Origin of the sequence: Paenibacillus sp. G2S3, assembly GCF_030123105.1 — a bacterium.
GTDB lineage: Bacteria > Bacillota > Bacilli > Paenibacillales > Paenibacillaceae > Paenibacillus_AQ.
On the sequence record NZ_CP126095.1, the window covers coordinates 403701 to 461371 of the forward strand.

56 protein-coding genes and 2 riboswitches (2 of these 58 cut by a window edge) are annotated in these 57671 nt (G+C 44.2%); of the genes, 31 read left to right on the plus strand and 25 right to left on the minus strand.

The annotated features are described in order from the left end of the window. Window positions 1-251, plus strand: partial view of a hypothetical protein gene (locus QNH28_RS01805; RefSeq protein ID WP_283909916.1) — the 3' portion only. It extends 712 nt beyond the left edge of the window; the window shows 251 of its 963 coding nt (coding positions 713-963); its start codon lies off the left edge, out of view; the stop codon is at window positions 249-251. 104 nt (window positions 252-355) lie between these two features. Here the strand turns inward: QNH28_RS01805 and odhB are convergent, their stop codons facing one another. Then, window positions 356-1633, minus strand: coding sequence for a 2-oxoglutarate dehydrogenase complex dihydrolipoyllysine-residue succinyltransferase (gene odhB, locus QNH28_RS01810; RefSeq protein WP_283909917.1), 1278 nt, complete (start codon window positions 1631-1633; stop codon window positions 356-358). Window positions 1634-1686: 53 nt separating this feature from the next. Beyond that, window positions 1687-4554, minus strand: coding sequence for a 2-oxoglutarate dehydrogenase E1 component (locus QNH28_RS01815; RefSeq protein ID WP_283909918.1), 2868 nt, complete (start codon window positions 4552-4554; stop codon window positions 1687-1689). A 470-nt stretch (window positions 4555-5024) separates the two neighbouring features. Continuing rightward, window positions 5025-5109, plus strand: a riboswitch (cyclic di-GMP riboswitch). Window positions 5110-5136: 27 nt separating this feature from the next. Between QNH28_RS01815 and QNH28_RS01820 the strand changes: the two genes are divergently transcribed. Continuing rightward, window positions 5137-5292, plus strand: coding sequence for an anti-repressor SinI family protein (locus QNH28_RS01820; protein ID WP_283909919.1), 156 nt, complete (start codon window positions 5137-5139; stop codon window positions 5290-5292). Between the two features lie 202 nt (window positions 5293-5494). Here QNH28_RS01820 and QNH28_RS01825 read toward each other — a convergent pair whose 3' ends face one another. From QNH28_RS01825 to QNH28_RS01855, 7 genes are all read right to left on the minus strand, one after another. After that, window positions 5495-5824 (minus strand): helix-turn-helix domain-containing protein, encoded by a 330-nt coding sequence (locus QNH28_RS01825; protein WP_042131791.1) that lies wholly within the window; start codon window positions 5822-5824, stop codon window positions 5495-5497. Window positions 5825-5992: 168 nt separating this feature from the next. Continuing rightward, the gene (locus tag QNH28_RS01830) at window positions 5993-6598 is read right to left on the minus strand and encodes a TasA family protein (protein WP_042184288.1); all 606 of its coding nucleotides are present in this window, start codon (window positions 6596-6598) and stop codon (window positions 5993-5995) included. A gap of 93 nt (window positions 6599-6691) precedes the next feature. Further along, window positions 6692-7279, minus strand: a complete 588-nt coding sequence (sipW, locus tag QNH28_RS01835) for a signal peptidase I SipW (protein ID WP_076285139.1) — start codon at window positions 7277-7279, stop codon at window positions 6692-6694. Between the two features lies 1 nt (window position 7280). Then, window positions 7281-8465, minus strand: coding sequence for a cell envelope integrity protein TolA (locus tag QNH28_RS01840; protein WP_283909920.1), 1185 nt, complete (start codon window positions 8463-8465; stop codon window positions 7281-7283). Window positions 8466-8846: 381 nt separating this feature from the next. Continuing rightward, window positions 8847-9824, minus strand: a complete 978-nt coding sequence (locus tag QNH28_RS01845; RefSeq protein ID WP_349655028.1) for an aldo/keto reductase — start codon at window positions 9822-9824, stop codon at window positions 8847-8849. Between the two features lie 116 nt (window positions 9825-9940). Next, window positions 9941-10504 (minus strand): PadR family transcriptional regulator, encoded by a 564-nt coding sequence (locus QNH28_RS01850; protein WP_283909921.1) that lies wholly within the window; start codon window positions 10502-10504, stop codon window positions 9941-9943. A gap of 5 nt (window positions 10505-10509) precedes the next feature. Continuing rightward, on the minus strand, window positions 10510-12030 hold the full coding sequence (locus tag QNH28_RS01855) for an MDR family MFS transporter (RefSeq protein WP_283909922.1): 1521 nt from the start codon (window positions 12028-12030) through the stop codon (window positions 10510-10512). A 378-nt stretch (window positions 12031-12408) separates the two neighbouring features. Between QNH28_RS01855 and QNH28_RS01860 the strand changes: the two genes are divergently transcribed. The 9 genes from QNH28_RS01860 to QNH28_RS01900 all read left to right on the plus strand — a co-directional run bounded on the left by QNH28_RS01860 (window position 12409) and on the right by QNH28_RS01900 (window position 20612). Further along, window positions 12409-12681, plus strand: coding sequence for a metal-sensitive transcriptional regulator (locus tag QNH28_RS01860; RefSeq protein ID WP_283912022.1), 273 nt, complete (start codon window positions 12409-12411; stop codon window positions 12679-12681). Between the two features lie 52 nt (window positions 12682-12733). Next, the gene (copZ, locus tag QNH28_RS01865; RefSeq protein WP_283909923.1) at window positions 12734-12934 is read left to right on the plus strand and encodes a copper chaperone CopZ; all 201 of its coding nucleotides are present in this window, start codon (window positions 12734-12736) and stop codon (window positions 12932-12934) included. A 113-nt stretch (window positions 12935-13047) separates the two neighbouring features. Beyond that, a complete protein-coding gene (locus QNH28_RS01870; protein WP_283909924.1) occupies window positions 13048-15510 on the plus strand; it encodes a heavy metal translocating P-type ATPase in 2463 nt (820 codons plus the stop codon). A 31-nt stretch (window positions 15511-15541) separates the two neighbouring features. Further along, window positions 15542-16294 carry an oxygen-insensitive NADPH nitroreductase gene (gene nfsA, locus QNH28_RS01875; protein ID WP_283909925.1) on the plus strand — a complete coding sequence of 251 codons (753 nt, stop codon included), beginning with the start codon at window positions 15542-15544 and terminating at the stop codon, window positions 16292-16294. 194 nt (window positions 16295-16488) lie between these two features. Then, window positions 16489-17397, plus strand: a complete 909-nt coding sequence (locus QNH28_RS01880) for an ABC transporter ATP-binding protein (protein ID WP_283909926.1) — start codon at window positions 16489-16491, stop codon at window positions 17395-17397. A 2-nt stretch (window positions 17398-17399) separates the two neighbouring features. Continuing rightward, window positions 17400-18134: an ABC transporter permease gene (locus QNH28_RS01885; RefSeq protein WP_076285145.1), complete on the plus strand. Its 735-nt coding sequence runs from the start codon at window positions 17400-17402 to the stop codon at window positions 18132-18134. A 4-nt stretch (window positions 18135-18138) separates the two neighbouring features. Then, window positions 18139-19293, plus strand: a complete 1155-nt coding sequence (locus QNH28_RS01890) for a sensor histidine kinase (protein ID WP_283909927.1) — start codon at window positions 18139-18141, stop codon at window positions 19291-19293. After that, window positions 19290-19892: a response regulator transcription factor gene (locus tag QNH28_RS01895; protein ID WP_283909928.1), complete on the plus strand. Its 603-nt coding sequence runs from the start codon at window positions 19290-19292 to the stop codon at window positions 19890-19892. Before QNH28_RS01890 ends, QNH28_RS01895 begins: the two co-directional genes overlap by 4 nt. A gap of 18 nt (window positions 19893-19910) precedes the next feature. Further along, entirely contained in the window at window positions 19911-20612 is a 702-nt protein-coding gene (locus tag QNH28_RS01900; RefSeq protein WP_283909929.1) for a histidine phosphatase family protein, read from the plus strand. A gap of 503 nt (window positions 20613-21115) precedes the next feature. On the opposite strand, the gene infC is transcribed toward QNH28_RS01900, so the two are convergent. Then, entirely contained in the window at window positions 21116-21634 is a 519-nt protein-coding gene (gene infC, locus QNH28_RS01905; RefSeq protein WP_283909930.1) for a translation initiation factor IF-3, read from the minus strand. Window positions 21635-21696: 62 nt separating this feature from the next. Beyond that, window positions 21697-22602, minus strand: coding sequence for a LysR family transcriptional regulator (locus QNH28_RS01910; protein WP_283909931.1), 906 nt, complete (start codon window positions 22600-22602; stop codon window positions 21697-21699). A 111-nt stretch (window positions 22603-22713) separates the two neighbouring features. On the opposite strand from QNH28_RS01910, the gene QNH28_RS01915 reads away from it, so the two are divergent. From QNH28_RS01915 to QNH28_RS01925, 3 genes are all read left to right on the plus strand, one after another. Then, the gene (locus QNH28_RS01915; RefSeq protein ID WP_283909932.1) at window positions 22714-23118 is read left to right on the plus strand and encodes a tautomerase family protein; all 405 of its coding nucleotides are present in this window, start codon (window positions 22714-22716) and stop codon (window positions 23116-23118) included. 1 nt (window position 23119) lies between these two features. After that, complete coding sequence (locus QNH28_RS01920) at window positions 23120-23449, plus strand: carboxymuconolactone decarboxylase family protein (protein ID WP_283909933.1); 330 nt, start codon at window positions 23120-23122, stop codon at window positions 23447-23449. A gap of 82 nt (window positions 23450-23531) precedes the next feature. Further along, entirely contained in the window at window positions 23532-25088 is a 1557-nt protein-coding gene (locus QNH28_RS01925) for a sigma-70 family RNA polymerase sigma factor (RefSeq protein ID WP_283909934.1), read from the plus strand. Between the two features lie 72 nt (window positions 25089-25160). On the opposite strand, the gene QNH28_RS01930 is transcribed toward QNH28_RS01925, so the two are convergent. Next, window positions 25161-26054, minus strand: coding sequence for a helix-turn-helix transcriptional regulator (locus QNH28_RS01930; RefSeq protein ID WP_283909935.1), 894 nt, complete (start codon window positions 26052-26054; stop codon window positions 25161-25163). 145 nt (window positions 26055-26199) lie between these two features. On the opposite strand from QNH28_RS01930, the gene QNH28_RS01935 reads away from it, so the two are divergent. The 3 genes from QNH28_RS01935 to QNH28_RS01945 all read left to right on the plus strand — a co-directional run bounded on the left by QNH28_RS01935 (window position 26200) and on the right by QNH28_RS01945 (window position 30995). Then, window positions 26200-28452 carry a glycoside hydrolase family 127 protein gene (locus tag QNH28_RS01935; RefSeq protein WP_283909936.1) on the plus strand — a complete coding sequence of 751 codons (2253 nt, stop codon included), beginning with the start codon at window positions 26200-26202 and terminating at the stop codon, window positions 28450-28452. 311 nt (window positions 28453-28763) lie between these two features. After that, window positions 28764-30479, plus strand: coding sequence for an ABC transporter ATP-binding protein (locus QNH28_RS01940; RefSeq protein WP_283909937.1), 1716 nt, complete (start codon window positions 28764-28766; stop codon window positions 30477-30479). 33 nt (window positions 30480-30512) lie between these two features. After that, window positions 30513-30995, plus strand: a complete 483-nt coding sequence (locus tag QNH28_RS01945) for an NUDIX hydrolase (RefSeq protein WP_094869671.1) — start codon at window positions 30513-30515, stop codon at window positions 30993-30995. Window positions 30996-31077: 82 nt separating this feature from the next. Here the strand turns inward: QNH28_RS01945 and QNH28_RS01950 are convergent, their stop codons facing one another. After that, the gene (locus QNH28_RS01950; RefSeq protein ID WP_283909938.1) at window positions 31078-31653 is read right to left on the minus strand and encodes a TetR/AcrR family transcriptional regulator; all 576 of its coding nucleotides are present in this window, start codon (window positions 31651-31653) and stop codon (window positions 31078-31080) included. Window positions 31654-31898: 245 nt separating this feature from the next. Here QNH28_RS01950 and QNH28_RS01955 point away from each other — a divergent pair, with 245 nt between their 5' ends. Next, window positions 31899-33083 carry an MFS transporter gene (locus tag QNH28_RS01955; protein WP_283912023.1) on the plus strand — a complete coding sequence of 395 codons (1185 nt, stop codon included), beginning with the start codon at window positions 31899-31901 and terminating at the stop codon, window positions 33081-33083. Window positions 33084-33170: 87 nt separating this feature from the next. On the opposite strand, the gene QNH28_RS01960 is transcribed toward QNH28_RS01955, so the two are convergent. Further along, window positions 33171-34067, minus strand: coding sequence for a LysR family transcriptional regulator (locus QNH28_RS01960; protein WP_283909939.1), 897 nt, complete (start codon window positions 34065-34067; stop codon window positions 33171-33173). Window positions 34068-34420: 353 nt separating this feature from the next. Here QNH28_RS01960 and QNH28_RS01965 point away from each other — a divergent pair, with 353 nt between their 5' ends. Next, window positions 34421-35092, plus strand: a complete 672-nt coding sequence (locus QNH28_RS01965; RefSeq protein WP_283909940.1) for an O-methyltransferase — start codon at window positions 34421-34423, stop codon at window positions 35090-35092. 69 nt (window positions 35093-35161) lie between these two features. Further along, a complete protein-coding gene (locus QNH28_RS01970) occupies window positions 35162-35707 on the plus strand; it encodes a GNAT family N-acetyltransferase (protein ID WP_283909941.1) in 546 nt (181 codons plus the stop codon). 59 nt (window positions 35708-35766) lie between these two features. Here QNH28_RS01970 and QNH28_RS01975 read toward each other — a convergent pair whose 3' ends face one another. The 5 genes from QNH28_RS01975 to QNH28_RS01995 form a co-directional block, all read right to left on the minus strand. Continuing rightward, complete coding sequence (locus tag QNH28_RS01975) at window positions 35767-37713, minus strand: FtsX-like permease family protein (protein WP_283909942.1); 1947 nt, start codon at window positions 37711-37713, stop codon at window positions 35767-35769. Beyond that, the gene (locus QNH28_RS01980) at window positions 37703-38464 is read right to left on the minus strand and encodes an ABC transporter ATP-binding protein (RefSeq protein WP_076285161.1); all 762 of its coding nucleotides are present in this window, start codon (window positions 38462-38464) and stop codon (window positions 37703-37705) included. Before QNH28_RS01980 ends, QNH28_RS01975 begins: the two co-directional genes overlap by 11 nt. Before the next feature lie 114 nt (window positions 38465-38578). Further along, window positions 38579-39583 (minus strand): sensor histidine kinase, encoded by a 1005-nt coding sequence (locus QNH28_RS01985; RefSeq protein WP_283909943.1) that lies wholly within the window; start codon window positions 39581-39583, stop codon window positions 38579-38581. Further along, on the minus strand, window positions 39580-40269 hold the full coding sequence (locus QNH28_RS01990) for a response regulator transcription factor (protein ID WP_283912024.1): 690 nt from the start codon (window positions 40267-40269) through the stop codon (window positions 39580-39582). The genes QNH28_RS01985 and QNH28_RS01990 overlap by 4 nt, the downstream gene beginning before the upstream one ends. 26 nt (window positions 40270-40295) lie before the next feature. Beyond that, window positions 40296-41186 carry a TetR/AcrR family transcriptional regulator gene (locus tag QNH28_RS01995; RefSeq protein ID WP_283909944.1) on the minus strand — a complete coding sequence of 297 codons (891 nt, stop codon included), beginning with the start codon at window positions 41184-41186 and terminating at the stop codon, window positions 40296-40298. A gap of 192 nt (window positions 41187-41378) precedes the next feature. Between QNH28_RS01995 and QNH28_RS02000 the strand changes: the two genes are divergently transcribed. The 3 genes from QNH28_RS02000 (at window position 41379) to QNH28_RS02010 (ending at window position 44800) form a co-directional block, all read left to right on the plus strand. Beyond that, window positions 41379-42902, plus strand: a complete 1524-nt coding sequence (locus QNH28_RS02000; protein ID WP_283909945.1) for a DHA2 family efflux MFS transporter permease subunit — start codon at window positions 41379-41381, stop codon at window positions 42900-42902. Window positions 42903-43173: 271 nt separating this feature from the next. Further along, on the plus strand, window positions 43174-43935 hold the full coding sequence (locus QNH28_RS02005) for an SDR family NAD(P)-dependent oxidoreductase (protein WP_283909946.1): 762 nt from the start codon (window positions 43174-43176) through the stop codon (window positions 43933-43935). A gap of 169 nt (window positions 43936-44104) precedes the next feature. Then, window positions 44105-44800, plus strand: a complete 696-nt coding sequence (locus tag QNH28_RS02010) for a response regulator transcription factor (protein ID WP_283909947.1) — start codon at window positions 44105-44107, stop codon at window positions 44798-44800. On the opposite strand, the gene QNH28_RS02015 is transcribed toward QNH28_RS02010, so the two are convergent. After that, window positions 44790-45836 carry a YncE family protein gene (locus tag QNH28_RS02015; RefSeq protein WP_283909948.1) on the minus strand — a complete coding sequence of 349 codons (1047 nt, stop codon included), beginning with the start codon at window positions 45834-45836 and terminating at the stop codon, window positions 44790-44792. The two genes, QNH28_RS02010 and QNH28_RS02015, sit on opposite strands and share 11 nt — an antisense overlap. Before the next feature lie 180 nt (window positions 45837-46016). Between QNH28_RS02015 and QNH28_RS02020 the strand changes: the two genes are divergently transcribed. The 8 genes from QNH28_RS02020 (at window position 46017) to QNH28_RS02055 (ending at window position 53627) form a co-directional block, all read left to right on the plus strand. Then, a complete protein-coding gene (locus QNH28_RS02020; RefSeq protein WP_283909949.1) occupies window positions 46017-46283 on the plus strand; it encodes a nucleotidyltransferase domain-containing protein in 267 nt (88 codons plus the stop codon). 23 nt (window positions 46284-46306) lie between these two features. Then, window positions 46307-46897, plus strand: coding sequence for a hypothetical protein (locus QNH28_RS02025; RefSeq protein WP_283909950.1), 591 nt, complete (start codon window positions 46307-46309; stop codon window positions 46895-46897). 66 nt (window positions 46898-46963) lie between these two features. Next, window positions 46964-47713 (plus strand): WecB/TagA/CpsF family glycosyltransferase, encoded by a 750-nt coding sequence (locus tag QNH28_RS02030; RefSeq protein WP_283909951.1) that lies wholly within the window; start codon window positions 46964-46966, stop codon window positions 47711-47713. A 237-nt stretch (window positions 47714-47950) separates the two neighbouring features. Continuing rightward, complete coding sequence (locus tag QNH28_RS02035) at window positions 47951-48628, plus strand: helix-turn-helix transcriptional regulator (protein WP_283909952.1); 678 nt, start codon at window positions 47951-47953, stop codon at window positions 48626-48628. 36 nt (window positions 48629-48664) lie between these two features. Continuing rightward, window positions 48665-49837, plus strand: coding sequence for a MalY/PatB family protein (locus tag QNH28_RS02040; protein WP_283909953.1), 1173 nt, complete (start codon window positions 48665-48667; stop codon window positions 49835-49837). An 83-nt stretch (window positions 49838-49920) separates the two neighbouring features. Continuing rightward, a complete protein-coding gene (gene nhaC / locus QNH28_RS02045) occupies window positions 49921-51408 on the plus strand; it encodes a Na+/H+ antiporter NhaC (RefSeq protein WP_283909954.1) in 1488 nt (495 codons plus the stop codon). A gap of 23 nt (window positions 51409-51431) precedes the next feature. Further along, on the plus strand, window positions 51432-51812 hold the full coding sequence (locus QNH28_RS02050; RefSeq protein WP_283912025.1) for a RidA family protein: 381 nt from the start codon (window positions 51432-51434) through the stop codon (window positions 51810-51812). 264 nt (window positions 51813-52076) lie between these two features. After that, entirely contained in the window at window positions 52077-53627 is a 1551-nt protein-coding gene (locus tag QNH28_RS02055) for a flavocytochrome c (RefSeq protein WP_283909955.1), read from the plus strand. A gap of 103 nt (window positions 53628-53730) precedes the next feature. On the opposite strand, the gene QNH28_RS02060 is transcribed toward QNH28_RS02055, so the two are convergent. From QNH28_RS02060 to QNH28_RS02080, 5 genes are all read right to left on the minus strand, one after another. Then, a complete protein-coding gene (locus tag QNH28_RS02060) occupies window positions 53731-54570 on the minus strand; it encodes an ABC transporter ATP-binding protein (protein ID WP_283912026.1) in 840 nt (279 codons plus the stop codon). A 34-nt stretch (window positions 54571-54604) separates the two neighbouring features. Continuing rightward, on the minus strand, window positions 54605-55366 hold the full coding sequence (locus QNH28_RS02065) for an ABC transporter permease (protein ID WP_283909956.1): 762 nt from the start codon (window positions 55364-55366) through the stop codon (window positions 54605-54607). After that, entirely contained in the window at window positions 55363-55656 is a 294-nt protein-coding gene (locus tag QNH28_RS02070) for a thiamine-binding protein (protein ID WP_283909957.1), read from the minus strand. The genes QNH28_RS02065 and QNH28_RS02070 overlap by 4 nt, the downstream gene beginning before the upstream one ends. Before the next feature lie 110 nt (window positions 55657-55766). Next, entirely contained in the window at window positions 55767-56816 is a 1050-nt protein-coding gene (locus tag QNH28_RS02075) for an ABC transporter substrate-binding protein (protein ID WP_283909958.1), read from the minus strand. A gap of 160 nt (window positions 56817-56976) precedes the next feature. After that, window positions 56977-57087: riboswitch (TPP riboswitch) on the minus strand. A gap of 157 nt (window positions 57088-57244) precedes the next feature. Beyond that, on the minus strand, window positions 57245-57671 hold the end of the coding sequence (locus QNH28_RS02080; RefSeq protein WP_283909959.1) for a hypothetical protein. 1025 nt of this gene lie beyond the right edge of the window; only the last 427 of its 1452 coding nucleotides appear in the window; the start codon falls outside the window, past its right edge; its stop codon occupies window positions 57245-57247.

Genomic DNA, 57671 nt, shown 5'->3' on the forward strand with positions numbered 1-57671 from the left:
TAGGTATCTCTGCCACGATCATGCATGGTGGAAAAGTGTTCGTGGAGCAAGAACCTGAGAATCAAGCGGATAAGATTATAGTGGCAGGCACAGAGGTAATCTATAACAAAGTAGTAAAGAAAGAAGTTAGCTACGATTATCTGAATTGGTATAATGAGAAGCAGGATGCGTATTATACACTCACTAGCTATGGAGATAAGATTTTGACCAAGGAGCAATTTCTTCAGTTGGCTGGGGATCTGTTGAAGTAGAGAAAGAGTAGGGTATAAAAAAGGACAACCGCGAAGCTTAAACCTCGTGGTTGTCCTTTTTATATAAGATGGATCGAAAATTGTTCAATTAGGTATGGGACTGATTAGCCTTCCAGCAGCAATGCTTCTGGGTCTTCCAGCAATTCCTTCACTTTGACGAGGAAGCTAACCGCTTCAGAGCCGTCAACGATCCGGTGATCGTAAGAAAGGGCGATATACATCATTGGACGGTTAACGGTTCTTTCTTCGTCCAGCGCGATTGGACGCAATTGAATCTTATGCATCCCTAGAATACCTACTTGAGGGGTATTCAGAATCGGCGTGGATAACAGGGAACCGAACACCCCGCCGTTTGTAATGGTGAACGTACCGCCTTGAAGCTCGGAGAGGCTTAGTGTATTGGCGCGTGCCTTGGAAGCAAGCTCGCCAATCTGCCGTTCGATTTCTGGGAAGCTGAGTCGATCCGCGTCACGGACAACCGGAACCACCAGACCTTCTTTAGCGGCAACGGCAATACCGATGTCGTAGAATTTCTTAACGACCAGATCTTCACCATCGATCTCTGCGTTTAGCAGTGGATAGGTCTTCAGCGCACCGATCACAGCTTTGGTGAAGAAGGACATGAAGCCTAGTCCAACTTCATGCTTCTCTTTAAAAGCATCCTTGCGGCGCTTGCGAATGTCGAGAATCGCGGTCATGTCCACCTCGTTGAAGGTGGTCAGCATAGCTGCGGTCTGCTGCGCTTCTACCAAGCGGCTGGCAATCGTGAGCCGTCTGCGCGACATGCGCTTGCGCTCCACGTTCTTGCCGTCCTCCGGCGCAGCTTTGCTCGCTGCCGGCTTCGCTGGCTCCGGCTTGCCTTGCGGCGCCGGAGCTGCCGGTGCAGTGGCCTGCGGCGCTGCTGCACCATGACCCGACACATCGGCCTGACCAATCCGGCCGATAGGATCACGGGCGCTAACCTCGCCGAGGTCGATGCCGCGCTCCCGTGCCAGCTTACGTGCGCCCGGCGATGCCAGTGCAGCGTGGCTGTCGCCACTTGCAGGGGCTTCGGGCGCTGCTACTGCTACAGGTGCGGCTGCTGCGCTGCCGCTTGCCGGCGCCGCTTCAGGCGCTTTGCTCTCAGCGGCCTGCGGCTTACTGCCGCTAGCGGCTCCAATGATGCCGATGGCTTCGCCAACGGCTACGTTCTCGCCCGCTTGACGCAGGATGGAGGAGATGACACCCTCCACCTCCGCGCTAATTTCCAAATTGACCTTATCCGTCTCTAACTCAGCAAGCACATCGCCTTGACCTACCGTGTCGCCTTCTTTAACCAGCCATTTGTAGATGGTTCCTTCGGATATAGATTCTCCCAGATCGGGTACTAAGATTTCTGACACAGGCCGTTACCTCCCCAAACATAATGGTTTACGCTATTGTGACTACCGTCCTTTTAAGAGGACGGTACAGCTGTTTGTACTTGTGAATTTGCTTTTAGGGCCTCTGAAACAATTCTACGCTGTTCAAAGCTATGAACATCTGCATAACCACTCGCAGGACTGGAACGTTCTGGACGTCCGATATATCTCACGCTAGTGTTTTGCGGTGCGATGGCGCGTAACCGAGGTTCGGTATAACTCCATCCGCCCATATTCTTCGGCTCTTCTTGTACCCAGACAATTTCCTGAAGGGATGTGAAGGAGCTTAAGTGAGCACTCAGTTCAAGTTCTGGGAACGGGTAGAGCTGCTCTAGGCGAAGTACATGCAGCCAAGACCAATCTTTGTCTGAAGCAGCTTCCAGTTCTGTTTGTATATCGATGGCTACTTTACCGCTGCAGACTACGAGACGCTTAACCTCACCTGGTTTTTGGCCTAGAAGAGGCTCTGATAACACAGGCTGGAATTGTCCTGAAGCGAGCTCAGTTCCGGCAGAAGCGCTGCGCGTATTCCGAATGAGACTCTTCGGCGTCATAATGACTAGTGGTCTTGCATCTTCCTGTCCGCATAACGCCGCTTGACGCCGCAAGACGTGGAAATATTGAGAAGCGGTGGTCAAATTGGCGACTGTCCAGTTCTCTTCTGCAGATAATTGCAGGAAGCGTTCCAATCTACCACTGGAATGCTCGGGTCCCTGACCTTCGTAGCCATGAGGCAACATGATGACAAGATTGCTGCGCTGCGTCCATTTGGCGCGTCCAGCGGCAATGAATTGGTCAAATATAACTTGACCGGCATTCGCGAAATCGCCATATTGTGCCTCCCAGATCACGAAGGTTTCTGGTGCGAACACGTTATAACCATACTCAAAGCCTAGTACCGATGCTTCTGACAATGGACTGTTGTATACGCCAAAGGAAGCGCGGGAATCACTTAGCTGATGAAGAGGAGAGAACAATTCTCCGGTCTTACTGTCGTGCAGCACTAGATGGCGATGAGCGAAGGTTCCACGCTGAGCATCCTGACCGCTCAGGCGAATTGGCGTACCATCCTTAAGAATGGTAGCGAAGGCGAGAGACTCAGCGAGTGCCCAGTCGACCTTTTCACCTTCATTAAGTGCATCCTTGCGACGCTGCAGAATTCGTTCCAGCTTCGGATAGACTTGGAATCCTTCTGGAACTGTCAGCAGTTCACGATTGATCTCCTGCAGACTGGAGATAGATAATGCTGTAGAGCCTGGCGCAGCGTGTTTCGCTTCTAGAGGAATGAAGGCTTTCGGTTCTTTTTTCTTGTGATTGCCTTCCTTCATACTATCGTATGCACGTTGCAATACGCCTTCTGCTGCAGTGTACATCTCATTAACATCATCGGCTGTAAGAATCTTTTCACGCTGTAGTCGCTCAGCATAGACCTTGTAGACGGTTGGATGTTTGCGCACCTTACTGTAGACAATAGGCTGTGTAGTCTCAGGATCATCCATTTCGTTGTGACCATGACGGCGGTAGCCGATGAGATCAATCACGAAATCCTTTTTAAATTGGTGGCGATATGCGCTAGCTAAGCGAACAGCTGCTACACAGGCCTCCGGATCATCGGCATTGACATGGACAATCGGGATTTCATACCCTTTGGCGATGTCACTTGCATAATGCGTAGAACGGGAGTCTTCACTTTCGGTTGTAAAACCAATCCGGTTATTAACAATGATATGGATCGTCCCACCATTTTGATAACCTTGAAGTTTGCCGATATTAAGTGTTTCTGCAACAATCCCTTCACCTGGAAAAGCAGCATCGCCATGCATCAGTACCGCCATAGCTTTACTGGTATCAATCTTCGGCAGTCCTGCAGTGCTCCGAACTTCTTGAGCGGCACGAGTGAACCCTTCCACGACAGGATTGACAAATTCCAAGTGACTTGGGTTATTTGCTAGTGTTATTCTTGTGCGTACGGTTTCTCCTTCGCGGACAGCACGGTCTGCACCGAGATGGTATTTCACATCACCCGTCCAACCATAGTTAATGCCTGTAGAGCCTTCGGAAGGGAAGAGCTCCTTGTTTGGAGAATGATGAAACTCTGAAAATATAATATCATAAGGTTTGCCCAAAATATGTGCGAGAACGTTGAGACGGCCGCGATGCGCCATACCCATCAGAATATGCTCTGCACCGTCATGCGCAGCAGCGCGTACGATTTCATCGAGCATCGGCACAAGAGCGTCATTGCCTTCCAGACTGAAACGCTTCTGACCTACAAAGGTCTTGTGAAGGAAGGTTTCGAATTGCTCTACTTGAATGAGGCGATTCAGTAGCTCTTTGCGTTCTGTATTATTCAAAGGTGCTGGTGAGCTTGTGGATTCTGCCTGTCTATTCAGCCATTGCAATTCTTTTTCCTCATGCACATGCCCGAATTCATAGGCGATAGTCTTGGTATATGCCTGACGCATACGCTGAACAGCATCCCATCCGGTATGCACATCATTCGGCGCATTCTCCCAAATAAGAGTAGCAGGTAATGCGATCAGATCCTCACGAGTCAGCCCATAGGTTTCGAGTTCGAGATATTTAGCCATGGGATTGTGGTCCCGCTCAAGCGGATCAATATCAGCGGCCATATGGCCATATATACGAATATTAGCGATTAACTTGGAAGCTCTTACTGCCTTTCTAAGCCATTCGGTGTCTCCCGAAATGCGAGGCTGTGGAGCCGGTTCGCTATCCGGAGCTAATGGTGGGGGGCCCGAATTTGTAAAAAGTTCGCGATAATTATTCTCTACGGTGGATGGGTCTTTCACAAACTGCTCATATCTTTCTTGAATGTAGCCTAAATTGGGTCCATAATACTTACTCCAAATGGATTCGTTATAGGGCTCTTTGGCTGCCATGAATACATCCTCCTCAACGGATGAACTCCATACGTGACATTTTGTGTCAACGCTTGTAGGAGCTGTGATGATTGCGGTTTCATTCCTTATCTTATTGTGCTACTTTCCACACGGGTAATCAATTCATTCTTTCGTCTAATACGTTCGCAAAATGGTATGGGTTAGCTTGTTCTACTAAAACAATAGCTATTCTTTTTTATTACCCATTCTAAAGGCCCATTAAAATGATCCTATTATCCTTAATTTTAACTAAATGGAAATGGGACATTATTATATTGCCCTAAATAATTTTATGAATAAGACGAGTATCGTGATAATAGGACAGAATATTCTATGAAAGAGCTTCTAATTTTTGTTTTTTAATGGAAAAACTAATCAGAAATCGACACACTTTTCCACATTAGTATAGTATAATGTTATTGCAGTTAGCGTTTTCATATATTTCAAAGTAGATCCTTTCATGTAAAGGGTCCAGTAAAAGGTAAACCTGCTGAAAGGCAGGGGCACAAAGTCGCGGGTCTAAGGTAGAAATACTATGACAGCCGGATTGCCTGGGGACGTAAAATCTTAGGAGGAGATTTTTTGGACAAGTCCAACCAGGGAAGCAACAAAGAACAGCAGGTTATTGATCTAGACGTAGAGTGGGTACATTTATTATTAGCAGCTAAGAAGGCTGGCATAAAGGCAGATGAAATTCGTCGATTCTTTCATGAGAAGACTGTGCAAGCCGTGCAGTAATACATTCAGAGCATTAGATACCGAAAAAGAGCACAGCGATAACTCGCTGTGCTCTTTTTTGGTATCTAAGAAAGTATACAAGATACATCGTGCTTATATTCTACTAGAATATAAAACGCCTTCGCAGTCCATGTTAGGAGGGCGAAGGCGCTTATGTTTGATAGTATGAGTAGAAGAGGATCTTATCAGGTTAGGTGGAATATTAATCCTTCTGATCAAGGCGCCATTTCTGGTAGTCTAGAAACTCCTTGAATTCGCGTTTGCTTATGCCTGAGGCCATAGCTTCCTGCACCAATCGGAACCATTCCGAATCTAAAGGTGACTCCTCAGCATCATTAGGTTCTCCATAGAGCAAAGCGTGGATGGATACCTGAAGCGCGTCGGCGATCTTTTCGATAAACTGGATTGAAGGATTGGATTGGATGTTTCTCTCCACATTGCTAAGATACGACTTAGCAACATCCGCTCTGTCCGCAAGCTCAGATAGGGATAATCCCTTTTCTAGGCGGAGATGCTGGATACGTTGGCCCATATTTTGTGGCACTATGCTGACGCCCCTCCGTAATTTTTGTTATTAGTATAGCAAATATCAATTAATTCGACAAAGTTTATTGTAAAGAGAAAAGCAGCATCTACTTATCCGCTTCCGGAATCAGGATCTGCTGCTCTTCGAGTATTATATTAAATTATTCTATTAATCTTAGTAATCTTTTTTAGCACCTTGTTTAGCTACGAAATCCCATGTCAGGGTTATGCTATCGCCTTGGAAAATATTTTGATCTTGGTTATTTTCCACAAATTCGAATTGGACGGAGAAGCTGTCATTGGTGCCGGCTTTAATACCAGATGCTTCGGTGAAGAGTTGATCCCAACCAGTATTTTTTACGAGATCCGGATGTTGAGATTTTAAATCAGCCAGCGTAGTTTGATAGACTACATCTTCTGGAGAAACGACGGTTCCTTTATCGTTATTTCTAAGGAATTTGACCTTAATGAATTGGGCTAAATCCAGGTAGTTATCACCTTTAGCATCCGTAATTTGAGTGGAAGTGTTCAGAATAATAGATCCGATATCGAGCGAACCATCGTTTTTCAATTTGAAGGATTTGGTTACAGTATCACCTGGTTTTAGGTTTGGAATATTTACGATAACAGAAGGGTCGGAGTTCAAATCGAGTGTACCAGCAGCAAATGTAGCAGTGCTTTGTGCAGTGTCACTAAAGTAAGCGAAGGTTCCTCCACCAATCAATGATAAACCCAGTGCTGCAGATGCTACGCCAAGACCCAATGTTTTTTTGATACCCATAATTAAAATTCCTCCTCGGTTTTTGTGGTTAAATTTTATAAAATTTATATATTGTAACTTCCGGTTCGTAAGCGGAAGCGGACAATCAACGAATTACTGTATTTCAGTTGGAGGTGGAGAGGTGGGAAGTATAGCAGCATTTTTCTTTTCGAGTGCAGCTACAGCCTTCCATGATGAATACAGGGCATAGAGCAGGAGCATCAAGCCTGGTACGATCATGAGCACAACACTTCCAGCTTTTGAAACTGCGAAATTCATAGCGTAACCTACATAAGGTACGGTGACCCCGGTATACTCAGCTACAACATTCGTAGAACTGGTAGGGTTCATATCAGGCGCATCATTGTTATCGCCTTTCGTGCGATACATGGCTTCACCAGTAGCGTTGTTCATTGTTGCTTCAACAACACGGTGAGTTATTAGCAGGTTTTCTTCATTTCTAAAAGTGATAACATCGCCCTTTTTGAAACGATTCATATCTCCTCCGGGTTTTAAAGCGACAATCGATCCGGTCTGAATCCCTGGTTCCATCGAACCTGAGAGTACGGATTTAATCTGGTATCCGAAGAAGGCAGGTTCACCGCCGGAGGCTTTAGATAAAACTACGGCTACCACCAGCAGAATGAAAATCACAAGCATGATGCTTGATAATGTATTGTTGATCATTTTTTTAATCCGCATATTATTCTCCACCTTTGTCTTGTTGAGGGGCCGAAGGAGCTGGTGTTGCTGCCAGTGGGGAAGAGGTTGTATCTTCCGCCTTTGGTGTCTCCTGAGGAACCTTTTGCTGTGGTACATCTTGTGGAATCGTTGGCTCTTTACCAATTTCCGGATCGACCGGGTTAGTGGCTGGGGCTTCAGGTTGCTCTTTATTTATGTTCTCTGGAGCAGCTTCATCTGTCGGTGGAGTCGCTTCCGTTTTTGTTTTCTCTTCAGCTTCAGCTTTCGCTTTGTCCTCGGCTTCTTGCTTTTCTTTTTTCTCTAGGGCCAAACGTTCTTCTTCTTTCTTCGCTTGTTCCAGCGCTTCTAGTCGGGCTTTCTCGAGCGCTTCCAATTGTTGTTTACGAGTTTGACTGATCAATTGGAGCTGACTCTGAAGATTGCTGATTCCTGAAGTGGCCGATTCTTTAAGACTATTCATTTCAGTATTGAGATTTTCATAAGTGGAATTAAGTTCGCTAGAGATATTGCCGGCCGGCTGACTAAAAGGAATCAGGAAAGGTAACGGCTGCTGAAACGCCTCATTGCGTAACTCGGGTTGTCCATATACATCACTGGTCACTACCGAAGCAAATGGAAGGCCGATGTCGTGTATGGAGTTTAGGTATTGAATGACTCCATTTAAGGAAGCATTCAGGGATTCAGAGATTACACCACTTTGATTCAGACTGCTTTGCAGCTCTCTGAAGAATTGTTCATCCTTGATTTCTAGACAGTTTGAATCTAGAGAAGTCATATATCCTCCAATCTGGAATAAGACGGCTGCTGCTGCGTTCAGCTCACTATTGATTTCGTTCCAAATTTGGCTGTTGGTGGCTAGTTGCTCATTAACGCCATCGATTTGAGATTGAAGCGCGGAGATTTGTGTAGAAATCTCTTGCGCTGCGACATCAAGCTCATCCAGCGACATGCTCTCTATTCCCGAAACACCTGAGAGGCTGCCTGAGGGGGTATAGCTTTGCAGCGATCCTTTTAAAGCAGTAGCTCTTTCGATATGATCTTTGAGTTCTGTTAGAAGCCCCTTGACCGAGTTTGGAAACACTTCGCAAAAGCTAATGGTGCTAGTGGTTTGCGCAGTAGCTCCAAAACCACCATAGGTACTACCCACTTGCTGCGAAGTAGTCAGAAACAAGACGGAGACAGCCATTCCTGATTGCAGAACACGTAATCCGATTTGCCTCTTTCTTTTAGGTCTTCTTTTTGCTGATCTGGGTCTCAGAGGAATACCTCCCCTCAATGTCTTGAGTTTTCTTCGGTTCGTTATTGTTGTTCTTTATTGAGAACAACTTCTGTAATGAATAATACAGGGAATAAATCGAAAAGAAAACCGCCATTAAGTCTCGTTTGTGCTCTATAAAGAACAATAATGTTAATTTATCTCTATTTATCTCGTTTTATCGCTTGATATCTATTTTTATTCGCAATAGAGAACGATATATAAGAGGGGGTTAAATTAAAAATAGCCTAATCATGCGAGAGGCACGATTAGGCTATTAAGAATTCCTGCGAGTTTAATTGTGGGGTTGGGTTAGGGAAGACGAGTACCACGTGAACTAACATACAGGTCATACCATTCTTTACGGGTAAGCTCCAGCTTGTCCGCATCGCCGCAGGCAGCGATACGCTGGGGATTCACAGTCCCAATCACTGGCTGAATAGCTGCTGGATGTGTCATTAGCCAGGATAGCACTATGGCTTCGGGTGTTGTTCCTTTTTCATCTGCAAGTTGTTTAACCATGGCAGCTGTCTGGACGATATTCTCTGGTTGATCGTCTAATGAACGTCCGCTAAATAAGCCTTGTGCGAGTGGGCCCCAAGCTTGAAGCTGAATGTTCTCCATTCGACAATGTTCAAGGGTTCCCTCAGGAAACGTAATCTCCTTCCAAGGCTCACGGTTTACACTGATTCCAGCATCGACCCAGCTTAGCTTGGCTAGACTCATGTGCAGCTGGTTCACGATAAAGGGTTCATCGCAATAGGCTTGCAGCATTTTGATTTGCGCTGCGCTCATATTGGAGACGCCGAAATGACGAACTTTACCTGTTGCCTTTAATTGATGCAAAGCAGAAGCTACTTCCTCCGGATCCATTAGGGGATCAGGCCGATGGAGAAGCAGAATATCAATATATTCCGTTCCTAGTCGCGACAATATTCCATCTACACTGCTTAGAATATGCTGGCTTGAGAAATCAAACACATTAGAGCTGTCTCCAGGCTCCATTAGCTTAATACCGCACTTCGATTGAATAATGATTTCTTCGCGGAGCCCTGGGCGTTCTTTAAAGATCTGACCGAATACCTTCTCGGCTTTGCCACGGGTATAAATATCTGCATGATCAAACATATTGATTCCAATGGATAGTGCAGCGTCCACGGCTGCATGTCCTTGCTTAACATTCTCGGCGGTAATCGGTTCATGATCCCAGCCCCCACCAAATCCCATACAACCTAGAGCAATACGGCTGGCAGGTATACCACGCTTGTTTAAAGGCAGCGTTCTCAACAATGTGATTCCTCCTAGGAAAATATGATTGCGTACACGTACATATTGTACACGCTTAGATTACAGTATGGTATTTATTGTCTCTGGAAAAGGAAAAAGGAGTAGAGGTCCTAAGGCCTCTACTCTGTATTGAGTGGTGTTCCAATGTCATTCAACTTGCGTGCTATAACATCATCATAGAGACGTTGCAGCCATTTTAGTTCAATAAGGGTGTGTTCATAGGTGCCGTACATGAGATGAAGGGCGGAACGAGGAACAATAGGAATATGTTCTTCATATACCTGATAAGCCAGATTCACCTGATGTTCGGTTTCCCGAATACGTTCTTCGAGCAGCTTCTCCACCTTGTTTTGATCAACATGACGGGACATGGCTAGAGCCATATACATCGGATGATAGAAGGGCTCGTTCTTTTTAATTTGCTGTAGAATTAACTGCTCGAATAAATTTTTACCTTGCTCAGTAATACCGTAAATGGTTTTGTCTGGGCGATCACTGCTGCTAATCACCTCTAAAGCTTCGATATAGCCATCTTGTGCAAGTTTATCGACAGCGTAGTAGAGAGAACCAAGCTGGAGCTTTGTAATCCGGTCCATGGAGCGTTCTTTCATAACTAGTGTAATTTCATAGGGATGCATATTCCGTTCCAGCAGTAGACCGAGAATGGACAATTTCATCGACATAATCGTTACCTTTTACCCTCGGACGCCTGAGCAGTTTTACTCGGAATGGTGAGGCGGTCTTTTGGCATAAGCAGCACAAAGACTAAACCAAGGACGGCAGGAATCAAGGCCCACATAAAGGTGTGTGCGATAGAAGAGGACAGCGCACTAGATATTTTCTCTAAAATTTCAGGTGGAATCTTGGCTCTTGCTTCAGGTGTCAGGGCTGCCCGCGGATCGCCGAAGGCTGCTGACTGCTCACTTCCGCCAAAAGCTTCGCTAATGCTGCTAGTGAAGTTGTTACGCTGAATAATTCCGAAGATCGTAATCCCTAGCGTCATCCCAAGCGAGCGCATAAACGTACTTGTTGAAGTTGCCGAACCGCGTTGGCGCATATCGAAATTATGGATAGCTGCCATGCTTAGCACGGAGAAGGAGAAGCCCACGCCGAAGCCAGTCAAGGCCATGAATAGATTAAGCATGAGACGAGAGGTATCTGGTGATAAAGTGCTTAGACTGTAGACACCTGCTACAAAGCAGACTGCGGATAGGATCATAATGTTGCGGAAGCTGGTTTTAGTTGTAAGTAGCCCACCGGTCTGACTGCCCACGACCGTACCAATCATCATCGGCATGAGGATCAGTCCAGAGTTCGTAGCGGAGCCGCCAAATACGCCCTGTACGAAGATCGGAATATAAATCGTAGCTACGATAAAGGCAGAGCCATAGAACAAGGCTGTCACACTACTTGTTGCAAACAACCGTTTACTGAACATCGCGAACGAGATAACAGGTTCAGCCGCCACTCTCTCAATGAGGATGAATGCCAGCAAGAGTACAGCGAATCCGGCGAATAAGCCGAGAATGACACTAGAATCCCAAGCGTATTGATTGCCCCCCAGTTCTAGCGCAAACATTAGGCAGATAATGGCGCCGACGAGAGTGAAGGCTCCGCCCCAGTCGATGCGCTGTTTAGCGTGAGAGATCGATTCTTTGTAAGAAGTTGCGATCAGAAATAGTGCAATAATGCCGAGTGGCAGGTTAATGTAGAATACCCACTGCCATCCTACATAGTCGGTAATATATGCACCCAGTAACGGTCCGAGTACACTGGAGATTCCGAAGACGGCACCGAATAGGCCAGTCAGTTTACCTCTTTTTTCAGGAGGGTAAATGTCGAAAACGATGGTGAAGGCGATAGGCATTAGTGCACCGCCACCGATTCCTTGAATAGCCCGGTAAATACTGAGCTGTGTAATACTGGTTGCAGTACCGCACAGTGCTGAGCCAATCAGGAATACAATCAGTCCGAACATGAAGAAACGTTTACGTCCATACATATCCGAGAGCTTGCCGAAGATAGGGGTTCCAGCCATTACCATGACCATATAAGCTGAAGTGACCCATACGATTTTGTCCAGACCGCCAAGGTCGGAAACAATGGTTCCCATAGCTGAAGCTACAATGGTATTGTCCATCGCGGACATTAGAATACCGAGCAGCAGGCCAACAACTACGAGTTTAAGATTACTTTCTTTAGTATGCATGCTTCGCAGGCTCCTTTTTTCTAATAGTGATAAATCCGTTCAAAAAATGTTCATAGGTTAGAAGCAAAATTTATTATATTCAAATTTGAATAGGGTAGCAATAGTTTTTTTCAAATATAAGAAGTATAAGTTTCACACAATACTATATGTCTAATATTTCTCGCTTAAACGCTTACCGTCCTTATAAGGACACCGAAGGCGTTTATGCTTGAAAAAATGGGATTTGGGTGATAGGAAATAAAGAACGCCTCTTGACATACCCTACGGGGGTATATTATATTATTGGCAAGGAGGCTGATTCTTATGTCTACTAGTAAGCAAGAACAAACTGAGAAATCCTGTGAAGCTGACTGTCATACTTCAGCATCTGGAGAACGAATGAGTCATCATTCGACAGATTTCAAAAATGGTTTGAATACTCGCCTCAACCGGATTGAAGGCCAGATCCGCGGGATAAAGGGTATGATAGAGCGCGATACTTATTGTGACGATGTGCTCAATCAGCTCGCAGCGGTTCAAGCGGCACTAAACGGTGTTGGTAAGATGCTGCTGGAAGGGCACATGAAGAGTTGTATTATTGAACGAATCGAAGCCGGTGACCATGAGGTTATCGATGAGCTGCTAATTACGGTTAACAAATTAATGAAATAATAAGCTAATGCTCTAGAGCATGGCTTCATAACATTTACTGGAGGTAATAAAAATGTCGAATGCTACACTAAACGTTGAAGGAATGTCTTGTGGTCACTGTGTCAACTCTGTAGAGAAAGCTGTAGGTAATCTTGGAGCTACTGCTAAAGTTGATCTTGCTGCTAAAAAAGTTTTCGTTGAGTATGATGAGAACAAGGTGAGCCTTGGAGCTATTAAAGAAGCTATTGAAGAACAAGGGTATGACGTAGTTTAATTTGAAGCACAGTAATAAGGCTTGGAGCTGTATGGGAATACCATAAGCTCCAATGCCTTTTCTTTTTATAGAAATTATCATACTCTATAGGGGTATGAGGAGGCTTTGGAATCATGGATAAGTTAAAAACAACAGCTTCACCCAATGAACAGCAAGCGACCGTACAGATTACAGGCATGACCTGTTCTGCTTGTGCAGCTCGAATTGAGAAAGGTTTGTCCCGGATGGAGGGTGTTTCTCGCGCAAATGTAAATTTAGCCTTGGAACAAGCCACTGTCGGATTCGATCCTTCTGTATCAGGGTTACCACAAATTGAAGATAAAATCCGCGCTCTTGGTTATGATACCGTCAAAGAGACCGCGGATTTTGATATATCAGGCATGACCTGTGCTGCATGCTCGGCGCGGATCGAAAAAGTGTTGAGTCGTACGCCGGGTATCGCAGCAGTGAGCGTGAATTTAGCGCTGGAAACGGCACATGTGGAATATGTACCCGGTAATATCAGTCCAAGAGAGATCATGGCGAAGGTAAGCAGCATCGGATATAAAGCTACCCTTAAAGAAGACCGCAAGGATCATGTGGATCGTCGTGTACAGGAAATTCAGCATAAGAAGTGGAAGTGGATCATTTCTGCTATTCTTTCTATCCCATTGCTATGGGCGATGGCAGGTCATTTCTCATTCACAAGCTGGATTCCAACACCGGAAATATTTATGAATCCTTGGTTTCAGCTTGTTCTCGCGACTCCCGTACAGTTTATCATCGGCTGGCAGTTCTACGTAGGCGCGTATAAAGCACTTCGTAACGGGAGTGCCAATATGGATGTGTTGGTTGTACTGGGAACGTCGGCAGCGTATTTCTACAGTCTTTATCTGACGATTGATTCCTTAAGTATGAAGGGAATGAATCATACCGCCCCAATGTATTATGAGACGAGTGCTGTACTCATTACGCTAATCCTCGTCGGTAAATGGTTCGAGGCGCTAGCGAAAGGACGTTCCTCTGACGCCATTAAGAGCTTAATGGGGCTTCAGGCAAAGACGGCTCTCGTAATCCGCGACGGCAAAGAAATAAATATCTCAACAGATGAAGTGATTCCCGGCGATATTGTATTGGTGAAGCCCGGAACAAAGGTGCCGGTGGATGGCGAGGTAGTAGAGGGTTCCTCTTCTGTGGACGAGTCTATGTTGACCGGAGAAAGTATCCCTGTGGAGAAAAAACCTGGAGATACCGTTATCGGTGCTACATTAAATAAGAATGGGATCTTAAGAATCAAGGCCAACAAAGTAGGAAGAGACACTGCACTCGCTCAAATCATTAGAGTAGTGGAGGAGGCCCAAGGCTCCAAAGCGCCGATCCAGCGGATCGCGGATGTCATCTCAGGGATTTTTGTGCCGATTGTTGTAGGAATTGCGGTGATCACTTTCTTGGTCTGGTACTTCTGGGCAGCACCTGGTCAGTTCGCCGATGCCCTTGAAAAGGCCATTGCGGTGCTCGTAATCGCTTGTCCATGTGCACTAGGTCTAGCAACGCCGACCTCCATTATGGCGGGATCGGGCCGCGCTGCGGAGCTTGGTATCCTGTTCAAGGGTGGCGAGCATTTAGAAGGCGCACAAGGGATTAAGATCGTTGTTTTGGACAAGACGGGTACGGTTACAAATGGTAAACCCGTGCTGACTGATATCGTGACTACAACTGGAATTGCCGCTTATGGTAAAGAAAATGCCGAGAATCGTTTATTAGCTTTAACTGCGGCAGCCGAGAAATTATCAGAGCATCCGCTTGCGGAAGCTATCGTAGCAGGAGCTGCCGAAAGAGGATTGACCTTACCCAGCGCTGAACAGTTTGATAATGTACCTGGACGGGGGATCATAGCTGTTGTTTCCGATCAACAAGTTAGGGTGGGTACACGGCGTATGATGGAAGAGCTTCATTTGGACATCACAGAGTGGGCCCCAGTTATGAAGAGACTGGAAGAGGCAGGAAAGACAGCTATGCTTGTAGCGGTGGGCGATGAGATTGCCGGGATTGTCGCTGTGGCGGATACGATTAAGCCAACCTCAAAAGCAGCTGTAGCGGCGCTTCATGAGATGGGTATAGAGGTCGTTATGATTACAGGTGACAATAAAATCACTGCAGAAGCTATTGCGAAGCAAGCAGGTATTCGAAAAGTGTTAGCAGAGGTTCTACCGGAAGGCAAGGCGGAGGAAGTTCGCAAGCTGCAGCGGAAGGGGACAAAGGTAGCCATGGTTGGAGATGGGATCAATGATGCTCCTGCACTGGCTACTGCAGATACAGGCATGGCGATCGGTACAGGTACGGATGTAGCTATGGAGGCTGCAGATATTACGCTGATGCGGGGAGATCTGAAGAGCATACCCGATGCTATTATGATGAGCCGTAAAACGATGAGCAATATTAAGCAGAATTTGTTCTGGGCACTTGCATACAATACAATAGGTATACCGATTGCTGCACTCGGATTTCTAGCTCCATGGCTAGCTGGAGCTGCGATGGCATTCAGTTCTGTGTCCGTCGTCTTGAATGCACTTCGGTTGCAGCGGGTAAAGCTGTAAAAGAATCATAACTATGTAAGGAGTGGCCGCTATGCAAGAAAACAACGAAACAATTTCTCTATTAATGAACCATGCATCTGTCCGTAAGTATCAGGATAAGCCAGTAAGTGATGAGCAGCTTAAAGCGATTATTGAAGCAGGCCAAATGGCTTCGACTTCCAGCAGTGTACAAGCCTATAGTGTTATTGCAGTAACTGACTCGGCTCTAAAAGCAGAGCTTGCCGGATTAGCGGGTAATCAGGCATATATAGAACAATGCCCAGTCTTTTTGGTCTGGTGTGCGGATCTGTATCGGCTCCGTGAGGTCACTAAACCTCATTTGCAAGGAGAGACTTCTTATGAAGATTCTGCGGAGAACCTTATTGTAGCAACCGTGGATGTTGCGCTTGCTGCTCAGAATGCTGCTGTGGCTGCGGAATCACTCGGACTCGGGATTGTTTATATCGGCGGAATCCGTAACCGGATCGCGGAGGTTTCTGAGCTGCTTGGACTGCCCGAACTGGTCTACCCGATATTTGGAATGTGTGTGGGCTACCCTGATGGAGCCTCAAGCCTGCGTCCGCGTCTGCCATTAGAGGCTGTTCTACATCGAAATCGCTACAATGCCGAAACCACAGTGGAGCAGGTCAAGACTTACGATAAAGTCTCTTCAGACTATATGCGTGAGCGGACTAATGGTGCCAAGGATACACCTTGGTCGGTGATTATGGCAGAACGGTTGGCACAGCCAGCGCGAATGCATATGAAGGAATTCCTGCTCGAAAAAGGATTCTTCAAGAGGTAATCTAGTATTATCGCTTAAAGAGGTTGCGCTATTCGTAGTTAAAACTACGGATAGGGCAACCTCTTTTTCGTACCCTGAGGCATGAAGGTGACAGTTGTCATCTTAAAGAAATGACAGTCCATACTAATGTCAGGTCTCCTTTTTCCATATGATTGAAATAGATCAAACGCATTCGGAATCGGAGGGGTTACGAAATGGACAGTGTTATTGAGATGAATGGAGTTAGCAAATTATATAAGGATAAGAAAGCAGTAGATCACATCAGCTTCAACATTGCCAAGGGTTCGATTACAGCGATTCTTGGACCGAACGGAGCAGGGAAAACAACGGCATTGGGAATGTTATTGGGGCTATTAGAGCCCACTGAAGGTACAGTGAAAATATTTGGACAACATCCAAAAGATAAAATGGTACGTGAAAAGACCGGCGCGATGCTGCAAGAAGTAAGTGTGATGGATCGGCTGAAGGTTCGGGAGATCATTGCGCTGATCCGTAGCTATTATCCACAGCCGATGGATATGGAATTTCTAATTAAAGCCACAGGGTTTGCGCCAGCGGATTTGAATAGATACGCCGAGAAGCTTTCAGGCGGTCAAAAGCGTAGTCTCGGCTTCGCGCTGGCCTTGGCGGGTGATCCAGAGCTGATCTTTTTTGATGAACCTACGGTTGGATTGGATATTACTTCTCGGAGGCGGTTCTGGGATACGGTTCGTGGACTTGCGGAGCAGGGCAAGACGATTGTGTTCACGACACATTACTTACAGGAAGCCGAAGATATCGCGGATCGTATTCTATTATTCAGCAAGGGTCACTTAGTTGCAGACGGTAGTCCAGATGAGATTAAATCAAGAATTGTGAAGCGTTCGCTATCCTTCCTGCCAGTAGGTGATCGTTCTCAATTACGCAGAAGTCTGCTGGAGCTAACCGCTATTGAGGATTGTTATGAAAAAGAAGGCCGAATTCATGTGACGACAGACGATACGGATGAAGCACTGCGAGCGATTTTTGTTACTGGACTTCCTGTGAAGGATGTTCGGATCGATCAGGGACGTCTGGATGACGCTTTTGAACAATTGACCACGAACCAAGAGGAGGCTGTCTAACGATGAGACTTATTACTGTACAGTGTAAAGCTGAGATGCTGCGGATCATCCGTAACCCGTATTACGTGTTCTGGTCATTGCTCATGCCCATTATGTTCTACTTCATCTTCACTCGCGTGGTCAATACAGGTAACGATGACCCGACGTGGCGTGCGCACTACTTAATGTCGATGGCAACCTTTAGTGTAATGGGCTCTGCGATCATGACGCTTGGCATCCGTTTAGTGCAAGAACGAACACAAGGCTGGACCACCTTTATTCGGATTACTCCGCTACCGGGCTCCGTCTATTTCTTCGGAAAAATGTTCGGGCAAACGATGATGCATCTGTTTTCGGTCATTTGTATTTTTATCGCAGGATATTTAATCAATGGTGTCTCCTTATCTGCGGGTCAATGGGTGCTTAGTGGGCTATGGATTTTGATCGGTTCCCTTCCATTTTTGGCGATTGGTACGCTTGTAGGTGCTATGAAACGGGTGGATACGGCTAGTGGAGTCAGTAACGTGATTTATATGGCGCTTGCTGTAGCGGGGGGCATGTGGATGCCAATTGAGATTTTACCGCGATTAATGCAAAAGATTGGTCATTGGTTACCTTCATATAACTATGGAAATGGGGCGTGGGAGATTGTACGTGGCTCAGCCCCGCATTGGAGTAATGTCTTGATTTTGCTCGGATATTTGGTAGTTTTTATGTTACTATCGGTTTATATTCGAAAAAAACAGGAAGCGGTGTGAATGAATGGCTGAGCGTACGCAGTTCCGGTTATTTCCACAAAAGCAGGGTTTTTTCCCTTTTGTATGGGCTGTTTATCTGGTTTTGCCCATCCTGAATTTGCGCGGGGAGACTGGAATGAAGCTCATTCTGGGTGTGATTATGATAGCGGTGTTTGCCATCAGCTATCGCCAGCTATATTGGGTTCGGGGTGGAATCTTTAATGTCTGGCTGATTATTCAGATGGTGATCATCGTGGTGCTTAGTTTGTTTTATACGCCCTTTAATCTGTACATGGGCTTTTTCACCGCGAATTTTATAGCTTACTATACGGAGAATAAAGGGTTCAAAATTGCATTTACTTCTTTTGTGGTCATGGTACTTTCTGTGCTGGTCTTAGTGGGTCGTGAGATGGAGTGGGGAAGCATGATATTTTTAGCTCCATTTATCATTATTATGTTGATTAGTCCATTCGGAGTGAGATCCATGAATCGGAATCAGAAGCTGGAGAAAGAGCTGGATCAAGCCAACGAGGTGATCAAGGAGCTAGTGAAGCGTGAGGAACGGATGCGAATCGCTCGTGATTTACATGATACGCTCGGGCATACATTGTCCTTGATTACATTAAAAAGCCAACTCGTAGAGAAGCTAGTGACCAAAAATACGGAGCGAGCCCAAGAGGAGGCGCGAGAAATTCAGCGTACTTCGCGGGCTGCGCTCCGTCAGGTGCGTGAGCTAGTGTCGGAAATGCGTGCGATCTCGGTAGCAGAGGAACTGGCAGAAGCCGGGGAAATGTTGCGAACGGCGGAGATTGCCTTAGAAGTGGAGGGCGATATCTCGTTAGAAGGAGTACCCGACTTGACGCAAAATATTCTCAGCCTCTGCATCAAAGAAGCTGTGACTAACATTGTAAAGCATAGTAGAGCGGATAAATGCTTCATTGGGGTGGCAAAGACCGCCGGAGAAGTTCGAATTACCGTTAAAGATAACGGAATGGGCCTCCAGAACGGTGAGAGATGTAATGGTGAGCTCAGTGATGGAAATGGTATGAAGGGGATGGCAGAGCGTCTATCCCTGATTGATGGCTCTCTGTCGCTAAGCTCAGAAGAAGGTCAGGGAACTACGCTGATCGTTACGATCCCTCTAATCGTTAAGGAAGCAACAGGGGGTGAGAGTGCATGATATCCATCGTTATAGCGGAGGATCAACGTCTGCTTCGGGGAGCGATGGCTTCCCTGCTGGATCTTGAGGATGATATCGAAGTCGTCGGAGAGGCCTGTGATGGAGCAGAGGCGTTAGCTTTAATCGACAAACTTCAGCCGGATGTATGTCTCATGGACATAGAAATGCCGTTCAAGAGCGGGCTGGAGGTTGCAGAAATATTGCGGAGTAAGGGTTGTCCGACTCGAATTATCATCTTGACTACCTTTGCCCGACCGGGGTATTTCGAACGTGGAGTGAAGGCTGGTATACAAGGGTATTTGTTGAAGGACGAGCCTGTAGATAAGCTGGCCGAATCTATTCGCCGTGTCATGGCTGGACATCGGGAGGTATCCCCCGAGTTAGTATTTGGTAGCTTGCGGGAAGAGAATCCACTAACAGCACGGGAGCGAGAGATTTTAAAGCTGGCTGGTGAAGGGCAAACGGCAGGGGAGATCGCTTTTTTGCTACATCTTTCCCATGGCACAGTTCGTAATTATATCTCTGAAATACTCAATAAGCTGGAAGTGAAAAGTCGAATTGAGGCGGTAAGACTGGCAGAGGAAAAAGGCTGGATTTGAGGGGAGAAGGGCATTATTATGCAAATATTTCTGATTCGTCATGGGGATCCGGACTATTCCATAGATGGGCTAACAGAATTCGGGCATCAGGAAGCAGCAGCACTGGGAAAACGAATGGCATCTATCGGTCTGGATGAATTATATGCTTCACCACTGGGTAGAGCGCAGACAACAGCCAGTTATGTGGCCAAAGAGACGGGACTTGTAATTCAGACAGAACCTTGGACTTGTGAACTGGATTGGACAGAGATTATGTTAGATGGACAATTGTCGTCTATTTGGGATAGCCCCGGAGAACATATTAGCGAACTATCGAGTGGAAAGAGAGTATGGTCTGATGAAACAGATCATTGGTTGAAACAAGAGGAGTACAGATTGCGGTTCAGCGAATTACAAGCGGCTTCAGATCAATTCTTGCTTCGACACCATTATAAAAGAGAAGCTGGCCTGTATCGGATCCTCGAGCCTTCTACTAAGAAGATTGGAGTAGTATGCCATGGTGGCTTTGGTCTCGCCTGGCTAGCTCATTTGTTGCAGATTCCGTTAGCCTTGACTTGGTCCGTGTTTTGGCTAGCGCCAAGCTCGGTAACGACGATCTTGTTCGAAGAGCGCAGCGAGCACTTTGCCGTTCCTAGATGTATTGGATTAGGAGATATCTCCCACCTTTATGCTGGTGGCATGAACTATCGCCCGAGGGGATTAATGGGCAATCATATTTAAGGTGAAGGATTAATAGCTTGCCTATGGAGTGAAAGGCCATCCCGCAGAGGATGGTCTTTTTTAAAATATAAGAAAGTATATGTTTGACACCATACATTATCCTTCTATTTCTCGCATCAACGCTTACCGTCTTTTAGGGACACCGAAGGCGTTTTTGCTTGCCTATAAGACTCGTGCCCCTTGCCGAGTTCCTGATTTGCACTTGCTATTGTGCTAACGGACTCAGATGCAGCTATTTGTGCATTTTAAGCCTTTTGGAGGAAGTTGCGGACTCGAGAGATCTTATTTGCCATAAATGGAGGGGATATCGTGCTATTTTAGTGATATAAAGTCTCTGAAGTCCGTTAGCATCCGAGAAACAGCGAAATTGTTACGAATAAGGGCTGTGGTGTCCGAACGCAATTCTGATCGCAATAAAGCTACATTTACAGATAGCAGCAGCTTTTTCATGAAATGGTCCACTGATTTTGGTTTTGAGCCTACTTTATCTGAAGTTCCACTCTTCAATGTGGATTTATTTTTACCTGAGACCCTTTACCACCTGTCTGGATGCCAGTGTCCTTCGTTCCAACTTCCTTCAAGTCAGTCACTAGTCGCTCCAATACGGCCTTGGAAGCAGCAGCTTCTTTGGCACCGGATGCCTTCACGACTAATTGGACTGGCTTGCCAGAGCGGAGATGCTTCTCTGCCTGACGAAGCTTCGTATCGTAATCATGCTCTTCAATATGAGCCGTGAAGCGAAGCTCTTTAACCTTTTCCTTGCTGCCTCCCTTTGCTGCCGAGCCTGCGCTCGCCTTGCGTGTTGCTGCTGCTTCTTTCTGCGCAGCTGCTTTTGCCTTGCCCTTTGCGGTCAGGCTGCATGGTGGCGGGCTGCTCATTAGTGAGGTGCATACCAGATCAGCACCTGCTGAACGAGCCATGGTCAGCGCCTCTTCTCGGGAGACGATGCCCAGCTTCTCACCTCTAAGTCCAGTAAGTACTACTTCGGATGCTCTAATTTGTTCGTTAATTAATACTGCCACTTCTATGAATCCTCCCCTGATAACTGATGATAAAGCTATCATATATGGAACTAGCTTGAGGTTCAAATATGGAGCGTAGGATTAGCGCTACTAATTCTCTCAATTTCTTCTTTTATGATTTGTATGATTAGTTTTTTAGATGAAGTTGCTTGATATTCTCGGTTGCGCTGTTGCAATATACCAACTTGAATGAACGGCTCGCTTAGTTCAACATCTATTTTTACGATATCTGTCATTAAAGATGTCGAATCAAGCACTACCCCCACCCCAGGGTTCTTTCTTACAAAATGAGGAATAGCAGAAATTTGGTTTATGGTGGATAAAGTGGGCTTTGATTCGAATCTCGAAAAATGCTTAGCTAACTGAAGGTAATATAAGCAAGTGCGTCCTCCAGCTATAATTGGATATTCAAGAATTTCTCGAAATGAAATATCGTGTCGTCCGCTTAAAGGATGATTGTGATCTACTATAAAAGCGATCTTCTCGTGATAGAGCGGTTCGAAATAAAAGAAAGACAGGTCGGACGGCTCACCGCAGATGGCGAAATCGAGTTCACTTTGTAGGACAAGTTGCGAGAGGGAATCAGTGTTACCCTGAATGAGGTTACATGCCATTTTGGGTTTTTGCTCATGAAACTTTCGCAAGGCGTTCGGTAGGACAGATTCCATCATGGATTCAATGCCTCCGATTTGAAGAGTGCCAATTTCGTCATGCTGTAAAGCCTTGGTGAGTTCTGCTACATAGTTCCAATGTTCAATAAGGTTATCGATTTCCGCTGCAAAAACTTGCCCAGCACTTGTCAGTTCTACTTCCCAGCCTCTGTGAAAGAGTTGTATGCCCAGTTCTTTTTCAAGACGTTGAATTTGGTTTGTAATGGTAGACTGCGCATAATTCAACTTCTCAGCAGCGCGTGAGAAAGTTCCTTCTTGAAGGATGGTCTTAAAAGCCATCAGTTCTTTTAGATCCATCGACTGTCACCTCTATCGGTATAATTAATTAAGATTATTATCTTATTCAATTATATAAATCAAAAGACTGAGAGTACAATAAAAGAATTCCAAAGAAGGAGTGAAATAAAAATGCCATTCATTAGAGTCAGTTATTTGGAGCAACAATACGACATTCATCAGCTAGAAGGAATATGCAAAGCGATTATGAGTGCATTAATTCAGCATTTCCATGTACCGGAGGAGGATATGTTTCAGGTTTTTCATGCGCATAAAGCGGGGGAGTTTTTTTATAGTAAAGATTATTTAAATATTGAACGAACCGACGGACTGATATATATCCAAGTTACGCTAAAATCCGGAAGATCAACGAAGCAGAAGAAAAGCTTTTACGCGATGCTAGCCGAGGAATTATCGATGACGCTAAACATCAGAAAAGAAGATATATTCATTGTGCTCGTCGATACGGAATTTGAAGATTGGTCGTTTGGTAACGGTGTTGCTCAAATGCTGCAACCTTCGGTTAAGGAGGTGTAATATGGCGCATCAGAAAATCGTCACAAATGTACGGGAATCGTTAGGGGAGTTCGCTCCGGCATTCGTCCAATACTCGGAAAATGTGTTATTTGGGGACTTATGGAGACGGGAGCAATTATCACTTCGGGATCGTAGCATGATTACGATTTCTGCTTTGGTGATGGGAGGCATGACGGAACAGCTCCCCTATCATTTGCGCTTGGCTTTAGTGGACGGATTACAACTTGAAGAAATCGTGGAGGCCATTACCCACCTTGCTTATTATGTAGGTTGGCCGCGAGCCTCTTCAGCTTTAGAGATTGCAAAGGATGTAATAGGAAAAAATAAATAACGTCTGACTTTTTTAATCTCATCCGTAACCTTTGGGAACTTCATTGGCACTTGTATATAATACGGAAGAAGGGAGCGAAGGTATGCTTCAGTATATTGAAGAGGCAGGGCGAGGAGATCGTCAAGCTTTTGAACAAATCGTTAGACATTTTACACCAATGGCGAATGCAGTTGCGTATGAAAAGCTCCACGATTACCAATTAGCGGAGGATGCTGTGCAGGAAGCCTTCACAGAAGCCTTCCTGCATTTGAATAAATTAAGAGAAGTAGAGGCATTTCCAGGCTGGTTTAAAGCGATTGTGGCAAGGCAATGTTACCGTATTTTGCGAAGAAAGCAGCATCCTGCAGTACCTTACGATGAAGCAGTGAAATCGAGAGAATCTTCATTTAATGTGACAGACATTATTGAGAAAAAAGAAGCGCGGCGACTGCTTCACGAGTCTATAGCTGCATTGACATCCAATATGCGGATCGCCGTTCAATTATATTATTTTCAGGGATATTGCCTTCAAGAGATTGCTGACTTTCTGGGGACTTCAGTCCCGGTATTGAAGAAACGACTCTTTGATGCTCGCCGCAAGCTTAAGGGTGCGCTACCTGTAGCGGATGTCCTCTCCGTGTTCAATCATTTGTACGAAGGAGGAAAAGGTGTGCTTCATATTGTAAACGGAGATGTAGTGGGAGATAAGCTCCGTCAGGGAATTGTGCAAGGGGATGTATTAGTATGGAGAGAGGTCTACTCTCATGGGCCGGTCTTTTTAGAGCCTGCGGAACAGAATAACCGCCTAGTAAGAGCGCATTATTTAGAACAAACGATGGGGATTCCGCAGAAGGAATTTATACAGATCAGTAAGGAACAGGAAAAGATCTTAGCTGATTTTCATAAATATGATGAAGTAGTATTATGGTTCGAGCATGATCTATTCGATCAGACGATGCTGAGCTATTTGCTTCATTGGTTCTCGAAGCAGAAGAAGGGATCCACGAAGCTGAGTTTATTGTGCATTGGAGAATATCCCGGCATTGAGCTGTTTCGAGGACTTGGACAACTATCTGTAGAGCAAATGGAGACTTTATCAGGAACGTGGAAGTTAATCGGCGACAAGGAGCTAAAGGTAGGCCAAGAACTCTGGGAAGCCTATGTATCACCGAATCCAGAATCGCTTCAACAATGTCTAGCTAGCGATACATCCGCATTACCATTTGCACATGACGCCTTCGTGGCACACTTATCGCGTTTTCCCTCTACTAAAAATGGGCTTGGTATCGTAGAACAGATCACGCTGGAGATGATCCACAAGGGAATAAAATCACCCTATGAGCTATTCAAAAATGTGGGAGATAAGCTTCACATCTTAGGCATGGGCGATCTACAATATTGGCCTATTCTAAAAAGGATGGCTCAAGGCCCATACCCGTTGCTACAAACGCGTGGCTTGAAAGAATTCCCCAGTTATAACGAGCCAGGGATGCAATTTCAAGATTGTGAGGTTGAATTAACAGCATTCGGAAAGAACGTAATGTCTGGAACAGAGGATTGGATTGGGAAGAAAGAAATCGATGAGTGGTATGGTGGGGTGCATCTGCAAGGCGTAACTCCGCGCTGGCGCTGGAATTCGTCTTCGCAAACGATTCAATAATATAGAGAATGTAAGTTAGAGAAGGGGCTGTCTCAAAAGTAGTGAATGCTACTTAGAGTCAGCCCCTTTACTTCAATCATTATTCATAAACGTCTTATGATAGGCGTTGCGATATTGGGTCGGTGTCATGTTTTCGTATTTTCGGAAGAGGCGCATGAAATATTTATCGTCGGTGAACCCCGTCTCTGTCGCGATTTCCCTCACGCTGAGGGCGGTTCTAGTTAGCAGCACCTTCGCTTTAGTCACACGTACAGAATGAATATACTCCAAAGGCCCCATGGAGGTATGTTGTTTAAATAGCCGAGCTAAATAATCCTTATTGTAATTAAATTTCTCTGCGATGATTGCCACCGTAAGAGGTTCGCTTGCATGTATTCTTGTCCACTCGGCTATTTTGACAAAGGTGACATCTTGCTGCGCACGGATTAGCTTACTGGCGAACGGTTGAAGCGCATGCTCAGACAGCTCAATTAAGAGTGAGGTCAACAAATAATTAACACTGGAATAGGTCAAATACCCTGAGTTAGCCACATGGAGGATTTGATTCGCCAGGATATGAATCCGGTCACTGTGTTCGATCTTTATGAACTGTGGCAGATATAGATCATGTACGGACCATAAACGCTGTGTGCGCGAAAAGATTTCATCCGCCTCAGGTTTCATTTCCTCCTCACTCAGCAATACCCCCTCGCTTTTCAGCTCGAAATGAAACCAATAAAACTTAACCCCGGGTCGTGATTCTCTATAGCCGACATGCGTGCGATTAGGCATAAGTAAAAGAGCTTCATCAGGGCCTACGTCGAAGCTTTTGTTCTCCTCACTTAAATAGACCGTTTCATTCACGCCTATGATTAGCTCATAATTGCCCATTGCGCGTTCTACATGTTTCCATGGTGTTTCTGAAATGAATTCACCTGCCGCCGTAAAATGAACAGGTACATCTGCATTTATTTTCAAATAGGTCATGCGGTCCTCCTAGCAATCAATAAGTCGGATTTATCCACCATTTGTATGACTGATCTACCGACAAATCAACGTTCCGATGTTATCTTATGGATACAAATATACACTTGTCATCTAAACCTGACAAGATTGCGAGGGAGCGATTTCATTGAAGACGCAAGCTTTTGATTTGCAGAACGTACGAATCGATTCAGGCCCACTTCTCCATGCGATGGAGCTAAATACGGATTATTTACTCAAGCTGGAGGCTGATCGGCTACTGTCGCGTTTTCGGGAATATGCTGGCTTAGAGCCTAAGGCTGCTCACTATGAAGGCTGGGAATCTCAGGGCATTAGCGGCCATACGCTAGGCCATTATATATCTGGTTGCGCGTTAATGTATGCCTCTACAGGGAATGAAGAGCTGCTCAAACGCGTTAATTATGTAGTGGACGAATTAGAGCAATGTCAGGATGCGCATGGCAATGGCTTCATTTCCGGTATCCCTCGTGGTAAAGAGCTGTTTGAGGAAGTGAAGGTAGGCGATATTCGCTCACAGGGCTTTGACCTCAACGGTGGCTGGGTGCCGCTGTACACGATGCATAAGCTATTTGCGGGTCTCCGCGATGCTTATCGATTGGCCGGTAATCAGAAGGGGCTCGTTATTGAAACGAAGCTGGGGCTATGGCTTGAGGATATTTTTGCAGGGCTGAGTAAAGATCAGATCCAAGAGGTGCTGCGTTGTGAGTTTGGCGGCATGAATGAAGTCCTCACAGATTTGGCAGAGGATTCTGGCGATAATCGTTTCCTCACATTAGCGGAAAGCTTTTATCATGGGGAAGTCCTTAATGATCTGGCCGAAGAAAAAGACACATTAGCAGGAAGACACGCCAATACTCAGATTCCGAAGATTATTGGAGCGGCAAGGCAGTATGAGGTAACGGGACAAGAACATTATGCAGGCATCTCTCGCTTCTTCTGGGATCGGGTCGTGAATCATCATTCTTACGTGATCGGCGGCAACAGCTATAATGAGCATTTTGGCGAACCGGATAAGCTGAACGATCGATTGGGAGAGGGTTCATGTGAGACGTGTAACACCTACAACATGCTGAAGCTGACTAAGCATATGTTCCAGTGGGATGGTTATGCCGCATATGCAGATTACTACGAACGTGCGATGTATAACCACATCCTTGCTTCACAGGAGCCGGTAGATGGACGTGTGTGTTACTTCGTATCTCTCGAAATGGGTGGGCATAAGTCGTTCAACTCTCAGTTTGAGATCTTTACGTGCTGCGTAGGATCAGGTATGGAAAGCCATTCTATGTACGGATCGGCGATATACTTCCATAGTGAAGATGAGCTTTATGTAAATCAATATGTACCTTCAACGTTGACTTGGAAAGAGCAGGGCATCCGTGTAAAGCAGGAGACCAAATTCCCAGAAGAGGGACAAGGTACCCTGCGTATCAGCGCGGAGAAACCAACTAAATTCACATTGAAGCTAAGATACCCTTACTGGGGTGAGCAAGGCATGAGCGTTAAAGTAAATGGTGAAGACATTCCAGTGAATGTGGGCAAATCCAGCTACCTGGCTTTGGATAGAGTATGGCAGGATGGAGACGTTGTCGAATATGATATTCCGATGTCGGTAAGAATCGAGTCCATGCCGGATAATCCAAACCGAATTGCATTCCTCTATGGACCGCTTGTGCTTGCAGGTGATTTTGGACCTATAAATGCAGAGCTAGATAGTGATCGTGCCCTTGCCTCCGTATTAATCGGAGATCGCGAAACGCTTACGGATAGCCTCATTCAGTCTAACGTGAGTAAAAATGTGTTCCGGATGAAGGGTTTAGGATATGCAGGAGATCATGAACTTCGTCCATTCTACCCTATGCATGATCATCGTTATTCCGTATATTGGGATTTGTTCACGTCAGAGGAGTGGAAGCTGGTAGAGGCTGAGTATCGCGAGGCTGTCGAGAACAATCTACTGCTTGAACAGCTAACCGTAGATTCGGTGCAGCCTGCTGAAATGCAGCCTGAACGCGACCATAATTTCGAAGGAGAGTATGTAGGCTTAGGCAAAATCTACAACCGCAAGTATCGCGACAGCTGGATCAATGGCTGGTTCTCCTTCACGATGGAAGTCTTGCCAGAGGAGCAAGTGGATTTGATAGTAACGTATTTGAAGTCCAACGATACTTCGGTGGCCTTCGATATTACGGCAGATGGTGAACAACTTGGACTAGGCGTCCTTGAGTCTGAAGAGATGAACAAGCTGGAGACCATTCGTTACGAGCTTCCGCAGACGATCACAAGCAGCAAATCAGCGATTACGATCAAGTTTGCTTCACATGATGGACATAAGGTTGGCCAAGTGGCAGGACTACGTATCGTCAAACGTAATTCTTGAATAAAAAGGCTTCGAGAATTATAATAGGAACAATTCTTTTAATTGAGGTGAAATGGATGTCGTTCCGTATCGTTCGAAGTAACTAGTTATCGGGCTGGGTCAAACGCGTACCAGCTATCAAGGGGGGAGTCTGCCCTTTTGATTACAACTAACTAGAACTTTGAACGGTGCCATAGGCAGCTATTTCTATAGCGCCAGGCACTTAACCTATTTAACTTAGAGAACCGTGTATTTGTGGATGGTTTTTTACAGTTGGATGGTGGGGGTTGCCTGGCTTTTTTGCATTCAATTGAAAGAGGGAGAAGAACATTATGTTAAAAAAGAGTCTAGCTCACCTGAAATGGTGGATATGCGGTTATATTTTATTGGGTTTTACTATTCAGCTGCTGAGTAGTTTAGGCATTGTAGTGTTTCAAAAAATATTAGACCAGGCAACGTTGATCAACAGCTTTGGTGAAATATCCAATTTGATCATATTGTATGGAGTTTTGCTGGCTGGGGTTGTGATCCTAAATTATGTGGACGAATACCCTAGTGTGTATTTATCGAACAGTATAACGGAGAGATTAAAGATACTTGCACTATCTAAAATATCCAAAATTGACTATCAAGCCTATCAGGATATGGGCACAGGTCAGATGATTAAAGTGATCGAGAACGGGGCAGCGGCTGGAAACAGCATGATCTTTTCTTTTTTTCTAAAAACACTACATGAGTTATTGCCCACTCTTCTATTTAGTCTAATCTTTATCAGCTTTTATGATTTAAGGATTATGGTAGTGATTGCAGCTGGCTACGTCGTCGTCTTTTTGATAACGAATCTGCTGTTGAAATTTCTGTACGCGATGAAGGAGACCATTCTACATGAACAAGAAAAGATGTCCAGATTCTCTATCCGTGGATTTATGGAATTGGTCGTCTTCCGAACGAACAAAAGATATGAGAAAGAGATCGATAAATTAAGCCGGACTGCACGCACTATAATTCAAAAAAATGCTCAGTTACAAATGATCCATGAAGCTTTTTTCGCGATATTCGAGTTATTTGTCACGATCATTAAAGTGGCTGTCCTGATTTACGGTGTAAAAAGCATTGTCGCAGGTGAGACGTCACTTGGTGTTGTGGTAGCACTGTTTATGTTTATTGATAAGATTTACTCGCCGATTGCCATCTTTAATGTTCTGTTTGTAGATTACAGATTGAATAAGGTGACCTATAAGAGATTCGAGGAGTTTATTCATGCCCCAGAAGATAAGAATCTAGAACGAGGAAAAGTTATCACTGAGATCCACGGTAATATTGAATTTAGGGATGTATCTTTTAACTATGGTGATGTGGGAATTCTAAACAACCTGAGTTTTTCCATTGGGCGAGGAATGTCCGTTGCTATTGTCGGATTAAGTGGGGGAGGGAAATCTACCTTGATTAAACTGATCGTAGGCTTATTAAAAAAGGATAAAGGTGAGCTCTTATTGGATGGTAAGGATATCGATGAGATCCATCTGGATAGCTACTATGATCATATCTCTTACTTATCACAAGACACGCCAATTTTTGACGCTACGATTAGGGACAATATTATATTTGATGAGCATTCCTTGTCCGATGAAGAGTTGTATGAGATTTTGGAAAAGGTTCATCTGCAGGAAAAGGTAAGCCAATTACCGGATCGTTTAGATACTTTGGTAGGTGAAAAAGGGGTTAAATTATCTGGCGGTGAGAGACAGCGATTAGCTTTTGCCAGAATCATTGCTCAGAAAAGAAACATTCTAATTTTAGATGAACCTGTTTCTGCACTTGATAATATTACGGAGCAAAGCCTTATGGAGACGATTTTGCAGGAATTTAAGGACAAAACCATCATTATTGTTGCCCACCGACTAAATTTTATAAAAGACGTTGATAAGATACTGGTAGTGGACCAAGGCTCGGTCGTGGGTGAAGGAAAGTTTGATGATTTAATAGAGCATTGCGAAGCTTTTAAAGCGTTATGGAATAGAAAAATATCGTTTACAAATGCTGATTAAATTGTTAACCTCTTCTAAAAAGAGGTGCAGTCTATGGCTTGGCCAACACATATTGTAGCGGCAGGTGGATTCGCAGAAAATGAACAAGGAGATATCCTTTTAGTAAAGACGCATGATGGTGGATGGGTATTTCCTGGTGGACAAGTAGAGGTCGGAGAGAACCTGGTGGATGCATTAATTCGAGAGATTAAAGAGGAAAGTGGAATAGATGTCACGGTTTCTCAATTGATTGGTGTGTATTCGAATACAGGCATTCATAAATGGTATGACGGTGTGACGGATGTTCCCACTAAGGTCATGTTTGATTTTATCTGCAAGCCCGTGGGTGGGGAATTATGTACCTCGGAGGAAACCTCTGAAGTAATGTGGGTGGCAAAAGAGAAAGTGCTTGATTGGATTACACAACCGGCTATTCGTACCCGCTATCAAGCTTATTTGGATTACGATGGGAATACGAGGTATATGGATTATGTAACTGGTGACACGTTTGAAGTTAATTTAGATCGAACGGTGTAAAAATAAGTGATAGGCCATCCTGCAAAGGATGGCTTTTTAAAATATAAGAAAGTATAAGTTTCGCCAAAGACGTTTATGCTTGTTATGCTTTGATACCCTCAAAGGCAGAGGTGATCATATATCTCACAAAAGCTTCGTCTAGCTCATCCCCTGTAATTAGAAGCCGATAAAATATCGGTCCATAGAGCAGATCAATCGTGATCCCAATATCCAGATCCGCTTTTAATTGACCTCGGGTCACCCCACGCTCCAACAACTGTCGCGCCTCTTGGCGGCGGGGAGCGAAGAACCTCGCACGATAGGCCTCAGCAAGGCCAGCATCGAATTGTCCTTCACCGATCAATTCTGTAATTATTTTTCCTTCTCGGCTGCGAAGAAAATTAGCCAGATTCGTGGCATGGATCATAATATCGTCCATGACCGAACCGGTGTCTGGCACTGGCAATCTTGCAGAAGCTGCAGAAAGGTAGCCATCCATGACCACGGCTGCTTTGTTGGGCCACCATTTATAAATGGTCGCTTTGCTTACCTTAGCCCGTTCGGCAATTTTCTCTACGGTCACCGCCCCAAATCCGGTCTCCAGCAATAGATCATACGATGCTGCTAGAATAGAAGCCTCGGCTTCGCTATTGCGTGGCCGTCCTCTTTTTTTATCCATCAGAGATCCCTCCCGATTCATCTATCCTTTGTCTACCTTTCGGTTCAAAAAAAGAAACTATACGTTCATTATACAAAAGGTTACATGAAGTAGCTAATCGCCTATTTACAAAACTGAACGTTCAGTATATATTTAAATCAATTAGTAAACGGTGCGTTCAGTATTTAAATTTGAAGGGTGGAGATCTTATGAATCAAGGAAGACGAATGAATCCTGTAAGTTTAGGAAGTTCAGTGAATTCAGCGATGGAACATGCGGAAGGAAAGAAGATCCCTGGATGGATTACATTTCTATTAGCGGCCTCCTGCGGACTAATTGTGGCCAATCTGTATTACGCCCAAACCCTGATCGGACAGATCGCCCAGGCTACCCAGCTTTCTTCTGGGGCGGCGGGTCTGATTGTAACTTTGACCCAGGTAGGATACGTCCTTGGACTTTTATTCGTAGTACCACTTAGCGATATTATTGAAAATCGCCGCCTGACAGTGGCGTCACTGGCTGTGGTGGTGGTGTCACTGGTAGCAGCCACAATAGCTCCGAATGCAGCAATCTTTCTGGGAGCATCTCTGTTCATTGGTCTCGGTTCCGTAGCTGCCCAGATTCTTGTGCCATATGCAGCTTTTCTGGCTGCTGATGAGCAGCGCGGTAGAGTGGTCGGTAATGTAATGAGTGGGCTGCTGCTCGGTATTATGTTCGCCCGACCTGTGGCTAGTTTTGTCTCTGGATTGTGGGGCTGGCATGCGATTTATGCTATATCCGCCGTAGTGATTGCCTTATTAACACTTCTATTGTCCCGTGTGCTGCCCCAGCGCCAGCCTGTGCCTACGATGAATTATGGCGGATTGATCCGTTCTCTAGGTACTTTACTGAAGATTACGCCAGTGCTGCGCCGCCGGGCGATTTATCAGGCTAGCCTGTTTGGAGCCTTCAGCCTGTTCTGGACGACGGTCTCTTTGCATCTGGCCGATACGTATCATTTAAGTCAGCAAGGCATTGCCTTGTTTGCATTGGCCGGAGTGGCTGGGGCTATCGCTTCTCCCATTGCTGGGAGACTGGCTGACCGGGGCTGGACCCGGCCGTTGACCGGGCTTGCGTTTGTGCTGACAGCTGTGGCTTTTCTGCTAGCGTACTTATTTCAGGAGGATTCGAGAGTAACGCTTAGGTTGCTGGTAGCAGCAGCCATCCTGCTGGATATGGGGGTATCGGGTAATTTGGTGCTTGGACAAAGGGCGATTTATTCCCTTGGCAACGAGGCGAGAGGACGTTTGAACGGATTGTTTATGGCGATATTTTTTGTAGGCGGAGCCATCGGCTCTTCACTGGGCGGCTGGGCATATGCGTACGGTGGTTGGAGTCTGACCAGTTTGATCGGTCTGGCGCTCCCGATCCTGGCCTTCCTATACTATTTAACGGAGAAGAAACAAGCCTAAGATGTTCAAATAAAGCCGGTACTTACAAGGACTGCTCTTCGGGCTGGATATAGTCAGCCTAGACAGCAGTCTTTTTTTTGAAAAATCCTAAACGGTATAAGGATTTTGGCGGATCATCTGAATAAGGTTTGCCGCCGAGGCAGATAACGGTTCATTTTTTCGAGTACAGATCGCAATGCTGTTCTTCAAATGTATGCCTTCAACATAAACTCTGCATAACTCTCCACGTTCAACATATTCGCGAACAACGAGTGAAGAGACGAAGTTGGCGCCATACCCGGCAATAACGGCTTGGATCGCTTCATGAAGTCCGTTAAATTGCAAAGAGATCGTGGGAGCTGGCGTATTATATGTTCGGCATAACGATAATAATCTCTCTCTCGTCGAACTGCCTTCCTCACGCATGACAAAAGGCTCCTTCATCATTTCGGATAAAGAAATTTGCTGATTCGCATAGGGGTGATGGGGTGCGACCACAAACCATAACTCATCTTGAAATAACTCTTCTGTCCGGATCGTATCTGGATAGGCCTCGGTAATCCCTCCGTAAATCGCCATATCCACGTCTACATTTAACAGCTGCTTCAGGGCATCGCTTGAATTGGTGGTGGTAATCACCATTTCCACTTGCTCATATTGTTGCTTGAACTTTGCGATCCAGGTAGGGATAAGGAAGTGAGCTGGCAAATACGTCGCTGCTAGACGGATACTTCCATTTGTGCCGTTAACGTAATCCTTAGTGAATTGTTCGATCTGCTGTTCGACAGCGAACAGTCTTTTGGCAAGTAGAGCAAGCTCTTCACCCGCATCCGTTAAAGCAATACCTCTACCTTGAGGCTTGAATAGGGCGAAGGATAGTTCCTTTTCGAATTTCTTGATCTGAGCCGTAATCGCAGGCTGACTGATATTTAAAGTTTCGGAGGCGCGTGTCACGCTACCCGTTGATGCGATCACATGGAATAAGCGTAAAGCATGTAGATTCATGATAAGCTCCTATCTGTTATCGTTTAATTCATACATATAATATATAGTTTAGTTTTAAAGATATATTATATTTATGATTATAACTGATTTACAATACAGGTAGAAAGTTGAAGTTGAACTTGAACTTGAATCTTTAGTTAGGGAAAAGGACGAAGAGGAGGTTTGGAACTGTAGGAGCGTCAGCGATCGCCTTTGTCTACGGATTTCAAACACGAATAGTGGTTTTAATCGAAGAAATCTGGAGACAACAGCGGCCGGAAGTCCAAACACTCCTCGTAGTTACGACTGATCCCTAAATGGGTAATAACAGGTTCATTTTAACTAGAAGTTATTTCAAAGGAGAAGTGATAAATATGAATCAAACGAATACATGGGATAAAGTCGATCAGTACATTACAGAGCGTTTAATTCCGCAGGACTCCGTGCTGGAGGAAGTGTTGTCTACGAATCAACAGGCAGGGCTGCCACCTTTTGATGTTTCACCTAGTCAGGGCAAATTCCTAAACCTATTGGTTCAAATGAAGGGTGCACGCCGGATTCTGGAGATTGGCACTTTGGGTGGGTACAGTACGATTTGGATGGCAAGGGCGCTCCCGTCTGACGGACATATCGTTACCTTGGAGCTAGATCCAGCGCATGCTCAGGTGGCTGGGGCCAATTTCGCGCTTGCTCAAGTAGATGATCTGATAGAACTTCGTATAGGCGATGCTTTGGAGCAATTGTCTCAGATGAAACAAGAGGGCGTGGAACCCTTTGACTTTATATTCATTGATGCGGATAAACCAAATAACCCTAACTATTTACAATGGGCGCTTCACTTCTCCCATCCCGGAACGGTGATTATTGGGGATAATGTGATTCGTGAAGGCGAGGTCATTAACAAGAATAGCGAAGACCCTCGTGTAATAGGCGTACGGCAATTTTATGATCTATTGGCTGATGAGCCTAGAATTTCGGCAACAGCCATTCAGACGGTGGGAAGTAAAGGGTATGATGGATTCGTATTGGGGATTGTGAATAGCTGATTTATGTGTTGCAATATCCAACAATTGTAATATAATCTATTGAAAATCCAATAGTGAGAGGTACTTTCTATGCAACCTACATTTGAAACACAAAGGTTAATACTAAGACCGTTTCAATCCACAGATGCAAGTAAAGTTCAAGAGCTTGCTGGAGATATAGAGGTAGCTAGAACAACGCTGTCTATTCCTCATCCATACCCTGATGGAGCGGCTGAATCATGGATTGGTGCCTGTAGGAAGAGCGCAGACGAAGGGGATGGATTTCCTTTTGCTTTAATTAGTAAAGAGAGTAATACCTTAATAGGATGTATGAGTGTAAATATAGACAAATCGCATAAAAGAGGTGAGCTTGCTTATTGGGTAGGAAAACCTTTTTGGGGAAATGGCTATGCGACTGAAGCAGCTAAGCGATTAATTGATTTTGGATTTGAAGACCTCGCATTAAATAAAATATGGGCAGCGGCAATGACTAGCAATCCTGCCTCCTCTAACGTTATGAAAAAAGCTGGAATGAGATTTGAAGGAGAATTTAAACGACATATTTTAAAATGGGATAAATTCGAGGATATAGTCTTCTACGGGTTAATTAGAATTGAATATGAAGATAGGAGATAAGAGGTATGATAACAACAAGGGGTTCCTAAGCCATGCTGGCTTGTGGAACCCCTCTTTTTTTAAAGTGACTCTTTAATTACCTTTTTATAATAGAAGACGGAGAGTACTGCAAAGATCGAATACAAAGCCGTGTACAAGAGCATTACCAGAATCATCGGTGTCCAAAGCTCAGTGCCGAAGAAGAACCAGCCCGATTTAACGGCAAAGTAGCTATGAAGCAGACCTACGACTAATGGAATCCCAAAATTGAACAATTGCTTCATCTGAATCCCTCTAAGCAGATCACCTTGCGTGAAACCAAGCTTTCTTAGGATCGTGTAGTTGGGCTTTTCGTTCTCACTCTCATCCATTTGTTTAAAGTAGAGAATGCATCCAGAGGTAATCAGGAATGTTAACCCCAGAAAGGCCACGATAAACATGATAAGTCCCATATTTTGCTTTTGATTATTTTTCGTCTCCAGTTGAGAGTCGGTTGTGTGGCCTTTTTCAAAATTCATGTTCTGAAAAAGCTCATTAGCTTGCTCAGCGCTTGCCCGTTCTTTCATATCGATGCCGATATTAAGAGAGGACTTTCTTTGAAGGGCTGGATCTAGATCGTTTTTTAAGCGTTCGAAGATCGTTTCGTCTACAATAGCAACGGGTAAGCCACCACCTGTGAAATAGTATAAAACGGGGGCTTCCATATTTATTCTTTTATAAGCTTGCGGAATAACTTTATGTTGTCCTTTGAATTCAATATCACCTTTGTCCTTCATAGCAATTAGATTCTCCATTGCACTACTTGTCTTCGTAAAATAGGCCTCATCTGGGGATAGATCAATGTCCTCAAGCGAATTCTCACTAATGACAGGGAGAGTCATATTCTTCGACATCATACCGATTGCTTGGGGATTGTTACCTAGTAGTTTCTCCATATTCACATCCACTTGAATGACTTCGATTCTTTTTTCCGTGAATATCAAATTATTTGCCGTTAATACCTCTTTAAATCGTTCGGCATCATGGATATCCGTAAGAATAAAATCTGACGGGACATAGAGCTTCGCATTTTTCTCAGCAGAGTAGAAAGAGATATAGCTCAAGGATAATAAACCCAGCGCTAGTGCCGAAACCGTTGTAATGATGGTCAGTAATACGGCATTGGATTTCATTCGGAACATAATGGAGGAGAGAGACAACACCTCTTTTATATTCAGATACCCATTTTTCTTTTTACGAATGAGATGAAAGATAAAGCTTACCGAGCCTTTATAAAAAAGATAAGTCCCAATGATAACTGAAGCCAGAATAGTGATCATGGCTATAGATAGCTCAGTCATTGATGTTAAGTCTCCACTAAATAATCGAGATGAAATCGAATAGCCAAGCAGGATCAATCCAATCCCAGCGATCCCTATAATCATTTCAAAGACGGACAGCTTTTTCACGTTGCCTTCTGTGGTTGAGGTCACCCGAAATAAGGATAGAATGCTTTGTCTTTTAATAAATCCATAATTCATCAGCATGATCAAAAGATAGATTACAAAGAATACAATCAGCGTTTGAACCAGGGCTGGGGTAGAAAAACGAAGGGATGCTATCGCATCGATCCCCATTATTTTAAAAAGAATCATTAGAATTAATTTGGAAATAGAAAAGCCTACGGCTATTCCTAGAATTAAAGAACCAAAATATAGGATGAAATTCTCTGCCGAAAGGATTCGGAATATTTTACTTTTGGTCATCCCTATTAACTGGAACAGGCCAATTTCTTTTCCCCGGCGTTTGATGAAGATAGTGTTTGCATATAACAGGAAAATGGATACAATCGCGACCAGTAAGACTGAGGCAGCCTTGATTGCTGCGCCACCTTTGATCGAGCCTTCTACCGCATCCATCGAAGGATCGTATTGCAACGTAACAAAGGCGAAATATAAGGCCACGCTAAAAACGAGAGCAAACACATACAGATAGTAATTTCTGATGTTTTTTCGCAGATTTCGAAGCATCAGTACATTAATGCTCATTCTGCACACCACCTAATACACCTTGTGTTTTTATGATGTCGTTGAAGAAGACTTGTCTTGATTGTTCTCCTTTATTTAATTGCGTATAGATCGTACCATCCTTTATAAAAATAACTCTACTGCAATAGCTAGCTGCCACTGGATCATGTGTAACCATAACGATCGTTGCTTTTCGTCTTTGATTTAGTTCACTTAGCTTATTTAACAAATCAGAAGCGGATTTAGAGTCCAAGGCTCCTGTAGGTTCGTCAGCAAAAATAATGCTTGGATCATGAATGAAGGCCCGAGCTGCAGAGGTGCGTTGTTTTTGACCCCCAGAGATTTCATTTGGGTACTTATTCTTTAACTCTAAAATCCCCAGCTCCCTCGCGACGTTTTCGAATTTCTCATTGGCGATCTTCTTGGGGGTGTTGGTAATGGATAGAGGTAACAGGATGTTCTCCTTCACCGTCAGCGTATCTAAGAGATTGTATTCTTGAAAAATAAATCCTAAATGATTTTTCCGAAATTCAGCTAATTGCTTTTCTTTCATATTAGAAATTTCAGTACCCTCAATGGTAATCGATCCGTTGCTGATCTGGTCAATTGACGAGAGAACGTTAAGCAGGGTGGTCTTTCCTGAACCGGAAGAGCCCATGATCCCAACAAACTCGCCTTCTTCTATAGAAATATCCAGTCCACTCAACACGGATTGTTTATTTAATTTATTTCCGTAGCTTTTATGAATTTTAGTGGCTTCAAGAATTGCCATAATGATTCACTCCCTTTTTATACTCGTTCTTTTTGTATAGCTTTATTATAAAAGGGTTTGTCGTTCTTATCCTTCGATTGCCCGAACAAAATAAAAAAGCATGTGACATTGTTGTCACACGCTTGAGAGCTTCACAAATTCATTTTTGAGCGGGAAGGTTAAAGTGAACGTCGTTCCTGATCCTAGCCTCGACTGAACTCCGATGACGATCAACAAGGATTGGGCTGCTTTTTTGGCTAAATATAATCCCATGCCTGTGGCGGCATTGTCGCGATGTACCGTCGTGGAAGTAAATCCTCTATCAAAAATGCGAGGCAGATCTTTGGGATCTATTCCGCGCCCACCATCCTTAACTTCAAGAACGATATGCTCAGCTTGCTGATAGCTATTCACTGTAATATCTGAAGCTTCACTATATTTTACGGCGTTGGTTAGTAGTTGTCGGATGATAAAAGCCAGCCATTTGGCATCACTAAGCACTTCAGCTACTTCCAAGTCCAGTTCAAAGCCAATTCCCTTCTGAATACACCAGGATTGCAACGTTTTAATCTCGCCAAAAATAAGCGTTTCTAAATCGATATGTTCTATATACAAATCATTTTCGATAAAGGCAATCCGCCTTTGGTGGAGTTGTTGATCCAGCAGAAGATGAATTCGCAGCCATTCATAGGTCAGATGTCTCTTCATTACATCATCTTCCATACGCTCAATCATTAGATGCATGGCAGTTAGAGGGGTCTTCACCTCATGAATCCACGATAATAGCTCATCCTTCTCCTGTTCTACCGCAATTAGATTATGCGAGGCAGCTTGTTTTAACCAGTTAGCTTGATTGGTGATGCTCTCTTCAATAATTTGCTCAAACGGGCTTTCAGGGGTGGCGATGCTCGTTACATCCAGATCATCATCTCGCTCAACCAAGCTTTTATAGAACCTGGTTTCTCTGGGATAGCGAAGGATTAAGAACACCACGAAAAAAAGCATCGACAAGGAGACCAGATAGAGGACGGAAGAGAATGGGATTGATGAATCCATATAGGTGACAAAGAGTATAAAAAGATGGGTGAAGAGGACTAGTAGGATCCAGCTACTTCTTTCCAAGAGATACTTTTTAATCATAGTGTTTCCTCTTCGATAGCCATATACCCTTGTCCCACTTTCGTTTCAATGAAACCACCTAATCCAAGCTCATCCAGCTTTTTTCGCAGCCGATTTACGTTGACGGTAAGGGTGTTGTCACTTATAAAACGTTTATCATCCCACAAGCTATTGATTAATTCCTCGCGGGTGACGATTTTATTCTTTTTTTCAATAAGAAATTTCAATATAAAAATCTCATTTTTCGTAAGCTCAATCGAGCCCATGTCATAGGTCAATAAATTCCTCTCATAATCCACGGTTGCTCCGCACCATGTTTTGAGTTCAACGTTATCCGTGTTGTAATTGTAGACGCGCCGAAGAATCGCTTGTACCTTAGCAATGAGAACATCGAAATGGAAGGGCTTTTGAATATAGTCATCGGCTCCAAGCTGCATGGACATCACCATATCCGTAGGATGATCCCGGGACGATAAGAAGATGATCGGGAGGTTGGAGTGGGAGCGAATCATTCGGCACCAATGAAATCCATCGAATTTAGGTAATTGGATGTCGATGATGACTAAATCAGGTTTGATCTCTATAAATTCCTGCGTAACATTGCTGAAATCTTGAATGCCATACACATCATAAGACCACTGCGTAAGTCGCTCTTTGATCTCATTAAACAGTGTTGAATCGTCTTCGATTAATAATAGCTTGAACAAATGCTTCACCACACTTTTAGTTAGCTTTACAGCATTTTGGATAATACTTCCTGATAATGCTTAAACTCTTTGGCTTCATTTAAATTAGGGCATGTCCTTAAGGATAGCAGAGCGCTTTCGATTAAGAACAGTCTCGGTTCCTTGTTGTTCATAATTTCTTCCTGGATAAAGTACAACAGCTTTAGATAATTAGTGAGGTTCGCATCACCCGGCGCAAAGGTTCTCTCTATTACTTTCTTCAAGCTTATGGTCGCAAAGGATAAATCATTATTGAAAAAATCACTGTATTCCGCTGCCGGTAATAATTTGCCCACGTGATCAGGTGAGATGAGTTGAATACCCATTTCACTTACTTCTTCAACAATGGATTGGATAAGCGTAGTGCAATAATCAATGATTTGCTTAGAGGTGATGACCTCATTCATAGCACTGTTGATTTGCAGCATATTTTGCAGAATTCCGGTAAAAATGATGGCTCCGTCCAGTAAATAGGGTTTCTTATCGGCAGAGAAAATATGAAGGAAACGTTCATGTACCCAGGTTAGGAGATTGAACTTCGTTTTTTTGATAAAGGTTATTAAGTCTGGGTCATTGGAGACCAAAGCATCTTCAACGAGCTGTAACAATTTATTTTTCTTATTGATTTTCATGACCAGCTGAATCTGCTCGGCAAATATCTTAATGTCAGAGGGATCTTGACCAATGAGCAGTGAGTTTCGCCCTTCTTCAAGTCGATCGTGAATAGACGTGAAGACAGCCTTAAAGAGATCCCCTTTGGAAGGGAAATAGTTATAAAAAGACCCTTTGGAGATCCGACTATGATTCAAAATATCCTGAATGGATGTGGCGTGGTAGCCTTTTTCAATAAATAATTCATGCGCTTTATGAACCACTTGCTCTTTTCGTTTATTTATCATCTGAGGTGCCCCTTTAAGCTGAACTCTTTGTTCCAATATAGACTAGCTTATATTTCCACTTAATACAATTTCAATTTTAAATGATTTTTGTCTTGCCAAGCGAGAAATAAGGGAGTAATATATTCTACACCGGATTATAACACGAGTTCAAATTTGAACCGTTAGTATGATTATAGAATGGAGGATTCCAAAATGAAAGCAAAAGAAAGTAAAGCGTCCTACGGAATATTGGCAATCCTCATGATTGGTGCTTTTGTTGCTTTACTGAGTAATACCCTACTCAATATAGCTTTACCATCGATTATGAAGGATTTTGATGTTAGTGCCTCAACGGTACAGTGGCTATCAACGGGCTATATGCTGGTGAACGGGATCATGATTCCTTCGACAGCCTTTTTGATTCAAAAGTATACTGCGAGACGGTTGTTCTTAATCGCCATTGGATTATTTGCGATAGGAACCTTTATCGGCGGATTCGCTCCAAGCTTCCCTGTGTTGTTGATCGCCAGAATGGTTCAGGCTTCAGGGGCTGCGATCATGATGCCATTATTAATGAACGTATTGTTCACTACCTTTCCGCCTGAGAAACGTGGTTCAGCTATGGGGATGTTCGGGTTGGTTATGATTTTTGCGCCAGCGATCGGACCTACATTATCTGGATGGATTATTCAGCACTATGAATGGCCTGTTCTATTCTTTATGATTGCTCCAATCGCCGTATTGGTGTTTATTCTGGCCTTCTTTAAATTACACGATCCTAAAAAAGATGTGGCTATTAAGATCGATTTCTTATCTGTAGTTCTATCAGCGATTGGGTTCGGGGGTCTTCTATATGGCTTCAGTTCCGCTGGGAATAAAGGCTGGGATGATCCAATGGTTTACTCCGCGCTTATTATCGGGGCGATTGGATTAGTGATCTTCATTATGCGCCAAATGAAGATGAAGGAGCCTATGCTTAACTTCAGAGTGTACAAATATCCAATGTTCGCTTTATCCTCAGCGATTTCGATTACACTGAATATGGCAATGTTCTCGGCGATGATGCTAATGCCGATTTACCTGCAAAATATTAGAGGGATTTCACCACTGGATTCGGGACTCCTAATGTTGCCTGGTGCGTTAATTATGGGTGTTATGTCACCAATCACAGGTAAATTATTCGATAAATTCGGCGGTAAAGTATTAGCACTTATCGGTCTAGCAATCGTAGTGATTAGTACGTATTTCTTCAGTGATTTGACTGAAACGACTAAATATTCGACACTCATGATTCTATATTCTGTGAGAATGTTCGGGATTTCTATGGTTATGATGCCAGTGATGACCAATGGTCTGAACTCTATCCCAGCTAAATATACGCCGCATGGTACAGCCATGAACAGTACGATTCAGCAAGTATCAGGAGCGATTGGTGGTGCACTGCTCGTAACTATTATGTCTAACAGTACTACTTCACATGTGAAGGATATGGTCGCTGATGCTGTAAGTAAATTAACGACTAAGCCTTCGGCAGACCAATTGCTTGGTATACAAAATCAAGTCATTGCGAAAGCTACCATTGAAGGGATTAACGATGCATTCTTAGTCTCCGTAGGTGTAGCGATCATTGCATTTATTCTAGCCTTCTTTATTAAAAGAGGTGTACAGCCTAAGGAAACGAATACAGTCGAAGAAAAAGTGGTTGTTAAACAAGTTGCCTCCACTAAATCGATCTAATCGGCTATATGCAAAGACGCTCACCTTAGGGTGAGCGTCTTTTTTGGATGCTACGGTGTTAAAGCAGCAGATGAAACAAAGCTGAGCCATTCCGTTATTCACGGGTGGTTCTTATATTTTTTAGGGAATGGAAATTGAAGAAAATGCCTTGTTTTTGGGGTGGTACATATAAGAAAGAGGGAATTCAATAAAAATTTAAACAGTTTAAAATAGAGATATAACGATAAATAACTAACTTCGATCTTATCATAATATAACGGAGGGCTTACCCATGACAGATTTGACTGGAAAAAGAATTATTATTACTGGTGGAGCAAGTGGGATGGGACTAAGCCTTGTGGAAGCATTACCACGTTTGGGGGCTATGGTGGTTAGCTTTGACTTAAATGCTGAAGCTGGTGAGCCTATTGCTGCTGCCGCTGGAGCAGATTTTGTAGAATGTAATGTGGCGGATGAAGCCTCTGTGAACCAAGCCGTTAAGACAGCTGTAGAGAGATTGGGCGGTTTAGATGTGTTGATTCATGCAGCAGGGATTGCTCCCGGAAGTCCGGCTGAAGACATTACGCTGGAAAGCTGGAACAAAGTGATGTCGATTAACTCAACAGGTACATTCCTAACGAATGTTGCAGTATTCCCTTATCTCAAAGCAAACGGTGGCGGAGCGATCCTGAATTTTGCCAGTGCAGCTGGAGTTCAAGGGTATATTGGAAAAGCTCATTATGCCGCTAGTAAAGGAGCTGTTCTCGCTTGGGTACGCTCACTAGCAGGAGAATGGGGTAAACATAATATCCGCGTGAATGCCATTGCTCCAGCGATTTGGACGCCTATGTACGATAAGACCAGAGCAAGTATGACTTCAGAACAATTGGCACAGCATGATGCGATGATGAAAAATGCGGTACCAATGGGTGGTAAATTGGGCGATGCAAAAGAGGATTTCGCGCCGATTATGGCCTTCCTGTGCAGTGATGATTCGCATTTTATGACTGGACAAGTGTTTGCCATTGATGGCGGAACCTTGATGTTGAGATAATCAGTAGATAATGAACAACAATAATACACCTCTGCAAAAGATAGTAACGAGTGAACCTTAAGCTCGTTGTTCTGATGCGAGGTGTATTTTTATAGGTGTTGTAAGTGAAATGTTATAATTAAATAGGTCTTCATTTGAAGCGTCGGAAGCACAGAAAGGACAGGATCGCATGATTTCACACACTATAATTCAAGAACGTGTCCGGAATATGGAGAGTACAAGCAGTCATGAGGAGCAGTTGTATAAGATGCTTCAGGAGTACATTCATATTTTCCCAGTATTTAATGCTTATTTATATCGATATTCACCGCTAGGTTATCTGTCTGAAGGGATTTTTGGCTATACGCAAACTGGTCTGGTTCACATCCGGGAATATCGAGATGACATTAGATCATCCCCTATTGTTTATGCCGCCATTAATGAAAGAAAGGCGAAATACACATCCGGTCTAGACTATTTAAAGCAAACTAGCAGCAAATATATTATTGGCTCTGGAGCAGGTTCCCTGATCATTGTTCCGATCTTCTTGCATTCGTTAGTTATTGGATATATATGCAGTACCGAGCTGTCTGAGGGCGCAATTATAGATAAAGAGATGCTATCAGCCTTCACGTTATATGGGAAGCTCATCGGTGGAGTGATCGATAAATTTAATCCGAATGAGGAATCCAATGTATTGAGCAAAAGAGAGTTGGAAGTGATGCAGAAGATTTCTTCAGGAGAAAACACGAAACAAATAGCAGAGTCCCTGCAGATTAGTCCAGCCACCGTCAGTCAGTATGTGAAATCAGCTGTAAATAAGCTTTGTGCCAAAAATCGCTCCCATGCGGTAGCGATACTCTTTCGTCAGGGGATTATAACTTAAATCTATGTGTTAATCTTGGACCATCCTGAATGACTGTGATGGAATTGTCGTTCGCGACATATAACCTGTTCGTTAGTGGATTAAGCGTGATATTTACGCCTGTTACGCAAGGGAATACCGCAATTCTTTTAAACGTGCTGGCGTTATACACGGACATTCTGTTCTTATTAAAATTACTGACAAACAAGTGATTCGTAATCGGATTGATGAATGTGCTGGAGGAGGAAGATAACACTCTAGTTGCGATCACCTTATTGTTATTTCCATTAAGCACAAAAAGCTTCCCTTTTTTAACCTGTTGAGCGCTGGACACGTAAATACGGTTCGTAAGCGGATTAAGGATGACCTCGCTTTGTAGCCGTCCAAGCTGCACATTCTTGAGGAGCTTGTTGGTGCGGCCATTGATCACGGAAAGAAAGCGGCTTAAGTTATTTGCTACATAAATACGGTTCGTAATCGGATTTAGCGCTGGTGTGATCACTGGATTGTTACCAACTTTGATAGTTGCGATCACAGTTTGTGTACTACCGTTGATGGCAGAAACGGAATTGTTTATCGTATTCGTTACATAAATGCGATTGGTACGTTTATTAATGACGATAGCGGAAGGGCGGCCACCGATGAGGATAGTGGTTCTAATACAGTTCGATTTGCCATCGATGACCGTTACGATGCCAGAGGCACTTGACACATAAATCAGGTTCGTTCGAACATTAACGTTAACGCTATCAGGGTTCCTGCCTACTTGGAGGGTCTTGATTACACGGTTTGTCCGTCCGCTAATTACAGATACCGTTCCATCGCGGAAGTTGGTGACATACACACGGTTTGTTCTTGGGTTGATGGCAAGCTTGAGCGGAAATCTACCTACCTGTATGGTTGCAATGATCCGATTGGTAAGGGTACTTAATACACCAACAGTTCCGGCTGTAGTATTTGGATTTACGAAGTATACCCGATTGGTAATGGGATTTACCTCAATATCTCCGACAGGTACGGATGTAGGAACTGTGGTTATGATGGTGGGTAACGCCATGATATAACCCCCTCTTCAAATGACTAGATGCTTCATTATATTTGGGCAAGGGCAAAAGGGTACTACATATATCGTTGCAAGATGTATCTCCAGAGTATAAAATGATATTCCCAAATCTACATTTAAATTAAATGTAAGCGCTATAAGGGAGTTGAGATCGATTGGAGGCTGGAGGATAAGATGAAAAAAGCAGTGTTATCAGATATTTTACTAACACCTGATAAGTTGCAGCTTCATAGCGAATTACTCGAAGAGATTGGACAATACATTACGCGAGAGATCCTAAATCACCCGTTATTGCAAGAAGATGGTCAGAGGATAAGCATTATCCTTGATGGATCGACCGCACTTGGGGTGGTAGATGGGCAGTCGGATGTGGATGTAATCATTATTTGTAAGGATGAATCTTACAACGGTATTAATCATCGGTTCGAGGAAGCGGGCTGATCCCGGAGCACAGTAGTTTTTTTATGGATATAAGGCTTCCGAGTGGGAAGAAAGGGCATTATACTCTCCATAAAATATCTGAAATCAAAGAAGCTTTAATGAGTGGGGATATGGAATGGCTGTGGAATGCATCAGTGTCCTATATTTACTACGATCGGCTGGATCTGAAGTCACTTTTTCATTCCTATGTTCCACTCCAACCTGAAGTACTAATGAAATTTCGTAAAAATTCATACATACAGCTAAGAAGCTATGCCAGAAGTCTAGATAATCCTGTAGTTCGTGGCGACGCCTTTCCGATCTTGTTCTTAGCAGTTTCCCTTTATAAAGAAGCTTTACGCTGTGCAATCACTATTGAAGGTTATCCGTATCCCTATGACAAATGGCTTGTTCCCATAGCGCAACAAACGGTCGTCGGTCGAAAGATTTTGGAGTGTGCAGGCGATTTTTGGTGTTATCTTAGAGAGGATGAGTCCTTTGCTCCCATGTACCAGGAGGACAATAATTTTGTCAAAATGGAAAAACAATTTCGAAAGATACTTTTGGAGGAATTCCGCCTGCGGGGGATCGATGAACCTTGGTTAATAGAGTGGTGGAAGTTTATGGAGGAATGACGCTGACTATCCTTATTGATTACGGTAAGGTATACTGGAATGAACTTTTCAGTAAGAGGTGATTAAATGGCTGGGACAGTCTCTATATTAGGCGTTCCTTTTTCAAAATTAACACTTAACGAGACAACGCTTCATCTAACAAAACATATTCAATCCGGAGAACCGAAGCTATTTCATTTGATTACGGCGAACCCGGAAATTACGATAACAAGTCAATCGGACGAGCTGCTTCGAACCATACTTCATGAGGCGGATTTGATCACTCCTGATGGAGTCGGTATTGTGATGGCATCGAGAAGAAAAGGCGACCCTATAGCTGAACGAGTTACGGGGTATGAACTACTTCTTGAGCTGCTCGCGCAAGGAAATAAGCTGGGCTGGAGCTTTTATTTCTTGGGCACGGATGAGCATACAAGCTGTAAAGCGGTCGAAAAGATTACAGAGCTATATCCGAATGTGAAAATTGCCGGAAGACATAATGGTTTTCTTACAAAAGAAGAGGAACCGGCCATTGTGGCAGAGATTCAGCACGCACAGCCAGATTTCCTGATCGTTGCGATGGGTGCGCCGTACTCAGATAAATGGGTTTATAAGCATAAACAGGCGCTTTCTCAGGTTAAGGTTGTGTTTGGCGTGGGGGGAAGCTTGGATGTTATAGCGGGAAAAGTGACTCCAGCTCCTGTGATATGGAAAAAGCTCAACTTAGAGTGGTTGCATCGACTGATATTTGCCCCTGTTGCTAAAGGACAAAAGTCGCGTTGGCGCAGACAAGCAGTTCTTCCTAAATTCGTGTATCGAGCTATGATTAGGAAATAAGGTACAGCAGTAAATATATAGTCTTTCACTATTTCTGCAATTTGTAGAAATAGTGAAAGACTATTTTTGTGTTCGTTTACAGGTAATCTGCCCTAAGTATTTAAGTGAGAATATTGGCTGAATCAATTCCAATATATTACTGATTGCTTTTTTAAGAATGTTGTAATAAAATCTTATCAAGATAATAAATTATTATCACTAAGATCAAACGCAATACGAAAGGAGTGAAATGCTCACATGAAAGAAGATCGCAGCTGCTTAGAGTCCTATTTTCCAATTGCTTCTTTTATTGCTTCAATTATCGGTTCAAAATGTGAGGTTGTTATTCATGATATAAGCAATCCAGAGCGTTCAATTATATTTATTGAAAACGGATATATCAGTGGACGTAAAGTAGGCGATAGTTCAACGGATCTCGTGCTTAAGCTGTTGAAAGATGAGTCCTACCGTGAGCAACCGTTTATTGCTAACTATAAAGCGCGTGGTTCGCAAGGTCAGGTATTTCGCTCCGCTACTTATTATATTAAAAACAGCAGCAATGAATTGGTCGGTATGATGTGTATTAACATTGATGTCACACATGTGGAGGTTGCAGCTGAGTGGATACAAAACATTTTGCAAGGAGGATCAACACTTCCACCAGTACCGTTAATACCACAACAAGAGGTTGTAGACAAGCAGACGGAAGAGTATTTACAAGGAAACGTAGATGACCTGCTCCAGCATATGATTGATTCGGTGCTCGGTAAAATTAATGTTCCGGCAGAGCGATTGTCCTCGCAAGAGAAGATTGAGCTAGTGAAAGTACTTAACGAGCAGGGTGTGTTTCTACTTAAAGGTGGAGTTTCTCAAGTGGCTAAGTCCTTGATGATATCTGAGCCAACAGTTTATCGTTATTTGCAAAAAATTAAGTAAGAATAAACAGAACTCTCAAGAGAGGAAGTGGGCTAGTTGACAATAGACTTTGATAAGGTTGTTAGCCGATATGGGACCAATTGCGCTAAATGGGATGGTATGGCGCAAGCTTTCGGCAGAGAAATGATAGCGCTTTCCGTCGCGGATATGGATATTCAAGCCCCTCCACAGGTGATAGAGCGAGTAACGGAGATGGCGAAGCATGGCATATATGGATATACTGATCCTTTTCCACCTTATTATGATGCAGTTCAGCGATGGATTAAAAAAGCTTACGATTGGGAGGTTCCGCAAGAATGGATCGTGTTTTGTCCTCGTATTGTGCAAGCGGTTTCTCTGATCATTCAGAACTTCACTCAACCAGGTGATCAAGTGTTAATCCATACGCCAGCCTATCAGCCGGTTGCCAAATCGGTAGAGCTAAATAACCGTGTATTAGTGGAAAGTCCATTTCGTGAAGTGAACGGGCGTTATGAGATCGATTTTGCTGATATGGAGTTGCGGATGCAAGCAGGGGTTAAAATTGTACTGCTCATCTCACCGCATAATCCGGTTGGTCGGGTATGGACACGAGCTGAACTAGAACGAATCGTTAGCTTGTGTACGAAGTATGATGCTTATATTGTATCGGATGATATTCATGCCGATTTTATTCATGAAGGTCATGAGCATACGATAATCGGGAAGATATCAACCGAGGCTGAGCAGCGATCTTTTATCTGCACTTCCCCAGGGAAGACCTTTAATCTTGCAAGCCTTGAAATTGCTAACATCGTGATTCCAAATGATCAGCTGAGGGAGAAATTCAGACATTGCTTACAGCAGGCAGGCTGTCATAACCCCACCTTCTTTGCAGTTCCTGCTTTAGAAGTGGCTTATACGGAATGTGATGAATGGCTGGAACAATTACGAGAGTATATCACAGCCAATATTGCTTGGGTGAAAGCTTATATAGCTGAATATATGCCTGAGCTTCGCGTGATCGAGTCAGAAGGAACCTATCTGATATGGGTGGATTGTAGGGCAATCAGTGCCAACGAAGCAGAGCTAAAGCAGTGGATTGAGTCGGATGCGAAGGTTAGCGTGAGCTTTGGAACAGGTTTTGGGGCATCAGGAGAAGGCTTTATTCGCTTAAATATCGCAACGCCACTACCCATGTTGCAAGAAGCTTTTCATCGGCTGTACCGAGCTTATCCATTAAAAAATTAAAATAATAAATAACGCTTTATTAATGACCTTGAAAGACCTCGTTAGTAGCTTTTCTCAGATCCGTATCAAGGGGGAAAATAACCATGTCCAAATCAGAATCACCAAGAGTCAAGAAACAGCCGACGATGTTCTTAGCACTATTACCGATTATTACGATGATTGTGCTACTTAGTTTAGGGTATGTGTTGTTTGAATTACCACCAGAACCACTTATTATTACCTCTGCGGTAGTTGCTGGTATTATCGCGATTATTCTTGGTTATAGCTACAACGACATACTAGAATCTATCGCTGGTAAGATCGCGAAGACGATGCCTGCCATTCTTATTCTGATCATGGTTGGTTTTATGATTGGGGCATGGATGGTTGGTGGAACGATCCCGATGATGATTTATTATGGATTGAAAATCATTAGTCCACAATTTCTGCTTATTACCGCATTTATTGCGACAGCTGCCGTTTCGCTTTGTACGGGCACATCTTGGGGGTCAGCGGGAACGATCGGGGTTGCCTTTATGGGCGTTGGCGCGGGTATGGATGCAAACCTAGCAGCAGTAGCTGGTGCTGTTGTTGCAGGTGCTTATTTTGGTGATAAATTGTCACCGCTTTCAGATACAACGAATATTGCCGCGTTAGCAACTGGTGTCAATCTATATGAACATATTGGACATTTATTGTATACCACACTTCCTTCTTTTATCGTTGCAAGCGTTGTCTTCATTATCACAGGTCTAAACACAGATGCTGCAGGTGCTATTGTTCCAGAGAAGGTTGGAACGATTATGGGATCATTGGATACAATTTACGACTTTAATCTGCTGCTTTTAGTACCTGTATTAATCATCTTGTATGGTTCGATTGCGAAGAAACCGACAATACCGGTCATGCTGATCTCTTCAATGTTCGCTATGGCTAACGCACTTCTATTCCAGGGCTTTACGCTGAATGATGTCGTTTCTTCTGTTGTTAATGGATTCAATATCTCCATGGTTCAAGTAGCTGGCTTTGATTCTGCCAACGTTATTGAAGATGTACCCCGTCTCTTAAATCGTGGCGGAATGAACTCCATGATGGGTACACTTCTCATTTGCTTCTGTGCAATCACGTTCGCTGGAACCATCTCTCTGACGAAGTCCCTGGAACTGATTGTTAATAAGCTTTTGAAGTTTGTCCATTCCACAGGATCTATGATCGTAGCAACCATTGTTACAGGTCTTACGATGATCGGAGTTACAAGTAACGGTCAGGTGTCCATCTTAATGCCAGGTGAAATGCTGCGTGAAGCATATATCCGTCGGGGCTTGCATCCAAAGAACTTGGGACGTACCATCGAGGATTCAGCGGCCATTACCGAGCCTATTCTGCCTTGGACAGCTGCAGGTGCTTATATGGCGGGAACGCTGGGTGTTGCAACATTAGACTATTTACCTTGGGCTGTTCTATGTTGGACAGGAATAATCTTTGCGACGATATGGGGCTTTACGGGATTCGGTATCGCGAAGTTAACGCCAGAGCAACAGGCAGAAATGCTAAAGGAATATGACGGTAACACTAATAAACAAGTTGGATAAAGGAGTCTTTTAGAATGACAAATATGCATAAAGAAATTGTAATAACAACGGATGCACCGGATGCAATTGGACCTTATTCTCAAGCTGTAAAGCTTGGGAACGTCCTATATACTTCAGGACAACTCGGACTAGACCCGGTTAGTGGGACTTTTCCTGCTACGGTTGAGGAACAGACGGAACGGTCGTTGCTGAATGTCAAAGCCCTACTGGAAGCGGCGGGTACAAGCATGGACCAGGTAATTAAGACGACCGTTTTCCTAAAGGATATGAATGATTTTCTTAAGGTGAACGAGATTTATGGAAGGTTTTTTTCTCAGCCATACCCTGCTCGCAGCGCTGTTGAAGTAGCACGTCTGCCTAAGGATGGGCTCGTAGAAATTGAAGTTATAGCTTATATACCATAAGAGAGCAGACATTAGTGGGTACTACCCAAATTTGTATTTCAAAACGTTGATTAGGAAATAAGTCAGAAAGCCGCCCTGGATAGGGCGGCTTTCTTAATTGTGAGCAGAGTCGTAGTTGAAATTGAAAATTTTCATGAAAATTTAAAGTGAAAATATTCATGAAAATGTAACAGTAACCATAACTAATTACATAAAGAACTTCCCAAAACAGTATCTTTGCGTTATCATATATGTGAAAACATTCACAAAAGGGGCGTTATAAAGATGAAGAAGACATCAAGTGCTGCTCTTATTCTCATTCTCTCTGGCATGCTCGTGATCGCAGGCTGCGGTAACAGTAATAGCAACACTACAGCTAGTAGTAATGGCAACGAGAACAAGAGTAAGGTCAATGAGACGGTTAACAATGATAAAGCTGAAGCCGTATCAGGCGCATCAGAGGCTAGCTACACACCAATGGATCAATTAAAAGATAATTATGATATCGTTATTGTTGGTGCTGGTGGTGCGGGAATGTCTGCTGCACTGGAAGCTAAGGCTAAAGGCTTGAACCCGGTTATTTTAGAAAAAATGCCGGTTGCAGGCGGTAATACAAGTAAATCTTCGTCGGGGATGAACGCTTCTCAAACGAAATTCCAAAAAGAACAAGGCATTAAAGACAGCAATGATTTGTTTTATGAAGAGACACTAAAAGGCGGCCACGACACGAACGATAAAGAGATGCTTCGCTTCTTTGTGGACAATTCTGCAAGTGCTATCGATTGGTTGGATTCGATCGGCATCAGACTGAACAATATCACAATCACAGGCGGTATGAACGAAAAACGTACCCACCGTCCAGAAGACGGCTCTGCGGTAGGCCAATATCTTGTCAAAGGATTGGTTAAGAACGTACAGGAAAAAGAAGTTCCATTGTTTGTGAATGCAGATGTGAAGGAAATTACCCAAAAAGACGGTAAGGTTGACGGAGTAAAGGTACTCTTTAACCAGGCCGATGAAAAAACCATTACAGCGAAGGCAGTTGTTGTAACAACTGGCGGTTTCGGTGCCGATATGGATATGATCTCTAAAGTCAGACCTGATCTGGAAGGATACGTTACGACTAACCAGATCGGCAGCACCGGCGACGGTATCAAGATGATCGAGGCACTAGGTGGAACCACCGTTGATATGGATCAAATCCAGGTTCACCCTACAGTTCAACAAGAGAAATCTTATCTGATCGGGGAAGCTGTTCGCGGCGAAGGTTCTATCCTCGTGAATAGCGAAGGTACACGGTTCGTAAACGAATTGACTACACGTGATAAAGTTACCGAAGCGATCAATGCACTTCCTGAAAAGGCGGCTACTCTTGTCTTTGATTCCGGCGTCAAATCACGCGTTAAAGCAATTGAACAATATGATAAAATGGGCTTCGTAATCCAAGCGGATACCATCGAAGCATTGGCGAAAGAAATCGGCGTTCCAGCGGATAAGCTAAAATCGACACTTGATACTTGGAACAGCGCGGTTAAGAACAAGAACGATGCTGAATTTGGCAGAACCACAGGGATGGACAACGACTTGTCCACAGGTCCTTATTACGCAATTAAGATCGCACCAGGGATCCACTACACCATGGGCGGTGTGAAGATCAATACGAACACAGAAGTATTAAATAAAGACGGTGCTGCTATTCCTGGTCTGTTTGCAGCAGGTGAAGTTACAGGTGGATTGCACGGTCAAAACCGGATCGGCGGTAACTCTGTAGCAGAGATCATTATTTTCGGCCGTCAAGCAGGGATTAAATCTGCTGAGTTCGTACAAGCGCAATAAGATACTAATTGCATAATCTGGTTAAAACAAAAGAACCGCTTGGGCTAATAGAAGCCCGAGCGGTTCTTTGTTTGATCTCTCATTCAGGTGAGAGGAGTGATCTCTATTCAGAAGGCTGCTTTCCGCTTTTAGCTTGTTCTTCTCGCATCCATTGTGACAGCTGGCGTTTGAGTTTAAGAAATTCCGGTGAATCTGTAATCTCATCACGGCGCGGACGCGGAAACGGTACATCTACAGTATGTAAAATAGAGCCGGGGCGACCCGAGAATACATAAATACGATTCGAGAGCAGCAACGCTTCTTCGATGTTATGGGTAATGAACAGCACGGATCGGCGATTTTCCTCCCACAATTCGAGCAGCCAGCGCTGCATTTCACTGCGAGTTAGTGCATCCAGTGCGCTGAAAGGTTCATCGAGCAGCATCAGCTCCTGCGGAGCGAGCAATGCTCTGAGAAAAGCAGCACGTTGCTGCATCCCACCAGACAGCATATGCGGATAAGCATGTTCAAACCCGCTCAAGCCAACTTTGGCCAGCCATTGTCGTGCTTCCTCACGAGCTCCATCATGCAGTGCACCTTTGATTTCACCCGCGAGCAGTACATTGTCTTCAATCGTCCGCCAAGGAAAAAGTGCAGGCTGCTGCGGCATATAACTAATCTCACCACGTTGTCCCGTAACGACCTTACCGTTCATGAGGATCGTTCCCGCATCTGGCTTCACAAGACCGCCGATCATATGGAATAAGGTGCTTTTTCCACAGCCGGAAGGACCAACAATTGAAACGAACTCTTGCTGCTCTACCTTAAGAGAAACGTTGTTCAGCACGTTCGTCTCACGGCGACGATGGGTGAAGGACTTGGAGATGCCGCTTACTTCAAGAGCAGGTGGTGCAGCAGTATGAGCTTCAGGAGAGCTTATGATTTCAGTTGTTCTTTGTTGCATTTGCGTCGCTTGAGACATACAGGCATCTTCCTTTCTATGAGCTACGGCGCGGTTTCCAGCGGACTAACCATTTTTCCAACAATGCGATAATAGCAAAAAGCACGAGACTTAAAAGTACAATAATAACAATAGCAACAAACATCCGATCCGTTCGATAAGCGGATTTCTGGAGGAGCATATAATAGCCAATCCCTTTATCCGCGCCAATCCATTCTGCGACCACGGCTCCCATAACTGCGTAGGTGGCGGATATCTTTACACCTGAGAATAGTGCCGGGATAGAAGACGGAAGCTCCAGCTTGGTGAAGATTTGCCACTTGCTTGCGCCCGCCATTTTCATATAATTCATCATGACCTGATCACTTTGAGACAAGCCGCCCATTGCAGCGACAGCTACCGGGAAGAAGCATACCAGCGTAATCAGCACGATTTTGGGCAAAAGACCGAAGCCGAACCAGATGATAAGCAGCGGTCCGAGTGCGATAGAAGGAACATTTTGACTCAGAATAATGAGTGGATAAAAAGCCCGTTTGGCCCAAGGCAAAAGATGCAAAAGTAGAGCAACAATCAAGCCTACACCTGTACCAATCGGAAAACCAATTAAAGTGAGTCGCAGCGTAGCCATCGTATGAACCCAAAGACCAGAAGCGTTACTGGTAGATTCGCGAGCAATGTCAGCAGGACTCGGAAGAATCCATGATTCGATATGGAATAGAGATACAGATAGCTGCCATACAGTTAAAAAGAAGACGACCGCCACAAGGGGCGGCCATATTAGCTTCCAGGTCGATCTCACGGCCGATATTTCTCCGTCAATTTATCCATGCTGATTCCGGTAGGATTATGAGCGATTTTGATCTGCGAAATCACGCTTGGACTACCTGCTTCGATTAGCGCCTCCTGCATTTGACGCACAACCTCCAGCAGCTCGCTAAGCTCACCTTCCATAGTGGTTTCCAGCGGATTCACTTGGTGTTTAACGCCGGACTTCTGAATAACTTCAATCGCTTTATCTACGTAGGGGATGGAGTCCTCATTGTTTGGAGTCTTAGGAATTACTTGAATGCTTAATAATGTGTTAGCCACAATAATCAATCCTCTCATTTTATAAGGTAGTTAAAAAGTCAACTTTGATAACGAAGTAATTCAGGAAGCAGACTCGGCGTCGAATCTTGAACGAACTTGGGAAGTCCGGTCTACTCCGCCGGTAAAAAATCATTCGTGAATGCACTAGCTGCATCCAGCGGTTTATCCAGCAGCTTCAGATCATACATCCAGTCGCCGTAATTCTGCCAGACCTCGGTTTTTTGCTCGCCCCAGCGGGGTGCATCGTCCTTGTATTTCGGGCTGAGCCATTTTTGGCTAGCTAGGACAAGCTCGGTATCTAGATCAGGCACAGCTTTAGATAATGTAGCGGCTGCCTCTTCCGGATGATCAATAGCATACTGATACCCTTTTGATGTAGCTTTCAGGAAAGCCTTCACCAAATCTGGATTCTCTGTGATCTGCTTCTCGCTCGTTGTTAGCACAGGCGTGTAATAATCAAGCTGAGGCGCATAATCCTTTAAGTACAGCATATCCAGAGGTTCACCACGCAGTTCAGCCTCAATACCGGTCCATGCGTAGAAGATCCAAGCGAAATCAATGTCGCGTTTTACGGCTGTAAAATAATCTGCTTCCCCAATACTGATTAGCTTCACCTTTTTCACATCGCCACCAACAGGGTCCATGATCGCCTTCATGGCTGCTTCTTCAGCAGGAGAGCCCCAACCGCCGTAGGTTTTACCCTCAAAATCTTTTGGTGATTTAATATTGCGGTCTACTGGAGCGGCGAATCCCGAAGTATTATGCTGAATAATGGCTGCAATCGAGACAAGGGGAACGCCTTGTAGACGGGCTAGAGTCAATCCTTCCTGAGCGCTGATCCCAAAAGCAGCTTCGCCAGAAGTAACCATGGTATCGGAACCCGCGGCGCCAGGTTGAACGATTTCTACATCCAGACCTTCTTCCGCGTAATAACCAAGATCCTTGGCTACGTATAGACCGGTGTGGTTCGTATTCGGTGTCCAATCCAGTGCAACCTTAACTTTGGTAAGCTCTTTCGGAGCATTTGATCCGGTCGCTGCATTCGATTCCGCAGCATTTCCTTTGTTTCCGGCTGTATTCCCATTGTTGCTGCCGCATCCAGCAATCGCAAGAATGAGCATACAGATGAGGCTCAGCATGAGTGCTTTTTTGAGTTGCATGTTTTCTTCTCTCCTTTAAGGTTGCCAGATCCCGTCATCCAACATGAATCATAAAGTGTAGTATGTACATTTCTTCTACATCTTTTGTGATCTACACAAAAAAAGCGCCCCGAGTGATCGGGACGCTGGCTTGGCGCTAGGTTAGTAAAGGTCACAGGGACCAAAACCAATTGGCGATTCCTACGCTGGCATTATCCAGATCAGGTATAAGGGTCAGTATCTTGTGGGATACAATCTCAGCCGGCCAATTCCAGCACCCCTGGTTCTATGAAGTTAACGGGTATTTCCACGTGCAATATAAGCAAGTATAAGTGTTGTACCTATACTTTATATCTTATATTTCTCGCATACGGTGTATTATAGACGGCTGTTCTCGGAATGTCTAGTAGCACGCTCCTAAATTTTTCAAATCTATGGCTGCCATTTCGTCAGTCTAGATCTTTATATTTCTTTCGGTGACGCCGCTTAAGCTCACTAACCAGAGCACCTAACGTAAGGACAACGCTGACCATTATCCCGCTCATAATCACGAAGAGAGCAAGAAACTCAAAGGGCGAATAGCTGATCATTTTACTCCATTGAATCTTTCCATCCAGATCGTCAATGACCTGATTCATGCCATAAATCCCACTTACCACCGTAAATACAGTGAGGATCATCAGCAGATTATCCCGGCGCTTGGACTGGAATTTATCTTGATACTGAAACAGGTCAGTCAAGGTTTCTTTCACTTCCTCGAACAGAGCGTCGTTTCCGTATACTTTACGCAGCTGAAGAAAAATCTCCCGTCCTTGCGACTGTGAAATCAGCTCCAAGAAATAGAACTTTGCCGAGAATTTATTAATCGAGTAGATT

Coding starts and splice junctions, on each gene's coding strand:
- QNH28_RS01815 (WP_283909918.1), bottom strand. CDS start 4,554: ATGGCAGCCAAAGAGCCCTATAACGAATCCATTTGGAGTAAGTATTAT.
- QNH28_RS01825 (WP_042131791.1), bottom strand. CDS start 5,824: ATGGGCCAACGTATCCAGCATCTCCGCCTAGAAAAGGGATTATCCCTA.
- QNH28_RS01830 (WP_042184288.1), bottom strand. CDS start 6,598: ATGGGTATCAAAAAAACATTGGGTCTTGGCGTAGCATCTGCAGCACTG.
- sipW (WP_076285139.1), bottom strand. CDS start 7,279: ATGCGGATTAAAAAAATGATCAACAATACATTATCAAGCATCATGCTT.
- QNH28_RS01840 (WP_283909920.1), bottom strand. CDS start 8,465: ATGGCTGTCTCCGTCTTGTTTCTGACTACTTCGCAGCAAGTGGGTAGT.
- QNH28_RS01850 (WP_283909921.1), bottom strand. CDS start 10,504: ATGTCGATGAAATTGTCCATTCTCGGTCTACTGCTGGAACGGAATATG.
- QNH28_RS01855 (WP_283909922.1), bottom strand. CDS start 12,030: ATGCATACTAAAGAAAGTAATCTTAAACTCGTAGTTGTTGGCCTGCTG.
- QNH28_RS01860 (WP_283912022.1), top strand. CDS start 12,409: ATGAGTCATCATTCGACAGATTTCAAAAATGGTTTGAATACTCGCCTC.
- copZ (WP_283909923.1), top strand. CDS start 12,734: ATGTCGAATGCTACACTAAACGTTGAAGGAATGTCTTGTGGTCACTGT.
- QNH28_RS01870 (WP_283909924.1), top strand. CDS start 13,048: ATGGATAAGTTAAAAACAACAGCTTCACCCAATGAACAGCAAGCGACC.
- nfsA (WP_283909925.1), top strand. CDS start 15,542: ATGCAAGAAAACAACGAAACAATTTCTCTATTAATGAACCATGCATCT.
- QNH28_RS01880 (WP_283909926.1), top strand. CDS start 16,489: ATGGACAGTGTTATTGAGATGAATGGAGTTAGCAAATTATATAAGGAT.
- QNH28_RS01885 (WP_076285145.1), top strand. CDS start 17,400: ATGAGACTTATTACTGTACAGTGTAAAGCTGAGATGCTGCGGATCATC.
- QNH28_RS01890 (WP_283909927.1), top strand. CDS start 18,139: ATGGCTGAGCGTACGCAGTTCCGGTTATTTCCACAAAAGCAGGGTTTT.
- QNH28_RS01895 (WP_283909928.1), top strand. CDS start 19,290: ATGATATCCATCGTTATAGCGGAGGATCAACGTCTGCTTCGGGGAGCG.
- QNH28_RS01900 (WP_283909929.1), top strand. CDS start 19,911: ATGCAAATATTTCTGATTCGTCATGGGGATCCGGACTATTCCATAGAT.
- QNH28_RS01910 (WP_283909931.1), bottom strand. CDS start 22,602: ATGGATCTAAAAGAACTGATGGCTTTTAAGACCATCCTTCAAGAAGGA.
- QNH28_RS01915 (WP_283909932.1), top strand. CDS start 22,714: ATGCCATTCATTAGAGTCAGTTATTTGGAGCAACAATACGACATTCAT.
- QNH28_RS01920 (WP_283909933.1), top strand. CDS start 23,120: ATGGCGCATCAGAAAATCGTCACAAATGTACGGGAATCGTTAGGGGAG.
- QNH28_RS01925 (WP_283909934.1), top strand. CDS start 23,532: ATGCTTCAGTATATTGAAGAGGCAGGGCGAGGAGATCGTCAAGCTTTT.
- QNH28_RS01930 (WP_283909935.1), bottom strand. CDS start 26,054: ATGACCTATTTGAAAATAAATGCAGATGTACCTGTTCATTTTACGGCG.
- QNH28_RS01940 (WP_283909937.1), top strand. CDS start 28,764: ATGTTAAAAAAGAGTCTAGCTCACCTGAAATGGTGGATATGCGGTTAT.
- QNH28_RS01945 (WP_094869671.1), top strand. CDS start 30,513: ATGGCTTGGCCAACACATATTGTAGCGGCAGGTGGATTCGCAGAAAAT.
- QNH28_RS01950 (WP_283909938.1), bottom strand. CDS start 31,653: ATGGATAAAAAAAGAGGACGGCCACGCAATAGCGAAGCCGAGGCTTCT.
- QNH28_RS01955 (WP_283912023.1), top strand. CDS start 31,899: ATGGAACATGCGGAAGGAAAGAAGATCCCTGGATGGATTACATTTCTA.
- QNH28_RS01960 (WP_283909939.1), bottom strand. CDS start 34,067: ATGAATCTACATGCTTTACGCTTATTCCATGTGATCGCATCAACGGGT.
- QNH28_RS01965 (WP_283909940.1), top strand. CDS start 34,421: ATGAATCAAACGAATACATGGGATAAAGTCGATCAGTACATTACAGAG.
- QNH28_RS01970 (WP_283909941.1), top strand. CDS start 35,162: ATGCAACCTACATTTGAAACACAAAGGTTAATACTAAGACCGTTTCAA.
- QNH28_RS01975 (WP_283909942.1), bottom strand. CDS start 37,713: ATGAGCATTAATGTACTGATGCTTCGAAATCTGCGAAAAAACATCAGA.
- QNH28_RS01980 (WP_076285161.1), bottom strand. CDS start 38,464: ATGGCAATTCTTGAAGCCACTAAAATTCATAAAAGCTACGGAAATAAA.
- QNH28_RS01985 (WP_283909943.1), bottom strand. CDS start 39,583: ATGATTAAAAAGTATCTCTTGGAAAGAAGTAGCTGGATCCTACTAGTC.
- QNH28_RS01995 (WP_283909944.1), bottom strand. CDS start 41,186: ATGATAAATAAACGAAAAGAGCAAGTGGTTCATAAAGCGCATGAATTA.
- QNH28_RS02000 (WP_283909945.1), top strand. CDS start 41,379: ATGAAAGCAAAAGAAAGTAAAGCGTCCTACGGAATATTGGCAATCCTC.
- QNH28_RS02005 (WP_283909946.1), top strand. CDS start 43,174: ATGACAGATTTGACTGGAAAAAGAATTATTATTACTGGTGGAGCAAGT.
- QNH28_RS02010 (WP_283909947.1), top strand. CDS start 44,105: ATGATTTCACACACTATAATTCAAGAACGTGTCCGGAATATGGAGAGT.
- QNH28_RS02015 (WP_283909948.1), bottom strand. CDS start 45,836: ATGGCGTTACCCACCATCATAACCACAGTTCCTACATCCGTACCTGTC.
- QNH28_RS02020 (WP_283909949.1), top strand. CDS start 46,017: ATGAAAAAAGCAGTGTTATCAGATATTTTACTAACACCTGATAAGTTG.
- QNH28_RS02025 (WP_283909950.1), top strand. CDS start 46,307: ATGGATATAAGGCTTCCGAGTGGGAAGAAAGGGCATTATACTCTCCAT.
- QNH28_RS02030 (WP_283909951.1), top strand. CDS start 46,964: ATGGCTGGGACAGTCTCTATATTAGGCGTTCCTTTTTCAAAATTAACA.
- QNH28_RS02035 (WP_283909952.1), top strand. CDS start 47,951: ATGAAAGAAGATCGCAGCTGCTTAGAGTCCTATTTTCCAATTGCTTCT.
- nhaC (WP_283909954.1), top strand. CDS start 49,921: ATGTCCAAATCAGAATCACCAAGAGTCAAGAAACAGCCGACGATGTTC.
- QNH28_RS02050 (WP_283912025.1), top strand. CDS start 51,432: ATGCATAAAGAAATTGTAATAACAACGGATGCACCGGATGCAATTGGA.
- QNH28_RS02055 (WP_283909955.1), top strand. CDS start 52,077: ATGAAGAAGACATCAAGTGCTGCTCTTATTCTCATTCTCTCTGGCATG.
- QNH28_RS02060 (WP_283912026.1), bottom strand. CDS start 54,570: ATGCAACAAAGAACAACTGAAATCATAAGCTCTCCTGAAGCTCATACT.
- QNH28_RS02075 (WP_283909958.1), bottom strand. CDS start 56,816: ATGCAACTCAAAAAAGCACTCATGCTGAGCCTCATCTGTATGCTCATT.